Here is a 46,448-nt window from a genome sequence, read left to right as displayed (position 1 = left end):
AGCGTAAAGGAGATGCCACTGCGCATTCCGCCAGACTCGCAGGACAGGCCTCAAACCAAAACCCCACGCGGACTCAACCGTCAGACCTCAACCACTAGGGCCGCCGGCCCCGCCCGACAGGCGCGCAGAATACGTTTAAGAATGCGCCAAGGCCGGTCCGTGGCCGGCCCGACCCGCCTCAGGGAACGGCCGGCCCCCAGGCGACGATGTCGGTCGCGCCCGTGATCGCGCCCACGATGCGCTCGCGCTCGGCCCGGCCGGCGGCGAGGCGCCCCCGCACCGCCGCCAGCACGGCCGGGCCGGCGCCGGCGGGCGAGCCGGCGGCAAAGGGCGGCGCCGGCGCGTATTCCAGGCCGAGCTGGATCGCCTCCGCCGCCGGCTGCCCGGAGAGCTCGGCCGCCAGGGTCAGGGCGAAGTCGATCCCGGCGGTGACGCCGCCTCCCGTGAGGAGGTTGCCGTCGCGCACCACCCGCTCGGCCACCGGAATCGCCCCGAAGGCGGCCAGGAGGTCGAGGCTGGCCCAGTGGGTGGTGGCGCGCCGGCCCCGCAGGAGCCCGGCCGCCCCGAGCACCAGGGCGCCGGTGCAGACGGAGGTGACGTAGCGGGCGCGGGCCGCCTGGTCGCGCAGGAAGGCGAGGACCGCCGCATCCCGCATCAGCGGATTCACCCCGAGGCCGCCGGGGACGCAGAGCACGTCGAGCTGCGGGCAGTCGGCCATGGCCAGCGTCGGGGCGAGGACGAGGCCGGTGGAGCTCGTCACCGGCCCCCGGTCGGCGGCCACGAGGTGGACCCGCGCCTCCGGGATCCCGACGAAGACCTCGTAGGGCGCGGTGAGGTCGAGCTGCTGGACGTCGGGGAAGGCGAGGAGGCCGATCGCGAGGGGCATGGGGTCTGTCTCCGGCTGTCTGGACAGGGCGACCCTAACCCGGCAGGCTCTGGCCGGAATGACGAAGAGCCCTCGTTTCCTGCCAGACTTGCGCCCCGACGGGCCGCGTCGCATCGAGATTCTCGCCTTCCCGGGGGTGCAGCTCCTCGACGTGTCGGGGCCGCTGCAGGTCTTCGCCACCGCCAACGACCTCGCGGATGCCGGGCCCGTCCCCTATGCCCTGCGGGCGGTGGCGGCGGGCGGCGGCACGATCCGCAGCTCGGCCGGGCTCGGCCTCGCGACGGAGCCGCTTCCCCCCGCGGACGCGCCCGTCGACACCCTCGTGGTCACCGGCGGGCGCGGCGTCGACGGAGCGATCGCGGAGGGGCTGCCCGCCTGGGTGGCCGACCGGGCCTCCCGGGCCCGGCGGGTGGCCTCGGTCTGCACCGGCGCCTTCCTGCTCGGGGCGGCGGGCCTCCTCGACGGGCGCCGGGCGGTGACCCACTGGACCCGCTGCGACGCGCTCGCCCGGCGGCATCCGGAGGCCCGGGTCGAGCCCGACCCGATCTTCATCCGCGACGGCCCGGTCTGGACCTCGGCCGGGGTGACGGCGGGCATCGACCTGGCGCTCGCCCTGGTGGAGGCCGATCTCGGCCGGGCCGCGGCGCTGGCGGTCGCCCGGCACCTCGTGGTCTTCCTCAAGCGCCCGGGCGGCCAGGCCCAGTTCAGCACCGTCCTGTCGCAGCAGGTCCTGTCGCCCGCGGCGGGCGGCGGGCGCTTCGAGGCGCTCCAGGCCTGGATCGCCGACCACCTCGACGAGGATCTCACCGTGCCACGCCTGGCCGAGGCGGCCGGCATGAGCCCGCGCGGCTTCGCCCGCCACTACCAGGCCGCCACGGGGCTGACCCCCGCCCGCGCCCTGGAGCGCCAGCGGGTCGAGGCGGCCCGGCGGCTCCTGGCCGAGACGTCGCTGCCGGTGAAGCGCATCGCCGCGCGCTGCGGCTTCGGCTCCGAGGAGACCCTGCGGCGCAGCTTCCTCCGCCACGTGGCGGTGGCGCCCGCTTCCTACCGGCAGCGGTTCCGCGGGACCGGGGAGGAGGCGCCGGGCGCGGCGGCCAGCGACCCGGCGGAACCCGGGATTTGACATTCCCGGCCGCATCATCGACACCGCCGGCCTCGCGGCCTCGACCGGAATCATCGACCGGATTCCAGGGGCCGGGTGCCGGTCCGGAGCCGCGTATGTCCCCCCTGACGGCCCATCCCCCCGCATGACCGACCGCGTCACCGTGCCCCGCCCGGCCCGCGGGGACGCCTTCGCGTTCCCGGACACCCTCCTGTCCGCCGCGACCCGGAGCCATGCCTGGGCCTGCGCCCTCCTGGTGGCCCTCTGCCTCGTCTGCTTCCTGCCGGGCATCGCCTCGCTCCAGCCGATGGACCGGGACGAGCCGCGCTTCGCCCAGGCCTCCAAGCAGATGCTGGAGACCGGCGATCTCGTCGACATCCGCTTCCAGGCGGAAGCCCGCCACAAGAAGCCGGTCGGCATCTACTGGGCCCAGGCCGCGGTGGTCGGCGCCGCCGAGGCGCTCGGCGTGCCGAACGCCCGCACCACCATCGGCCTCTACCGCATCCCGTCCCTGCTGGGCGCCATCGGGGCCGTGCTCCTCACCTACTGGTCGGCCCTGGTCTTCCTGCCCCGGCGGGGGGCCTTCCTCGCCGCGGCCCTGTTCGGCGCCTGCGTCGTGCTCTCGGCCGAGGCGCGGCTCGCCAAGACCGACGCGCTGCTCTGCGCCTGCGCGGTGGCGACCTTCGGCGGCCTCGCCCGCGCCTGGCTCCAGCGCGACCGCGCGGCGGGCCGCCTCGACACCGCCGCGGTGCTGGCCTTCTGGCTCGGGCTGGCCCTCGGCATCCTGATCAAGGGCCCGATGGTGCCGCTGTTCTGCGGCCTGCCGGCCCTGATCCTCTCCGTCCGGTCGCGCTCCGGCCGCTGGCTCGGCGCCCTGCGGCCCGGCCTCGGCCTGCCGCTCACCCTGCTGATCGTGGCGCCCTGGTTCGCGGCCATCACCTGGAAGAGCGGCGGCGCCTTCTACGGCGAGGCGGTCGGCCACGACATGCTGAGCAAGGTCCAGGGCGGCTCGGAGAAGCACTTCGCCCCGCCCGGCGCCTACCTCGTGGCGTTCTTCGGCACCTTCTGGCCCGGCGCGGCCTTCGCGGCCCTCAGCGCGCCCTTCGCCTGGGGCCACCGGCGCGAGCCGGCCATCGCCTTCCTCCTCGCCTGGATCGTGCCGACCTGGATCCTGTTCGAGATCGTGCCGACCAAGCTGCCCCACTACGTGCTGCCGCTGATGCCGGCCATCGCCATCCTCACCGTGCGGGCGCTCGCCGCCGGCGCGCTGCATCCCGAGCGCCGGGGCGCGCGGCTCACCGCCGGGCTGGTGGTGCTGATCCCCGTCGGCCTCACCCTCGGCCTCTCGGCCTTCGCCTTCGCCTACGACCGGACCCTGCCCTGGGCCGGGCTGCCCCTGCTGCTCGGCGCCAGCGCCGTGGCGGCCCTGGCCTGGCGCGCCTTCGCCCGCGGCCTGCCCGAGCGCGCCCTCGGCCTCGGCATCCTGGCCGCGATGCTGCTCTCGCCGGCGGTCTTCGGCCTGACCCAGCCGGTCATGGCCGCCCTCAAGGTCTCGCCCCGCCTCGCGGCGATCCGCGATCGCCTGCCCTGCCCGCATCCGCGCGTCGCCAGCCTCGGCTACCGCGAGCCGAGCTTCGTCTTCCTGATCGGCACCGATCTGGCCATGCTCGGCACCGGCGCCGAGGCCGTCGACTTCCTGAAGGGGCCGGATTCGCGCACGGGAGAGGCCTGCCGCCTCGTCTACGTGGAAGGCCGGTTCGCGGCGGCGTTCGAGGCCGCCGCCGGGGCGGCCGGGCTGGCGCCGAACCGGGTCGGCACCGTCTCGGGCTTCAACATCAACGGCGGGCGCCGGGTCGACCTCTCGGCCTACGCGACGACGCCCTGACCCTCCTCGGATCGAACACCCATGCGCCTCTCCGTGATCATCCCGGTGAAGAACGAGGCCGGCAACATCGCGAGCCTCGTCGCCGAACTCGAGGCCGCCTGCGCGCCCCTGGCGCCCTTCGAGGTGATCTACGTCGATGACGGTTCCACCGACGGCACCGCCGAGGCCCTGCGGACGGCGCGAGCCGGGCGGCCCTGGCTGCGGGTGCTCGCCCACGACCGCACCGCCGGCAAGGCCGCCGGCATCCGCAGCGGCATCGCGGTGGCGCGGGGTCCGGTCTGCGCCCTGATGGACGGCGACGGCCAGAACGACCCGGCCTTCCTGGAGCCCCTGCTCCAGGCCATCGAGGCGGGCGGCGCCCGCGTCGGGCTCGCCCAGGGCCAGCGCGTCGGGCGCAAGGACGGGCGGCTGAAGAGCCTCCAGTCGCGCATCGCCAACGGGGTCCGGGTGCGCATCCTGAAGGACGCCACCCGCGACACCGGCTGCGGCTACAAGCTCGTGCGCCGCGAGGTCTACCACACCCTCCCGTTCTTCGACGGGCAGCACCGCTTCATGCCGGCGCTGGTCGCCCGCGAGGGCTTCGGCGTGGTCCACCGCGACGTGGTCGACCGGCCGCGCTTCACCGGCACCTCGAAATACGGCCTGTTCGACCGCCTCTGGGTCGGGCTCCTCGACCTGGCCGGGGTGTGGTGGCTGATCCGGCGCAAGCGGGTGACGCCGCGGGTCACGGACGTGACGGGAGCCTGAGCCATGCTGATCCAGCTCGCCGAGGACGTGCGCGGCTACGTCTACGACGTCTTCGTCACCCGCTTCGATGCCTGGCTGGTCTTCGGCATCCTGGCCCAGGCGGTGTTCGGCGCCCGCTTCGTGGTGCAGTGGCTCGCCTCCGAGCGGGCCGGCAGGAGCGTGATGCCCCTGGCCTTCTGGTTCCTCTCCATCGCGGGCGGCCTGATGACCCTGGTCTACGGCCTCGTGCGGCGCGAGCCGGTGATCATCTTCGGGCAGGCCCTCTCGACCTTCATCTACCTGCGCAACGTCGCCCTGATCCTGCGCGAGCGCCGCGCCGCCCGGGCGGCCGCCCCGGCGCGATGACGCCGCTGCCGCCCTTCCACGACGATCTCGGCGCGGCGCTCGCGGAGGTCTGGCGCCTGCTGGCGGAGGGGCCCGCCTTGCGCCGCAACGCCTTCCACATGCCCGCGCTCGCCACCGTCGACGCGCGGGGCCATCCGCAGGTGCGCACGGTGGTGCTGCGCGCGGCCGACCCGGTGGCCGGGACCCTGCGCTTCCACTGCGACCGCCGCTCGGACAAGGCCGCCGAGATCGCGGCCTCCGGGGTGGCGGCCCTGCACGGCTACGACTCCGCGGCCAAGATCCAGATCCGCGCCTCCGGCCCCGCGACGCTCCACGCCGACGACGCCCTGGCGGAGGCCGCCTGGGCCGAGTCGATGGCGATGAGCCGGGTCTGCTACGGCGCCGACCCCGCCCCCGGCGCGCGCCTGCCCGCGGGCGACGCCTACACCCTGCCGGACCCCGAGGCGGCCCTGACGCTCGGCCGGCCGAACTTCTGCGCCGTGGTGGTCACGCTCGCCCGCCTCGAATTCCTCTACCTCGACCGGCGCGGCCACCGCCGGGCCGCCTGGGAGCGGGCCGATGGCTGGCGCGGCGCCTGGCTGGCGCCGTGAGACCGCGCGGCGCCCGCGCGCGGCCATGCGGGCGCGGCCCCGCCGCCGGTGCCGGCGCGGGGGATGGCCCCAGGAACAGCACGCGAAACGGGAGACGCGGGACGCCGCGAGACCACGTTTCTTGAACTGGTATGCCGGTCCCCCGGCGTCCCCCGGCCCGGCCCCTCCGAGGGCCGGTCCGTTTCGTCACGGCGTCTTCTCGGCACCGGCGACCCGGCTGGTGGCAGCCCCCCTCCGGACCCCGGCGCCCCTGCGGGCGGCGACGTCCGGCGGCCGTCTGATCAGGGCACGAGGCCCCGAGCCCGCCTCGTAGTGGGCGGGCCGTCCGATCTCTCGGTGCGTCCCAGGGGACCGGGTGCGGCCGTGCGGCCTTCCAGCCGTGCGGCCTTCCCGTCCGGGACGCCTTGCGTCGCCGATGCGGCCCGGGGCGATGGCGAAACCGGGCCATCGACGCGGGGCGCCGTCTCCTCCCCCCGAGCCCCCCGACCCGGTCCGCCGGAGGGCCTCCCGTGTGGGAGGCGAGTGCCCGCACCGAACCACAAAATAGGAATATTGTCAATGTCTTTCGGGGCCGGCCGGACAGGCGTGCCGCGGCCAGCGGAGCGTTCCTCGTTCCGGCCGGCGCGGAGCCGGTCCGCGCTCACAGTGCGGCGCGCAACCGCGCGAACCCCGCGTCGAGATCCGCCTGCAGATCCGACAGATCCTCCAGGCCGATATGGAAGCGCAGGCCCGGTCCCCCCGGATTCCACCGGGTGGCGGTGCGGTACGTCGTGCAGTCGAACGGGATGACGAGGCTCTCGAAGCCGCCCCAGGAGAAGCCCATCCCGAACAGCTCGAGCCCGTCGAGCAGGGCCGCCACGGCCCGCTCCGGGGCGGGCTTCAGGATGACGCCGAACAGGCCCGAGGCGCCGGAGAAGTCGCGCTTCCAGATGGCGTGGCCGGGATCGTCGGGGAGCGCCGGATGGAGCACGCGGGCCACCTCCGGCCGGGCCTGCAGCCACTGCGCCATGGCGAGCCCCTGCGCCCCGTGCTCGCGCAGGCGCAGGGCCATGGTGCGCAGGCCGCGCAGGGCCAGGAACACGTCCTCCGGGCCGGGGCACATGGCGAAGTGCTCGAAGGTCCGGTGCAGGGCCGGCCAGTATTTCGCGTTGGCCGAGGTCAGGCCGAGGAGCAGGTCCGAGCCGCCGGAGAGGTACTTGGTCCCGGCCTCGACCGCGATGTCGACGCCGCGCGCATGGGGCGGGAACAGGAGCGGCGTCGCCCAGGTGTTGTCCATGATCACGGCGGCGCCGCGGGCGTGCACGATCGCGGCGATGGCCGGGATGTCCTGCATCTCGAAGCTCTGCGAGCCCGGCGCCTCCACGAGCACGGCCTTGGTGGTGTCGCGCATCAGGTCGGCGATGCCGGCGCCGATCAGCGGATCGTAGTACTCGACCGCGACCCCGAAGCGCTTCAGGACGCCGTCGCAGAAGATGCGGGTGGGGCGGTAGGCGGAATCGCTGACCAGCAGGTGGTCGCCGGCCGAGACCACCGCCATCAGCGCCACGGTCAGGGCGGCGAGGCCCGACGGCGTCAGCACGGTGCCGGCCGCGCCCGCGAGTTCGCTCCAGGCCTGCGTGAGCGAATCCGTCGTCGGCGTGCCGGAGGTGCCGTAATCGAAGCGCCCGCGCCGGTGCTGGAGGTCGTCGTAGGTCGGGAACAGCACCGTCGAGCCGCGGTAGATCGGCGTGTTGACGAAGCCGTGCTGGGCGGAGGGGTCGCGCCCCGCATGGACGAGGCGGGTGCTGGCGCCGAAGCGGGCGGGATCGCGGGGCGGGGTGTTGGACATCGGCACCGAGGGTCAGGGGAATGGGGGATCTGACGGCGCGGGATCACAGCCCCGCCCGGGTCGGCGCGTCAACCCGGGAAGCCATCCCCGTCATTCCGGGTCGCCGCCGGCGAGCCCGGAATCCAGAGCCGCGACCAACCTCGAAAAATCGCTGACGTGATCCCGCGATCGCGTCATGGTCGGCCATCCTTCGTGGATCAGCCGAGCCATGCCCTTCACCGTCTACATGCTGGCGAGCCGACGACACGGCACCCTGTACATCGGCGTGACGAACAATCTCGCGCGCCGCATGCACGAGCACAAGACGAAGCGCTCGGCCGGTTTCGCGGCCCGCTACGACGTCGATCGCCTCGTCTGGTACGAAGGCTACGAACGGGCCGCCGAGGCGATTCAACGCGAGAAGACGCTCAAGACCTGGCGTCGGGACTGGAAGATCCGGCTGATCGAGGAATTCAACTCGGACTGGTCCGATCTGACCGCGGGCCTCGCCCTGTGAGGCCGCCCCGCGGACGATGCGGGTGCTTGCCCGGCCGCGCGCGTCTGGATTCCGGGCTCGCCTGCGGCGACCCGGAATGACGGTGCGGGCCGAATGATCGGTGCGCGCTCTGGACGGTCCCCCCGGCTTGACCCCGCCGCCCGATGCCCCGCAATGCGCGCATGCGACTGGTCTCGATCCCGCTTCTCGCCCTCCTCGCCGCGGCCCCGACGCTCGCGCAGGGCGACACCCTCGCCCAGGTCAAGGCGCGCGGGCACCTCGTCTGCGGGGTCAGCGGCGGGGTGGCGGGCTTCAGCATGCCGGACGGGCAGGGGCGCTGGCACGGCCTCGACGTGGATTTCTGCCGGGCGCTCGCCGCCGCGATCTTCGACGATCCCGACAAGGTGCGGTTCATCCCGCAATCCTCGGCCGCGCGCTTCACCGCCCTGCAATCGGGCGAGATCGACGTGCTGGCCCGCAACACCACCTGGACCCTGTCGCGCGACACCGCCGCGATGAACTTTCCGGTGATCACCTTCTTCGACGGGCAGGGATTCCTGGTTCGGAAATCCCTGGGCATCAGCCAGGTCAAGCAGCTCGACCGGGCGACCATCTGCCTGCAGCAGGGCACCACCACCGAGCTCAACACCGCCGACTGGTTCCGCACCCGGGGCCTGAGCTACCAGGTCGTCACCTTCGCCAACAGCGAGCAGACGCTGGGCGCCTACGAATCCGGCCGCTGCGACGCCTACTCGACGGACAAGTCCTCCCTCTACGGCGAGCGCCTGAAGACCGCGCATCCCGACGAGCACGTCATCCTGGAGGAGGCGATCTCGAAGGAGCCCTTCGCGCCCGGCGTGCGCCAGGGCGACGATGCCTGGCGCGACCTCGTGGCCTGGACCCACTACGCCATGATCGACGCGGAGGAGGCGGGGATCACGCAGGAGAACGTGGACCGGCTCCGGGGCGAGACCCTGAGCCCGGAGGTGAAGCGCATCCTCGGGCTGGAGGGCAAGTACGGCCAGGGCCTCGGGCTGACCGGCGACTGGGCCTACCGGATCGTCCATCATGTGGGCAATTACGGCGACGTCTTCGCCCGCAACCTCGGCGACGGCACGCCCCTGAAGATCCCGCGCGGGCTGAACGCCCTCTGGACCAACGGGGGCCTGCAATACGGGCCGCCGATCCGGTGAGGGCCGGTCCGCCCCGGCCCGGATCGGCACCGAGATCCGCGCGCGCCCTCGTGCTCCAGGCCCTCGTCGCGCTCGCACTCGCCGGGCTGGCCTATCTCGCCGTCGCCAACGCGTCCGAAAAGCTCGCGCGCCAGGGCATCACCGCCGGCTTCGGCTTCCTCGCGCGGGCCGCCGGGTTCGACATCGGCCAGCGGCTGATCCCCTACGCGGCCGCCACCTCGACCTATCTCGACGCGTTTTGCGTCGGCCTCCTCAACACGCTCCTGGTCTCGGGCCTCGCCATCGGGCTGGCCACGCTGATCGGATTCGCCGTCGGCATCGCCCGGCTCTCGCCGAACTGGCTCGCCCGGACCCTGGCGGCCACCTATGTCGAGACCCTGCGCAACCTGCCGCTGCTGCTCCAGCTCCTGGTCTGGTACGTGGCCGTGCGGGTGGCGCTGCCCGAGGCGCAGCGTCCGGCCGCCTGGGGCGGGGCCTATCTCAGCCAGCGCGGGCTGGTCCTGCCGCGCCCGGAGTTTTTCGGATTCGGCTCGCTCGTGCCCCTGGCCTTCGGGGCGGGAATCGTCGGGGCCGCGGTCTGGGCGCGACGCGCGGCCCGGCGCGCCGGGGCCGGGGCCGAACCCGGCCGGTTCGCGGGGCCGGCCCTCGCCCTGGCGCTCGGGCCGCCGGCGCTCGCCTGGCTCGGGCTCGCCCTCGCGGGGCATCCCGTTGGGATCGCCTGGCCGTCTCCCGGCCCCTTCGGGCCGGAGGGCGGCCTTGGGATCCTGCCGGAATTCGCCGCCCTGCTCCTCGGATTGTCCACCTACACGGCGGCCTTCATCGCCGAGATCGTGCGCGCCGGCCTCAACAGCGTGGACCGGGGGCAGGGGGAGGCGGCCGCCGCCCTGGGCCTCGGCCGGGCCAAGGCCTTGCGCCTCGTCACCATCCCGCAGGCCATGCGGGTGATCGTGCCGCCGCTCACCAGCCAGTACCTCAACGTGACGAAGAACTCGTCCCTGGCGGTGCTGATCGGCTATCCCGACCTCGTCCACGTCTTCATGGGCACGGTGCTCAACCAGACCAACCAGGCCGTCGAGGTCGTGGCGATCACCATGGCGGTCTACCTGACCCTGAGCCTCGGCCTCGCCGCGCTGATGAACGCCTACGACCGCCGCGCGGCCCCGGTGACGCGATGAGGTCGATCGCTCCATGACCCGCGTCCGCGAGACCCTCCTGCCGCCGGCCCCGCCCCCGCGCCGGACCGGCGGCCCCGCCGGCTGGCTCCGGACGAACCTGTTCTCGGGGCCCGGCAACACCCTGACGACGCTGGTGATCCTGGCCGGGCTGGCGCTCCTGCTGCCGCCGGTGTTCCGCTTCCTCGTCACCGACGCGGTCTGGAGCGGGAATTCGGGCGAGGCCTGCCGCCCCGAGGTCGCCGGGCGCGCCGTCGGCGCCTGCTGGGCCTTCGTCGGCGCCAAGATCAACTACCTGGTCTACGGCTCCTACCCGGCGGCCGAGCGCTGGCGCCCGAACCTGTTCTTCGGCCTCGTGGCCCTGGGCACGGCCTGGATGCTGTGGCTCGACGCGCCGCGCCGCGGCCTCGGGGCGGTCTTCGTCTTCCTCGTCGGCCCGCTCCTGTCCTACGGGCTCCTCTCGGGGACTGCTGTCCTCGGCCTCGCCCCCGTCGCCACCAGCCTGTGGGGCGGCATCCTGGTGACCCTGGTGGTCTCGCTGGTGGGCATCGTCGCCTCCCTGCCGCTGGGCATCCTGCTGGCGCTGGGGCGGCGCTCCGAGCTGCCGGTCCTGCGCTATGCCTGCATCGGCTTCATCGAGTTCTGGCGCGGGGTGCCGCTGATCACCGTGCTGTTCATGGCCAACGTGATGCTGCCGCTGTTCCTGCCCGGGGACCTCACCGTGGACCGGCTGGTGCGGCCGCTCGTCGGCATCGCGCTGTTCGCCTCCGCCTACATGGCCGAGGTGGTGCGCGGCGGCCTGCAGGCCGTCCCCGAGGGGCAGGGGCGGGCGGCCCTGGCGCTGGGTCTGACCCGGTGGCAGGCCATGCGCCTCGTCGTCCTGCCCCAGGCCCTCAAGGTGGTGGTGCCGGGCATCGTCAACACCCTGATCGGCCTGTTCAAGGACACGACGCTCGTCTCCATCGTGGGGATCGCCGACTTCATCCGGGTGCTGGAGGCGGCGCGTGCCGATCCGCGCTGGTCGGCGCCGACGATTCCGGCCACGGCCTACGCCTTCGCCGCCCTGTTCTACCTCGCGGTCTGCTTCTCGATGGCGCGCTACGCCGCCTTCATCGAGCGGCGCCTGGCCGCCGGCGAGCGGGGCCGGGCATGACCGCGCCCGCCGTCGAATTCCGCGCCGTGAACAAGTGGTTCGGCAGCGCCCACGTCCTGCGCGCGGTCTCGCTCACGGTCGCCCGGTCCGAGAGGATCGTGATCTGCGGCCCTTCGGGCTCGGGCAAGTCGACCCTGATCCGCTGCGTCAACGGCCTCGAGCCGTATCAGGGCGGCACCGTCCGGGTGGAGGGCCGCGACCTCACCCCCGCCCGCATCCCGTCGGTGCGGCGCGCCGTCGGCATGGTGTTCCAGCACTTCAACCTGTTTCCCCACCTCACCGTCCTGGAGAACTGCACCCTGGCGCCGATCCACGGGCGCGGGATCGGACGCCGGGCCGCCGAGGCGCGGGCGCGGGACGAGCTCGCGCGCCTCGCCATCGCGGATCTGGCCGCCCGCTATCCCGGCCAGCTCTCCGGCGGCCAGCAGCAGCGCGTCGCCATCGCCCGCGCCCTCTGCCTCGACCCGGCGGTGATGCTGTTCGACGAGCCGACCTCGGCCCTCGACCCCGAGATGGTGCAGGAGGTGCTCGACACCATGACGGACCTGGCCGGCCGCGGCATGACCATGCTCTGCGTCACCCACGAGATGGGCTTCGCCCGGCGGGTCGCCGACCGGGTGGTGTTCATGGACGAGGGCCAGATCGTCGAGGCGGCGCCGCCCGAGGCCTTCTTCGATCGCCCCGCGCATCCCCGCACCCGGGACTTCCTCGCCCGCATCCTGTGAGCGGGGAAAGGTGTGCCGGCGCAGGACGCCGCGCGCCCGGGCGGGCTCCGGTTCGTTAACGCCGATGCGCTAAATCCATTCCGGTACTCGCGTATCCGGGAAGCCCGTCCCTTGCGTATCCTGCGGAACATCGTCGTCGGCAGCGTCTTCGGCGGCAGCGCCCTGATCATCGCCTTCGCCTGCGTCGACCGGCTCGACCATCCGGCGCCCAAGGCCTCCGCCGCGCCGGTGGCCGCCCTCACCCGGATCCGCCCGCCCGAGCCCACCGTGACGGGCTCGCTCCCGTCCGAGACCGGCCCCTCGATCAGCGACATCCTCGGGCGCGACGCCGTCGCCCGCCAGACCGTCACCCGGCCCCCCGTGCCCAAGGCCTCCACCACGCGCGAGACCGCCACCCGGGAGACCACCGCCCGCGAGGCGGCGGGCCGGATCCCGGCCAAGCCCGTGGCCAGGGTCGCCGCCGCGCCGGCCCCGAAGCCGGCCAGGAAGGCCGCCGAGGGCTTCGACACCGAGCGCCTGAACGCCCTGATGCGCGGCGACCCCGCCGTCACCCTCGCCCGCACGCGCTGAGCGCACCCGCGGCGCGCGCCCCCGCCATGCGCCATCCCGCACGGGCGGGTCCCCGAGCGCCTGCTATAAGCCGCGCCCGGTCCCCCGCGGGCCGGCGGCCCGGACGGGCCGGCAAGGCGGACGGCACGGCAGGGGGAGGCGGCCTTTGGGTCTGATCTACGCGCTCGGCGCCTATCTGAGCTGGGGCCTCGTGGTCCCGGTGCATTTCCGCCTGCTCGACGCCGTGCCCGCCCCGAGCATCCTGGCCCACCGCATCGTCTGGTCGAGCCTGCTCGTCGCCGGGCTGCTGGCGGCCCTGCGCCGCCGGATCCGGAACCCCTTCCCCCTGGTGCGCCGGCACGGGCTCCTCGTCCTGTCGGCCGGGCTGATCGGCGTGAACTGGCTCCTCTACCTCCAGGCCGTGCAGTCCGGGCACATGCTCGACGCGAGCCTGGGCTACTTCATCAACCCGCTGATGAGCGTGGGCTTGGGCGCCGTGGTGCTGGGCGAGCGCCTGCGCCCGGTCCAGGCCGCGGCGGTGGCGCTGGCCGCCGGCGCCGTGCTCCTGGCCGTCGCCCTGGCGGGGAGCCTGCCCTGGGTCTCACTCGCACTGGCCGGCAGCTTCTCGCTCTACGGGCTCGCCCGCAAGGTCGTCGGCGTCGACGCCATGGTGGGCTTCGCCGCCGAGACGCTGGTGCTGCTGCCGGTGGCGCTGATCTACCTCGCGGCCTTCGCGCCGCCGGTGATCCAGGGCGACCCCGTGCGCGCCGGCCTCGTCCTGCTCACCGGGGCCACCACGGCGCTGCCGCTGATCTGGTTCGCGGCCGCCGCCGAGCGGCTCACCCTGGCGACCCTCGGGCTGATGCAGTACCTCGCCCCCTCCTGCCTCCTCATCCTCAGCACCCTCGTCTACGGCGAGCGCCTGGAGCCGCACCGCGCCCTGCTGTTCGGGCTGATCTGGCTGGCGCTGGCGATCTACGCCGTCGACGCCTATCGCGCCGCGCGGCGGGCGCGGGCGGGCTGACGGGCGGTCGCCCGGAACCCCTCGCCCGGAACCCCGGCGCGTGCGATCCTGGCCGCCCGGGAGGAGGTGACCCCGTGCTGACCAACCGCATCACCGACATCGCCGGCCTCCGGGTCGGCCACGCCACCGATCCGCGCCTCGCCAGCGGCGTCACCGCGCTCCTGTTCGACGACCCCGTGGTGGCGGGCGTCGACGTGCGCGGCGGCGGCCCCGGCACCCGCGAGACCGACCTCCTCGACCCCGAGCGCACGGTCGAGCGCATCGACGCCCTGGTGCTGTCCGGGGGCTCGGCCTTCGGCCTCGATGCCGCCGCCGGCGTCGTCGCGCATCTGGCCGAGACCGGGCGCGGCTTCGCCGTCGGCCCGGCCCGGGTGCCGATCGTGCCGGCCGCGATCCTGTTCGACCTCCTCAACGGCGGCGACAAGGCCTGGGGCCGGTACGCGCCCTACCGCGACCTCGGCCACGCGGCGGCGGTGGCGGCGACCCGCGACGTCGCCCTCGGCTCCGTCGGGGCCGGGACGGGGGCCGCCACCGCGAACCTGAAGGGCGGGATCGGCTCCGCCTCGGCGGAGGTGGACGGTCTGCGGGATGTCGCGGGCTCGGCCGTGCGGGTCGGCGCCCTGGTGGCGGTGAACGCCTTCGGCCGGGTGACGGTGGGGGCGGGGCCGCATTTCTGGGCCGGCCCCTACGAGATCGGCGGCGAGTTCGGTGGATTGGGGTTTCCCGCCGCGATGCCGGCCGACGCCTTCGACTGGCCGCCGCGCAAGGCCCCGGCCGGGGCGAGCACGACCCTGGCGGTGGTCGCCACCGACGCCGCCCTCACCAAGGCCCAGGCGCGCCGCCTCGCCGTGATGGCCCAGGACGGCCTCGCCCGGGCGATCCATCCCGTGCACACGCCGCTCGACGGCGACGTGGTGTTCGCCGTCTCCACCGGCCGGGTCGCCCTGGCCGACCCCGTCACGGACCTCGCACGGATCGGCGACGCGGCGGCGCGCACGCTGGCCCGCGCGGTGGCGATCGGCGTGCATCGGGCGACGGTGCCGCCCGGCTGGGCCGGGCCGCCGGCCTGGGCGGACCGCTTCGGGGGATGAGGCTCGGCCGCGCTTCGGCTCGGGAATCGCCGGCTCAGCTCTGGCCGAGTTCGGCCTTGGCATCCGCGATGAGGCCGGCGAGCCCCGCATCGACCTCGGCCCCGAGCATCGCGCGCTCGGCCTCCGTCAGGTCGGCGGCCCAGCCGCGCTGGCCGAAGCCCTCGGCGCACTTGGCCCGCTCGGCCGTGAGATAGGCCTCGGTCTCGGCCGGCTGCGCGCGCATGGCCTGGACGAGGCCGAACCAGGCGGCGCGCTCCACCACGGCGAGGCGGGCGCGCAGGCGGATCATCACCGCGCGTTCGGGGCTGACATCGTCCATCGGCGGCTCCGTTCCGGCCGGCTCAGCGCCGCGGTTCGCAGCGCGTCTTCACGTAGGTGCCCGTCCCGTTGCCGTGCCCGGCACTGGCGGCGAGGACCGGCCCCTGCACCAGGCATTCCTGCAGGGTGTGGGCCGGGCCGGTGATGATGTCGAGAGCCGTTTCGCGGGAGCAATCCGGAGCCTGGACGGTGGAGGCGCAGACGAGGGCGACGACGAGGATCGGGTTCATGGACGGATTACCTGGATCAGGCCACCCGTGCGGCAAGGGCCGGCCCCGGATTCGTGTGCAACTTAGTGCCGATCGGGAGAGCGATGCCGGGCCGTGCCGGCTTCCGCGCCAACGGAGGTTCCGATTTCGTTCCCGCAGCGAAGCCCGGAAACGGAGCTCCTAAGTCGAAAGTCCCAGGACTTTGGGCCTATGCTCATAGTCCTAGGAATATGGGCAGAGCCGCGGGAGGCCGCTCGAACAGACGTGGAACGAACCGGCATTCTCCCGGTCCGCCCCCGGCCGGGCTGCGGCCCCTGGCCTGTGGATGCCGGCCCGGGCGGGCGGACCGGCCGGAGGGCGCGCGTGTTAAGACCTTCGTGCGAGAGCCTTGAGGAGCGCCCGGGACGAGCCCCGGCGCGGGAGCCGGAGCAGGCATGACGGTCGGCATCGAGATGGGTCTGAGCATGGGGCCGGGGGCGGAGCCCGCGCGCCTCGATCTCGAGGAGCTCCTGGCCACGCGTCTCCTGGTCCAGGGCAATTCGGGCTCGGGCAAGTCGCACCTGCTGCGGCGCCTGCTGGAGCAGAGCGCCGGCGCGGTGCAGCAGGTGGTGATCGACCCCGAGGGCGACTTCGTCACGCTGGCCGAGGCCTACGGCCACGTGGTGGTGGACGGCGCCCACGGGGAGGCGGACCTCCAGGCCATCGCCGCGCGGGTGCGGGCGCACCGGGTCTCGGTGGTGCTCACCCTGGAGAGCCTCGACATGGAGGCGCAGATGCGCGCGGCGGCCGCCTTCCTCGGCGGCCTGTTCGAGGCCGAGCGCAGCCACTGGCACCCGGCCCTGATCGTCGTCGACGAGGCGCAGATCTTCGCCCCCGCCGCGGCCGGCGACGTCTCGGACGAGGCCCGCAAGGCCTCGCTCGGCGCCATGACCAACCTGATGTGCCGGGGCCGCAAGCGGGGCTTGGCCGGCATCATCGCCACGCAGCGCCTCGCCAAGCTCGCCAAGAACGTCGCGGCCGAGGCCACCAACTTCCTGATGGGCCGCACCTTCCTCGACATCGACATGGCGCGTGCGGCCGACCTCCTCGGCCTCGACCGGCGCGGCGCCGAGCGCTTTCGCGACCTCTCGCGCGGCGAGTTCGTGGCGCTGGGCCCGGCGCTCAGCCGGCGGCCGCTCGCCCTGCGCATCGGCCCGGTGACCACGTCCGCGCGCTCCGGCTCGCCCAAGCTCGTGCCGCTGCCCGCCCCGGCGGATGCGGACCTGCGCGCGCTCATCCTCACCCGCTCAGCGGACGAGCCGGCGCCGGGCTGGGCCCCGGCGCCGCGCACGCCGCCGGTGCCGCGGGCCACGCCGGCCGACCTCATGCGCGAGCTCAGCGCCTACCGCCCCGAGCCGGTGGAGGCGCCCGAGCCCCTGAGCGAGGAGGCGGTCCGGGCCGGGCTCGACGCCGTCCTGCGCGGCATCGCCGCCGACCCGGATGCCGGCGGCCAGCCGGTGGCGGTCGTCTACCAGGACTTCCTCGTGCGCTGCCGGATGCGCGGCCTCGACGGCGAGGCCATCAGCCTGGCCGCCTTCCGCCGCCGCCTCGGCGTCGCCCGGGCCGGGCTCGACGGGGCCGACGTCGCCCCGGACGAGGCGGACGGGCGCTGGGAGGAGGCGCAAGGGGTCGCCGCCACCCTGCCGGACGAGGTCCAGGGCCTGTTCCTGCTGCTGGCCCGGGCGGCGCTGGCCGGAGAGCCCTGTCCCGGCGACGAGGCCCTGGCGCGCGCCATCGGCAGCCGCTCGCCCGGCCGCGCCAGGCGCCTGCTCGCCTATGTGGAGACCCGCGGCACCATCGTGTGCCGCATGGATTACCGCGGCAACCGCATCGTCGCCCTGCCGGCCCTGAATTGCGAGACCGGGCCGGGCGACCCGAAGGCGCCGCTGGAGGCGAGGCCCGGCACGCCGGCGGCGCCGGAATCCGGCCTGCCGGGCCTGTTCGCCGCCGAGTAGGCCCCGGGGAGACCCCCTTCGGGACCCGCGCCGCCTCAGCGCTTGGTGGCGGCCTCGTAGTATTTCGGCTCGAACAGGCCCTCCAGGGGCACGTCCTTGTCGAGGGTGCCGATGGAGACCTGGTAGGCCTGCATCTTCTTCGTCGCCTCGATGATCGCGCGGGGATCCGCCGTGAACTTGGCGGCCGGCGAGGTGATGGCCTTGGTGATGGTGGCGAGATCGGTGATGCCCTTGCCGAGCGCCGCCTCGACGGGCTTGGCCGCCCGGGCCGGGTCGCTCTTCAGGAGTTCGGTGGCCCGGACCACGGCCTTGACCAGGCCTTCCACGGCGGCGGGGTTCTTGTCCGCGAAGGCGCCGAACACCCCCACCACGGTGCCCGGCTGGTCGAGGAACATCTCGCCCCCGGTGGCGATCAGCTTGATGGCGGGATTGCGCATCTGGACGATGGTGAGCGCGGGCTCGCGGATCGAGGCGCCGTCCACCGCCCCGGCCAGCATCGCCTGCTGGGTCGCGTCGATGCCCATCGCCACCACCTCGGCATTGGCCTTGTCGGCCCTGGCCACCTGCCAGAGCCAGTGCTGCAGGGTGGTGTTGGGCACCGAGCCCGCCGGCTGGGTCGCGAGGCGGGCGGCCTTGCCCTCCTTGGCCCGGAACTTCGCGAAGGCCTCTCCCTTGTCGGCGCCGTCGGCGAAGTAGGGGGCGAGCTTCGGGCCGGCCACGAACACCATCTCCTCGATGGCCGTGGCGGCCACCACGCGCACGTCGATGCCCTTGGTGCGGGCCACCGCGAGCGGCGCGACGCCGGCGACGTAGACGTCGATGGTGCCCGAGGCCAGGGCCTGGATCATGTTCGGGCCGGATTCGAAGGTGGTGAAGGTGGGAGCGAGGCCCGCCTCCTTGAGCCAGCCCTCGCCGTTGGCCACGAAGATCGGCGCCGCGCCGATCACCGGGATGACGCCGATGCGCACCGCGACCGGCGCGGCACTCTGCGCCGCGGCCGGCCCGGTGGCGAGGAGGCCCGCGCCGGCGGCGAGGGCGGCGGCGAGGGCGAGGGTCAGAGTGGCGGCACGGCGGGTCGGGCGCATCGGAAGGGTCCGGTCAGGGGCGGCCCCGCCGCACGCGGGGCGTTGCGGCGGGGCCGGGAACGAGGATGCCGCGCAGTGGCATGCACGGGGCTCCGGCGCAAGAATCCGCTCTCCCCTCGGGGCCGGGTCCCGGATGTTTGGCGCTTTCATCTCCCCTGAGGTCTCCTGAGAGAAGATGAATCTCCCACGGGCGAAGAGCCGCGGGGCCGGCCGGCCCCGGCGAAGACCCGTTCGATTTCGTCCGGGCCGCCCCTGATCCGTGCCGTTGCGGGAACGCGGGCGGACTCACCCCGTTGTCACCCCGTCGCGGCACCGGCCGCCGACGTGAGATTGAGGGAAGAACTGTTATGAGCCTCCTCGGCAGCATCGTCAGCAAGATCCTCCATCCCTTCGGCGGCGGCGACGCGCAGGCCAAGCCGTCCGAGGCGAACGCCCAGCCCTCCGCCGGCGGCTCGGACGCCCCCGCCTCGACCCCGACCAGCACCGGCGCCCCGGCCGGCGGCCCCGTCGACGTCGAGGAGGTGCTCAACGGCATGGCGGCGAAAAATTCGCAGACCCTGAACTGGCGCACCTCGATCGTCGACCTGATGAAGCTCCTCGACCTCGATTCGAGCCTCACCGCCCGCAAGCAGCTCGCCGACGAGCTGCACTACACCGGCGACAAGGAGGATTCGGCCACGATGAACGTCTGGCTGCACAAGCAGGTCATCAAGAAGCTCGAGGAGAACGGCGGCAAGGTCCCGGCCGACCTCAAGGATTGATCCTTCGTCTCGGACGGACCGGCGCGGCCCGATCTCGGGCCGTGCGCGAGGGCAGGGGGCGCAGGCTCCCTGCCCTTTTCTCCGTCGACGGCGCGCTACCCCTCCAGCCGCTGCCCCAGGCGTCCGGCCAGGTCCTGGATGAACTGGAAGGCGGTGCGGCCCGAGCGCGAGCCCCGGGTGGTGGCCCATTCGAGGGCCTCGGCCCGGACGCTTTCGGGATCGGCCCGGAGGCCGTGCCGCGCCACGTAGGCGCGGATCATCGCCAGGTACTCGTCCTGGCTGCACTTGTGGAAGCCGAGCCAGAGGCCGAAGCGGTCGGAGAGGGAGACCTTCTCCTCCACCGCCTCGCCCGGGTTGATCGCCGTGGAGCGCTCGTTCTCCACCATGTCCCGGGCCAGCAGGTGGCGCCGGTTCGAGGTGGCGTAGAACAGCACGTTCTCGGGCCGCCCCTCGATGCCGCCGTCGAGCGCCGTCTTCAGGGACTTGTACGAGGTGTCGTCGCCGTCGAAGGACAGGTCGTCGCAGAAGACGATCCAGCGGTGGGCGTCGCCCCGCAGGGTCGCCATCAGGTCGGGCAGCGCCTCGATGTCCTCGCGGTGGATCTCCACGAGCTTCAGGGGCGGGGCGCCGGGCGCCCGCGCGGCGTTGATCTCCGCATGCGCCGCCTTGACCAGCGAGGACTTGCCCATGCCGCGCGCGCCCCAGAGCAGCGCGTTGTTGGCCGGCAGGCCGTCGGCGAAGCGCTGGGTGTTCTCCACCAGGGTGTCGCGCGCCCGGTCGATGCCGGTGAGGAGGCCGATCGCCACCCGGTTGACGCGTGGCACCGGGATCAGCCGGCGCTCCGGCCCCCACAGGAAGGCGTCCGCCGCATTCAGGTCGACGGGCGCGCGGGGGGCGGGGGCGGCGCGCTCCAGGGCGGCGGCGATCCGCTCCAGCACCGGCAGGAACTCCCGCACAGGCAGGAACGCCGCGAGGGCGGCCGGGTCGGCGGCGGGGGGCGTGGCGGTCATGGACGGTTCCTCGGACTCGGGCGCAGCGGCGTGTGCCGTGCTTTACGGCGCCGGGGCGCCGCGATGAACCCGATAAATCGCGTCGCGGCCGGCGATTTGCGGGCCGGCGACCCATTCGCCTCACCCGTGCGGCGTTGCTTTCACTTAGGCCCTGGCTATAGTCCGCGCGCTTTTTGACAAGCCCGGACGCCCCCTCGACCGAGGGTCTGGCGGCGCGGGCCTTATCCTTGAGGAGTCACCCGCTTGATCACCCCCGCCTTCGCGCAAGGGGCCACCTCGGCCGCTGGCGGAGCGGACATCGCCTTGCAGGTGGTGCCGTTCGTCCTCATCTTCGTCATCATGTACTTCCTGATCCTCCGCCCGCAGCAGCGCCGCGTGAAGGAGCATCAGAACATGGTCAAGAACGTGCGCCGCGACGACACCGTCGTCACCACCGGCGGCATCGTCGGCCGCGTCACCAAGGTCGCCGACGAGGCCTCGGAGATCGAGGTCGAGATCGCGCCCAACGTCCGCGTCAAGGTCGTGCGCACGATGATCTCGGAAGTCCGCGTCAAGGGCGCGCCGGTCAAGGCCGCCTGAGGCGGCGACCCGGGCGTGCGGGCCGCCTTCAGCCTGCATCGCCACTGAAAAAACGGACACAGGGACGGACCCGGCGGATGCTGCGCTTCTCGAGAACCAAGATCGTCACGACGCTGGCCGTCATCCTGATCGGCCTCAGCCTCGCCGTGCCGAGCTTCTTCTCGGCCGAGCAGCGCAGCCACTTCATGGCCTCCCTGCCGGGCTGGTTCCCGAGCTGGATCGTGCCGCAGCGCGCGATCGTGCTGGGCCTCGACCTCCAGGGCGGCTCGCAGCTCCTCCTCGAGGTCGACCAGAACGACCTCGCCAAGTCCCTGACGACGGCCCTGCGCGACGACGTCCGCCGGGTCCTGCGCGAGGCCGGCGGCGTGACGCCGGAGGGCGGCATCCAGATCATCCCGCGCGGCGTCCAGCTCCGGATCTCGAACGAGGCCGCCCGCGCCAAGGTGCTGCCGAAGCTGCGCGAGCTCTCGCAGCCGATCTCCAACGCCCTGGTCAGCCAGGGCGGCGGCCAGACCCTCACCATCGCCGAGAAGCCCGAGGGCGTGATCCAGCTCACCCTGACGGATGCGGGCCTCACCGACCGGACGCGCCGGGCCGTGACCCAGGCGATCGAGGTCATCCGCCGCCGCATCGATTTCGGCGGCACCAAGGAGCCCTCGATCCAGCAGCAGGGGGCCGACCGCATCCTGGTCCAGGTCCCCGGCCTCCAGGATCCGCAGAAGCTGGAGGACCAGCTCGGCAAGACGGCCAAGCTCGAGTTCCGCATGCTGGCGGATTCGCCCTCCGGCGACGTCGACCTGCTGCCCTCCAAGGACGAGAAGGGCGCCCGCGTCCCGGTCGAGCGCCGCGTGATGGCCTCCGGCGCCGACCTCACCGACGCCCAGCCGGCCTTCGACCATCAGACCCAGGAGCCGATGGTCAGCTTCAAGTTCAACCTCAAGGGCGCCCAGAGCTTCGGCCAGGCGACCTCGGAGAATGTCGGCCGCCGCATGGCCATCGTCCTCGACAACGAGGTGGTCTCGGCCCCCCGCATCAACACGCCGATCACCGGCGGCTCCGGCCAGATCACCGGCAACTTCACCGTGGCCCAGGCCAACGAGCTCTCGATCCTGCTGCGGGCCGGCGCGCTGCCGGCCAAGCTCACCGTGGTCGAGCGTCGCGTCGTCGGCCCCGGCCTCGGCAGCGATTCGATCCAGGCCGGCAAGTACGCCACCCTGGTGGCCGGCGCCCTCGTCATCGCCTTCATGTTCGCCACCTACGGGGTGTTCGGCTTCTTCGCCAACATCGCCCTCATCGTGCACGTGGGCCTCATCCTCGGCCTGATGTCGGTGCTGGAGGCGACCATGACCCTGCCGGGCATCGCCGGCATCGTCCTCACCATCGGCACGGCGGTGGATTCCAACGTGCTGATCTACGAGCGCGTGCGCGAGGAGGTGCGGGCGGGCCGCTCCATCGTCTCGGCGCTCCAGGCCGGCTTCGACAAGGCCTTCGCCACCATCATCGATTCGAACTCGACCATGGCGATCGCCGCCCTGATCCTGTTCTTCCTCGGCTCGGGCCCGGTGAAGGGCTTCGCCGTGGTCTTCATCCTCGGCATCCTCACGACGGTCATCACCGCCGTGACCCTGACCCGGATGATGATCGCCCTGTGGTACAACATGGCCCGGCCCAAGGCCTTGCCGTTCTGAACTTCGCTGTCCGTCCGTTCACTGCTTGCAAAGGGAGGTCGATCCGGTTTTCGCGTGATCCGCACGGTCGTCACGTCACCGCGTCATCCCGGGGCCGCGAAGCGGAGCCCGGGATCCAGACGCACCGGCGCGGCAGGACGGGCGCCGTCCGTGGTTCTGGATTCCGGGCTCGCCTTCGGCGCCCCGGAATGACGCCGGGCCCGGGGCAGCGTGTGCGATCAGCGGGCCTCCGGCCGACCTCATCGCCGAAAGACCGATCATGCGCCTGCTCCGCCTCTGGCCCGACGAGTCGCACGTCGACTTCATGCGCTTCCGGCGCCTCACCTTCCCGCTCTCGGCGCTCCTGTCGGTGGCGACGGTGGTGCTGTTCCTCACCGTCGGCCTGAATTTCGGCATCGACTTCAAGGGCGGCACCCTGGTGGAGCTCCAGGCGAAGTCGAAGACGGCCGATGTCGGCGCCGTCCGCCACACCGCCAACGGCTTCGGCTTCGGCGAGACCGAGGTGCAGGAGCTCGGGGGCGAGGGCACCGTGCTGGTGCGCTTCCCGCTGCAGCCGGGCGAGCAGGGCCAGACCGCGGTGATGCAGAAGGCGCATGCCGCCTTCGACGCCGATTACGAGTTCCGCCGCACGGAGACGGTGGGGCCGCGCGTCTCCGGCGAGCTCGTGCAATCGGGCACCATCGGCGTCGTGCTGTCCGTGCTCGCGGTGCTGTTCTACCTCTGGTTCCGCTTCGAGCGGGAGCTGGCGCTCGGCGCCATCGTGGGCACGCTGCACGACATCGTGCTGACGCTCGGCGTCTTCGTCATCACCCGCATCGAGTTCAACATGACCTCGATCGCCGCGATCCTGACCATCGTCGGCTACTCGCTGAATGAAACGGTCGTGGTGTTCGACCGGACCCGCGAGCTGATGCGGCGCTACAAGACCATCCCCACGGTGGAGCTCCTCAACCTCTCGATCAACTCCACCATGTCGCGCACGGTGATGACCGCGACCTCGGCCTTCCTGTCGCTGCTGGCCCTGGTGCTGTTCGGCGGCGAGGCGATCAACGGCTTCGCCATCGTGATGCTGGCCGGCGTGGTGATCTGCACCTACTCGGCGATCTTCGTCTCGACGCCGGTGCTGATCTATCTCGGCCTGATGCTCTCGGGGGTGAAGGCGCAGGGGCGCCCGGCCGGCGGGCGCGTGCCCCAGGCGGCGGAGTAGGGGGCGGCCATGGCGTCCTCCGGCAGCCTGCACGACGGCTTCGTTCCCGGGCGCCACCTCATCGACGCCTACGGGAACGGCGGCTTCCGCTTCGCCGAGATGTCGCATCGCGGCTCGATCCTGGTGACGCCGTCGGGCATCCGGGCCTGGGAGGTGAACGAGCCCCGCGCCATCGACCGGACCGCGCTGCGCCCGATCCTCGCCGAGGCCGGGGCGGTCGAACTGCTCCTCGTCGGAACCGGGCTCGACATCGCGCCTTTTCCTGATGCGCTCCGGCGCTGGCTCAAGGAGGGCGGCATCGGCCTCGACGTGATGCAGACGGGGGCCGCGGCGCGCACCTACAACATCCTCATGGCGGAGAACCGCAAGGTCGCCGCCGCCCTGATCGCGGTCGCATGATGAATTGCCGGACATGACGGATTCGGACACCCGGACCAGCCCGGCCGAGGGCAACCTCGCCTTCGCCTTCCAGCATTGCGAGGCTCTGGTCCGGGAGGGCGATCCCGACCGCTACTTCGCCACCCTCTTCGCGCCCGCGGGCGCCCGTCCCCACCTCTTCGCCCTCATCGCCTTCAGCCTCACCGTCGCGCGGGTGCGCGAGGCCGCCTCCAACCCGATGGCTGGCGAGATCCGCCTGCAATGGTGGCGCGACGCCCTCCAGGGCGAGGCCCGCGGCGACGTGAAGGCCAACCCCGTGGCCGCGGCGCTGGACGACGCCATCGTGCGGCGCAAGCTCGGACGCCAGCCCTTCGTGGATCTGATCGATGCCCGGGTCTTCGACCTCTACGAGGACCCGATGCCCCGGGTGAACGACCTCGAGGGCTATTGCGGCGAGACCGTCTCGGCCCTGATCCGCCTCGGCGCCCTCGTCCTCTCCGACGGGGTCGAGCCCGGCGGAGCGGCCGCCGCCGGCCATGCCGGGGTCGCCTACGGGGTCACGGGCCTGCTGCGGGCGCTGCCCTGGCACGCCCGCGCCGGCCAGGTCTACCTGCCGGCCGACATCCTCAAGACCTACGGCGTCACCCGCGAGGACATCGTCACCGGCCGCGGCGGCCCCGGACTCCTGCGCGCCGCCGCCGACCTGCGGGCGCTCGCCCGCCGGCACCTCAAGGCCTACGAGGCGGCGCGCGCCACCATCGCGCCGGCCGCGCGCCCCGCCTTCCTGCCCGTGGCCCTGGTCGAGCCCTACCTCGCCGCCATGGAGCGGCCGGGCTACGACCCGCTCAACGCGGTGGTCGAGATCCCGCGCTGGCGCCGGCTCTGGACCCTCTGGCGCGCCTCCCGCCGGGGCTGAAACGCGCCACGAGAAAGGGCGGCTCCGAAGAGCCGCCCCGTCGACGATCCCGAGGACTCCGGCTCAGCGGGCCTTCTTCGTCAGCTTCTCGGCGATCTCGAACATCTCCTCGGGGGCGTAGTCCGGGGTGAAGGCGGAGGGCACGCCGGTGAGCTGGTGGATCTTGCCGCCCTCCGGCATGCCCTCGACGACGCTGAGCTCGCCCGGCGGGTCACCCGGAAGCGCCACCTCGCCGTTGCCCCAGATGCCGGCCATCTCGGTGTAGTCGCCCGGGCTGAAGGTGTAGAGCCGGCGGTGCGAGCCCTCCTGCAGGTATTTCTGGCATTCGGGGATCTTGTCGAGGTTGATGTTCGGGGTCGGCAGGAACTTCTCGATCTCGACGCCGGTGATCTTCTTCAGGGCCAGGGCGTAGGCGTGGGCATGGACCGAGCCGCGCACCAGCAGGTAGCCGCAGACCTCGCGGCCCGTCGGGTCCTTGAGGGTCTCGTAGACGCGCAGCTTGTGCAGGCGGGCGCCGCATTCCAGGTGGAAGTTGTGCAGCAGGTCCACCACGACGTTGCCCGTCGTGGTGATGAAGTCGTTGTTCCACGACGCGCCGTTGCTGTTGACCGGCGTCACGCCGCCGCCGTTCGACAGGAAGGCGGCCGCCAGCCGAATGTCCTTCATGTCCTCGAACGGCGCCTTCGAGATGTCGCCGCCGTCCGTCTCGTCGCCGTCGTTGTCGGGACCGTTGTTGAGCATCGCCACGCCGTTGCTGACGAGCTCGACATGGCCCAGTTCCTCGGCCGTGATGGCGGCGACGAGGCTATAGAACGGACGCAGCTTCGACTTGCTGCGGAAATTGAAGCTCTGGAACATGTAGTTTCCCAGAGTCGACATCTCGCCGTACTTGCCTCCGAGCAGTTCCTGCAGGGCCGCGGCGGCATTCGGGTCCTTCCGCTTCGGGGCGGGCAGCTCGGCCTGCAGCTTGTCGACGCGCATAAACATAGATCAAATCTCCGCTTCCGGTCGCTCGGGGTCTCGACAGGGAAGTGAGCGCCGGAGGGGCATGTTCCGCTGGTCCCGGCAGGAATGCGCGGGCTGCGGCGCCGTAGACCGGGGCGAGAAAACGGGCGGGCGACGCGGCGTCGGAGGCGGATCGACATGCAACACCCTCTGAATACATGATTAACCGCGTTGAGCCGACCGAATTGCTCTGCTAGCAACGGAGACAAGGCCCGGCACGAGATCGGGCTGCCCTGGAGGAGTACGGCGCCCGTGAACACAGTGACCACCTGGAATCAGGTCTACGACCCATTCGGGAACGCCTGGCTCTCGACCCTGGCGGCCTCGCTGCCCGTCATCGCCCTGCTCGGCATGATCGCGAGCGGCAAGGTGCAGGCCCATATCGCGGCCGTGCTCTCCCTCGTGCTGGCCTTCTGCGTCGCCGTCTTCCTGTTCGGCATGCCGGCGGACCTGGCCACCCGCGCCTCCGCCTACGGCGTGGCGCTCGGGCTGTTCCCCATCGGCTGGATCATCCTGAACGTCATCTTCCTCTACCGCCTGACGGTGGAGAAGGGCTGGTTCGCCACCCTGCAGCAATCGGTGGCGGGCATCACCACCGACCGGCGGCTCCAGCTGCTGCTGGTGGCCTTCGCCTTCGGCGCCTTCTTCGAGGGCGCGGGCGGCTTCGGCACCCCGGTGGCGGTGACGGGCGCGATCCTGATCGGCCTCGGCTTCTCGCCGCTGGCGGCGTCGGGCCTCTCGCTCATCGCCAACACGGCGCCGGTGGCCTACGGGGCGCTCGGCGCGCCCATCCAGGGCCTCGCCTCGGTGACGGGCTACGACCCCTACATCCTCGGCGCGATGATCGGCCGGCAGCTGCCGTTCTTCTCGATCCTCGTGCCGTTCTGGCTGATCTGGGTGTTCGCGGGCTTCCGCGGCATGATGAAGATCTGGCCGCCGATCCTGGTCTGTGGCGGCTCCTTCGCGGCGGCCCAGTTCCTGATCTCGAACTACGTGAACCCCTGGATCGTCGACATCGGCGCCTCCCTGATCTCGATGGCCGCCCTGGTGGCCTTCCTCAAGGTCTGGCAGCCCAAGGAGATCTGGACCTCCCCGGCCCTGCGCGGCAACGACCCGTCGATCGGCTACGTCAACGGCGGCCGTCCCGTCTCGCTCGGCGCCGCCGTGCCCGGCGACCTGCCCAAGGTGGATCTCGGCGGCCGCACCGCGACCTCCCGCGAGATCATGATGGCCTGGGTGCCGTGGATCATCCTCTCGGTGATCGTGGCGATCTGGGGCACCGGCTGGTTCAAGGGCATCGTCAACCCGCTCTTCACCTGGAAGTACGAGGTGCCGGGCCTGCACAACGTGATCATGAAGGTGCCGCCGGTGGTGGCGAAAGCCCATCCGGAAGCCGCCGTCTTCTCCTTCACCTACATGTCCTACACCGGCACCGGGGTGCTCTTCGCCGCGCTCATCTCCGGCCTCATCATGCGCTTCTCGCCCCTGCGCCTGGTGACGGCCTATCTCGAGACGATCTGGGTGCTGCGCTACTCGCTCATCACCATCGCGGCGATGCTGGCGCTGGGCGTGCTCACCCGCTACGCCGGCGTGGATGCCACCCTCGGCCTCGCCTTCGCGGGCACCGGCATCCTCTACCCGTTCTTCGGGACCCTGCTCGGCTGGCTCGGCGTCGCCCTGACCGGTTCGGACACGGCCTCGAACGTGCTCTTCGGCGGCCTCCAGAAGATCACCTCGGAGCAGCTCGGCCTGTCGGGCATCCTCATGGCCTCGGCGAACTCGTCGGGCGGCGTGATGGGCAAGATGATCGACGCCCAGTCGATCGTCGTCGCCTCCACCGCCACCGGCTATTTCGGCCAGGAGGGCAAGATCCTGCGCTTCGTGTTCTGGCACTCGATCGTGCTGGCCTGCCTCGTGGGCGGCCTCGTGATGCTGCAGGCCTACGTGCATCCGTTCAGCGCGATGGTGATCCACCCGTAGGATCCCCCTCGAACGCACCTGCCGACGCGAGAGCCCGCCCCGGATCGCCCCGGGGCGGGCTTTTGCGTGTCCGGGCCTGCGGCGCCTTGTGTCGCGGCCCGCCGCGGGCCAAGTGGGAGACATGTTCTTCCGCAAGCTCGCCGCGCGCTACAGCCTCGCGAATCTCAAGCCGGTCGAGACCGCGCGGCTGCGGCTCGCGCCGCTGGTGCCGTCCGACGCGGAGGCCCTGCGCGCGCTGACCGACGACCCCGCCATCACCGGGGCGGTCGACTTCCTGCCCGCGCCCTTCACCTTGAAGGACGCGCGCCAGCTCATCGGCCCGGCCAAGGTGACGAAGGACTGCTTCCTGGGCGCCTGGCAGCGGGCGGACGGCGCGCTCGCGGCGATCGTCGGCCTGCACCTGCGCGGCGACCACGCCGTCGAGGTCGGCTACTGGGTCGGCGGCGCGGCCCGGGGACGGGGGCTCGGCACCGAGGCGGTCACCGCCGCGGTGGGCCTGCTGCGCACGCGCTTCCCCCACCGCTTCATCATCGCCCAGTGCCGGCCCGAGAACGCGGCCTCGGTCGGCCTCCTGCGCAAGGTCGGGTTTCGCGACACCGGCGATGCGGGCCAGCTGCCCGGACGCCGGATCTTCACGGTCGAGCCGGCGTGACCGGGGTCGCCGCGCCCCGTCCCCGTGCGCGGGCCGGTTGCCGGTAGATCAGCACGGTGGCGAAGAGGCCGCAGGCCCCGCCGAAGGCCATCCAGAGGCCGGGGGCCGCCGCGTTGGCGGTGGCCGCGATCAGCGAGGTCGAGATCAGCGGCGTCATCCCGCCGAAGAGGGCGGTCGCCAGGGAATAGGCCAGGGAGAACCCGGCCGTGCGCACCGCCGGCGGCACGATCTCGGTGAGCGCCACCACCAGGGCGCCGTTGTAGCTGCCATAGAGGAAGGACAGCCACAGCAGCACCACGAGCATGGTCTCGAAGCTCGGATGCGCCACGAGCCAGGCCAGGGCCGGATAGGCGGTGACGAGGGTCAGGCCCGAGAACAGCAGCAGGATCGGGCGCCGGCCGATCCGGTCGGAGAGCGCCCCCATCACGGGGAGCCAGAACAGGTTCGAGACCGCGACGCAGAAGGTGGCGATCAGGCTGTCGGTGTCGGAGAGCTTGAGCACGCTCCTGCCGAAGGTCGGGGTGTAGACCGTGATCGCGTAGAACGCGATCGTGGTCATCGCCACCATCAGCATCCCGAGCCCCACGATCCGCCAGTTCCGCCCCAGGGTGCGCACCACCTCGCCCACCGGCGGATGGACCTTGCGGGCCTGGAAGGCCGGGGTCTCCTGCAGCGAGCGGCGGATGTAGAACAGGAACGGCACCAGGAGGCAGCCGATCAGGAAGGGGATGCGCCAGCCCCAGGCGCCCATCTCGGCCGGCGCCAACAGGCGGTTGAGGACGTAGCCGATGGCCGCCGCCGCCATGATCGCCACCTGCTGGCTGCCCGATTGCCAGGCGACGTAGAAGCCCTGGCGGCCGGGCGGCGCCAGCTCGGCGAGGTAGACCGAGACGCCGCCGAGCTCGACCCCGGCGGAGAAGCCCTGGAGCAGGCGGCCGATCAGGACCAGGGCGGGCGCCAGGAGGCCGATCGTGGCGTAGTCGGGCACGAGGGCGATCAGGATCGTGCCGCCGGCCATGATCGCCAGGGTGACGATGAGCCCCTTCCGCCGGCCGACCCGGTCGACATAGGCCCCGAGCAGCACCGCCCCGAGGGGGCGCATCAGGAAGCCGGCCCCGAAGGTCATGAAGGTCAGCATCAGGGAGGCGAATTCGCTCTCGCTGGGGAAGAACGCCTTGGCGATGGAGGAGGCGTAGAACCCGAACGCGAAAAAGTCGAACATCTCCAGGAAGTTACCGCTCGTCACCCGCAGGACGGCGGCGGCCCGGGAGCCGCCCTGGTCGTGGTCTGGATGGCCTGCCATCGGAGTGCCTCACCTGATGCGTCCGGCCCGCGGGCTTTCATCCCAGGGTGGGCGCAGTGTTTCGCCGAGGCCAGGGCCGGCGGGGCGCAGCGGTTTCGATGCGGCCGGCCTGTCCGGGCGCGCGCCGCCTCGCAGCCCTACTCGGCCGCGATCTGCGCCGGTCCGTGCCCCAGCCAGGCCGCGAGGTCCGCGCGCGCCCGGTCGGTCAGGGCCTTCTTCTTGGCCACCGCCTTCTCCGGTCCCTTCAGGCGCTTGCCGCCCTCGCCCTTCGGAGCGTGGTCGAGGGGCGGGAACAGGCCGAAATTCACGTTCATCGGCTGGAACGAGCGCGGGGTCCCGGCCTCCTCGGCGGCGATGTGGCCGCCGGTGATGTGGCCGATCAGGGCGCCGAGCGCCGTGGTGGCGGGGAGGGGCGCGAGCGCCGCGCCGCGCGCCTCGGCCACCGCGAAGCGGCCGGCCATCAGGCCGATGGCGGCGCTCTCGACATAGCCCTCGCAGCCCGTGATCTGGCCGGCGAAGCGTAAGGAGGGCCGCGCCTTCAGCCGCAGGGTCGCGTCGAGGAGACGGGGGCTGTCGAGGTAGGTGTTGCGGTGGAGGCCGCCGAGGCGGGCGAACTCGGCGTTCTCGAGCCCCGGAATCGTGCGGAACACCCGGACCTGCTCGGAATAGGTCAGCTTCGTCTGGAAGCCGACCATGTTGTAGAGGGTGCCGAGCGCGTTGTCCTGGCGCAGCTGGACGATGGCGCAGGCCTTCACGGTGGGGTCGTGCGGGTTGGTGAGGCCCACCGGCTTCATCGGGCCATGGCGCAGGGTCTCGGGGCCGCGCTCGGCCATGACCTCGATCGGCAGGCAGCCGTCGAAGTAGGGCGTGGTCGCCTCCCACTCCTTGAAGCCGATCTTGTCGCCCCCGATCAGGGCCTGGATGAAGGCGTCGTACTGCGCGCGATTCATCGGGCAATTGATGTAGTCGGCGCCCGTGCCGCCGGGCCCGACCTTGTCGTAGCGCGACTGGAACCAGGCCTTGCCCATGTCGATGGAGTCGCGGTGCACGATCGGCGCGATCGCGTCGAAGAAGGCGAGCGACTCGGCGCCGGTGAGTTCGCGGATGCCCTGCGCCAGCGAGGGCGCGGTGAGGGGACCCGTGGCGATGATGGTCCGGCCCCAGGCCTCGGGCGGCAGGCCCTCGACCTCCTCGCGCACGATGCGGATGCGCGGATGGGCCTCGATCGCGGCGGTGACGGCCTTCGCGAAGCCCTCGCGGTCGACGGCCAGCGCGCCGCCGGCGGGGACCTGGTGCGCATCGGCCGCGCGCAGGATCAGCGACCCGAGGGTCCGCATCTCCTGGTGCAGGAGGCCGACGGCGTTGCCGTTGGCGTCGTCCGAGCGGAACGAGTTCGAGCAGACGAGCTCGGCGAAGTCGCCCCCGTGATGGGCCTCGGTGCCGCGCACCGGGCGCATCTCGTGGAGCACCGCGTCGTGGCCGCTCTCGGCGATCTGCCAGGCGGCTTCCGACCCGGCGAGGCCGCCGCCGACGATGTGGATGGCGTTGTCCGTCATCGGCACGGGATAAACCCGCCGGGGACTTCGATCAATGGAGGGCCTGGATCAATGGAGGGCCAGGATCAATGGAACGCCCGGATCAATGGAGCTGCGGCGAGACCAGGAAGCGCGCGCGGTCCGAGGAGGTCACCGAGAGCTTGAGGGGCTTGCCGTCGCGCTGGATCGTCAGCGGCACCCGCACGCCGGCCTCGCCCAGCGCCCAGACTTGGCGGAAGAAGCCGGCGAGGTCGGAGACGGGCTCGCCCGCCACCGCCACGATGACGTCGCCCGGGCGCAGGTCCGCCGCCTCGGCCGGGCCGTCGTCGGCCAATCCCATCACCACCACGGCGTCCTCGCCGTCGCTGGCATAGAGGCCGAGCCAGGGGCGCACCGGCCGGTCGACGCGGCCCCGGGCGGTGAGGTCGTCGAGGATCGGGGTCAGCAGGTCGATCGGCACGATCATGTTGATGGTCTTGGGTCCGGCCGTGCCGCCCTGCTGCAGCTGCAGCGAGCCGATGCCGAGGAGCGCCCCGTCCGGTCCGATCAGCGCCGCCCCGCCCCAGTGCGGGTGCGAGGGGGCGGTGAACAGGGCCTCGTCGAGGACGTATTCCCAGTAGCCGGCGAATTCCTGGCGGGCGACGATCTCGACGGCGAGGCTGCGCGCCCGGCCGCCGACGCCGGCCATCACGGCGCGGTCGCCGATCCTGACCGGGCCGGAGCGCCCGAGCTTCAGCGGCTTGATCTTCAGGTCGCCCAGCGCCTGGACGAGGCCGAAGCCCGTGACCGCGTCGAAGCCGACCACGTGCCCGGGCACGGAGCGCCCGTCATGGGTGGTGAGCCAGACCGAATCCGCCTCGGTCACGAGGTAGCCGATGGTGAGCACGAGCCCGTCCTCGCCGATGACGACGCCGTTCCCGGCCCGCTCGGTGCCCAGCGTCTCGGCGGTGAAGGCCTCGGGCGGCACCCGCGTCGAGAGCGCGACGATCGCGGTGAGCGCCTGCTCGAGGTCGTAGCCGTAATCGGCGGCCTTGGGCTGGGCGGATGCGGGGATCTTCCAGTCACCGGGCGAGGCCATGGGAGCGTCTTTCCTGCCGTCGTGTCGCGTGGTCGTCGAGACGGGAGATAGGTCGCCGGCTCGGATTCCGACAGTCTCGGGTCCTCGACAGCGCGGCGTCTCCCGCCGGCCCGGCCCGCGCTCAGGGGACGGCGCGCAGCACCTTGCCGGGGTTGAGCAGGCCCCGCGGGTCGAGGGCGCCCTTGATCCTGCGGGCGAGCGCCATCTCCTCCGGCCGGCGGTGGCGGACGAGCTCGTCCACCCGGTACTGGCCGATGCCGTGCTCGGCCGAGATGCTGCCCCCGAACCGCGCCACCGCGTCGTGGACGAGGCGGTTGACGGCGTCCGATTCGTGCGCGGGGCCGATGATCACGTTGTAGTGGATGTTGCCGTCGCCCATGTGGCCGAAGATGTTCGGCCGGGTGCCCGGGGCGCCCGCCGCCAGGGCCTCGCCCGCCGCCGCCAGGAAATCCGGGATCGCCGGGATCGGCACCGAGACGTCGTGCTTGACACTCTTGCCGGCCCGGGCCTCGGCCTCGGTGATGTGCTCGCGCAGGGCCCAGAGGGCGGCGGCCTGCTGGCCGGATTCGGCGAGCACGCCGTCGGTGGCGTCGCCCCGCTCCAGGGCCTCGCCGAGCAGCGTCTCCACCGCCTCGCGCAGGCCCGCGAGGCTCGAGCCCGCCTCCATCAGCACGGTCCAGGGGGCCGGCCCGATCGGGCTCGCGAGGCCGGCATGCTCGGCCACCAGGGCGAGGGACTCGCCCGCGATCAGCTCGAAGGCCTGGATGGTGTCGCCGAGGGCATCCTGCGCCGCCCGGAGGAGGCGCAGGGCCGCCGCCGGATCCGGCACCGCGAGGAGCGCCGTGGCGGTGTGGCGCGGGCGGGGCACGAGGCGCAGGATCGCGGCCGTGACGATGCCGAGCGTGCCCTCGCTGCCGATGAAGAGCTGCTTCCAGTCGTAGCCCGCATTGTCCTTGCGCAGGGCGCGCAGGCCGTCGACCACGGTGCCGTCGGCCAGCACCACCTCGAGCCCGAGGACGAGGTTGCGGGTCATGCCGTAGCGCAGCACGTTGATGCCGCCCGCATTGGTGGCGATGACGCCGCCGAGCATGGCCGAGCCCTCCGCCGCGAGGCTGACGGGAAGCAGGCGGCCTTCCGCCTCCGCCGCGTCCTGCGCCACCTTGAGGATGCAGCCGGCCTCCGCCTCCAGGGTCAGCCCGAGGGGGTCGACCCGGCGGATCGCGTTCATGCGGGCGAGCGACAGCACCACCTGGCCCCCGGAGGCGTCCGGGGTTGCGCCGCCCGCAAGGCCGGTATGTCCCCCCTGGGGCACCACCGCCACGCCGGCGGCGTGGCAGGCCGCCATCACGGCGGCGACCTCGGCCGTGCCGGCCGGGCGCGCCACCGCCGCCGGCCGGCCGGGGAAGAGGCGGCGCCAATCGACCGCGTAGGGGGCGAGATCCTCCTCGCCCGTGAGCAGGCCGCCTCGGCCGAGGCAGGTTTCCAGGCGGCCGAGGAGGTCGGCGGGCACGGCTGACTGGCTCATGGGCGGGGTCCTCGGCGGGTTCCTCGACGGGGTCCTCGTGCGGGGGCGCGGGGGCGGGCCACGGGCTCGAAGACGGATCGCCCCGGCATCCCGACGCCGGCCCCCCGGGTCAAGGGGGCGGCCTGACAATCGCCGCCGATGTTCAAGACCGGGCCTTGACCCGACCCGTGAACTGGCCTCTCACACGGCCCATTCGGGGACTCGTGCCGTGCGCCCGACGGCCGCGCGCAGCCCCAAGGCCCGGCGCCGCATCCGCCCCGCCGGGCGCGACATCCAGAAGAAGACGAACATGGCCGAAAGACTCTCCTTCCCGAAGGACAAGATCCGCGTCCTGCTCCTCGAAGGCATCAACGACAGCGCCGCCGAGCTCTTCGCCGCCGCCGGCTACACCAACGTCGTGCGGGTGCCCAAGGCGCTGGACCGGGAGGCCCTGCACGAGGCGCTGCGCGGCACGCACATCCTCGGCATCCGCTCGCGCACCCAGCTCGACGCGGCGGCTCTGGCCCATGGCGAGCGCCTGCTGGCGGTGGGCTGCTTCTCGGTGGGCACCAACCAGGTCGATCTCGAGGCTGCCCGCCACCGCGGCATCCCGGTCTTCAACGCGCCCTACTCGAACACCCGCTCGGTGGCCGAGCTCGTCATCGGCGAGATCGTGATGCTGCTGCGCCGGATCGTGCCGCGCTCGGTGGGCGCCCATGCGGGCGAGTGGGACAAGTCCGCCACCGGCTCGCAGGAGGTGCGCGGCAAGACGCTGGGCATCGTCGGCTACGGCAATATCGGCTCGCAGCTCTCGACGCTCGCCGAGGCGATGGGCATGCGGGTGGTGTTCTACGACCAGACCGACAAGCTGCGCCACGGCAACACCGAGCCCACCGACAGCCTGGAGACCCTGCTGGCCCAGAGCGACGTGGTCTCCCTCCACGTGCCGGAGACGCCCGAGACCCACAACATGATCGGCGAGGCCGAGATCCGGGCGATGAAGCCCGGCGCCTTCCTGATCAACAACGCGCGCGGCACCGTGGTCGACCTCGACGCCCTGGCGGGCGCCCTGCGCGACGGCCACCTGCGGGGCGCCGCCGTCGACGTGTTCCCGGTGGAGCCCGGCTCCAACCAGGAGCGCTTCGTCAGTCCCCTCCAGGGCCTGCCCAACGTGATCCTGACGCCGCATATCGGCGGCTCGACGGAGGAGGCGCAGGAGCGCATCGGCTCCGAGGTGGCGCGCAAGCTCGTCGATTACTCCGACATCGGCTCGACCATCGGCACCGTGAACTTCCCGCAGGTGCAACTGCCCGCCCGTCCCACCGGCACGCGCCTGATCCACGTCCAGCGCAACATCCCGGGCATGCTGGGGCGCCTGAACGACACCTTCGCCCGGCGGGGGGTGAACATCGCCGCGCAGTTCTACCAGACCGACGGCGAGGTCGGGTACGTGGTGGTGGAGACCGACGTCACCGATGCCGGCGCCGAGAGCCTGCTGGAGGAGATCCGGGCCCTCGACGGCACCATCCGCGCCCGCCTGCTCTACGAGCGTCGCTGAGGCGCGCGGTGGCGCCCCGGCGCGGCCTCGGTTAACCTGTGTTGAGACGATCCCGCCCGAAGGACCGCCCCCGGACCGACCGCGCTCGCGCCGGACACAGAGGAAGCCCAGCCGTTGCGTGCCAGTTCCCCGCGTGGCGGTCCCTTGCCTGATGGTCCCTTTGCGGAGGACGGCGCGGGCAGCGAGGCCGTCCTGGCGGACCTCCTCGCCCGCATCGGCCGGCGCGACGAGGCCGCCCTGCGGGTCCTCTACGACCGGACGGCGCCGAAACTTCTGGGCGTCGTCCTGCGTATCCAGTCGGATCGCGGCATGGCCGAGGACGTGCTGCAGGACGTGTTCCTGCGCATCTGGCAGAAGGCCGCCTCCTACAGCCCGGCGGCCGGACGGCCGCTGGCCTGGCTCTGTACCATCGCCCGCAACCGGGCGATCGACGGGGTGCGGCGGCGCAGCGAGGTCCAGGGGCCGGCGACCGAGGACGGGGAGGATTGGGTGGAGCGGCTGGCCGACCCCCACGACAGCGAGGGCACGATCCTCGGGCGCAACGCGCTGCAGGCCTGCCTCGGCCGGCTCGAGGCGCTGCACCGGGACTGCATCGTGCTGGCCTATTGCGAGGGCCAGTCCCGGGAGGACCTCGCCTTGCGCTACGACCGCCCCGTGAGCACCATCAAGACCTGGCTGCATCGCGGCCTCGCGACCCTGCGCGGCTGCCTGGACGGTGCGCCATGACCCCCGATCCGGAGGAGCGCGACCTGCGCCTGGCCGAGTACGTGCTCGGCACGCTGCCGCTGCCCGAGCGCGCGGCCGTGGACCTCGAACTCGCCGTGGACCCCGCCGCCCGCGCGGCGCGCGACGCCTGGGAGCGCCGCCTGGCGCCCCTCGCCCTCGGGGCGCCCGACGTCGCGCCGGGGCCGGGGGTCTGGCCGGCGATCGCCCGGCAGCTCGCGGCCGACGGTCCGCTTCCCGCCGTCTCGACGAAGGTCCAACCCGGAGGCGATCTCGGACCCGCCGCCAACGACGACCGCATCGGCGCCCTGCAGGGATCCCTGCGGCGCTGGCGCCTGGCCGCCGGCGCGGCCGCGGCCCTGGCGGCCGGGCTCGCCCTGTTCGTCGCCGTCGGCGGGCCGCGTCCCGGCACGGGGCCGGGCGAGGCCGACGGGCGCTACGTCGCGGTGGTCAGCAGCGGCGGCGAGGCGCCGGCGCTCCTCGTCAGCATCGACACCCGGGCCGGGACCGCACGGGTGCGCCCGGTGGGCGCGCAGACCCCGGCGGGGCACAGCCTGGAGCTCTGGTACGTCGGCGCCGGCGCGGCCCCCAAGACCCTCGGCCTCGTGGGCACCGGCGCCAGGGCGCTGATCCTGCCGGCCAGGGGAGACGCGCTGGCGGCCGGCACCTTCGCGGTCTCCGTCGAGCCGGCCGGCGGCTCGCCCACCGGGCAGCCGACCGGTCCGGTGGTCTATTCCGGCAAGCTGATCCGCGACTAGGCGGCGGCCCCGGGACTGCCGGCCCTCCGCCTCACCCCAGCAGCCGGTCGAGGGTGATCGGGATGTCGCGCACCCGCACGCCGGTGGCGTGCCAGACCGCGTTGGCGATGGCGCCGGCGGTGCCGGTGATGCCGATCTCGCCCACCCCCTTGATGCCCAGCGGGTTCACGTGCGGGTCGTGCTCCTCCACCAGGATCGCCTCCATGGCGGGCACGTCGGCATTCACCGGGATGTGGTACTCGGCGAGATTGCCGTTCATCACCCGGCCCGAGCGCGGGTCGAGCACCGCGTGCTCGTGCAGGGCCAGGGACACGCCCCAGATCATGCCGCCGTAATACTGGCTGCGCACGAGGTGCGGATTGATGATCCGCCCGGCCGCGAAGGCGCCGACGAGGCGCGTCACCCGGATCTGGCCCAGGTCCGGATCGACCTTCACCTCCGCGTAGACCGCCCCGTGCGCGTGCATCGCGTAGGTCTTTCGCGTGGCGGGGTCGCCCTGGCCCTGTCCCTTGGCCTCGACGGAGGTCCTGCCGGCGCGGGCCAGGATCGCGCCGAAGGATTCGGAGCGGGCGGGGTCGTCCCGGCGCGCGAGGCGGCCGTCTGAGGCCGTGACGCCGGCATTGCCGGCGCCGTAGAGGGGCGAGGCGCGGTCGTTGACGGCGAGCTCCGCCAGGGCGGCGATGGCGGCCTTGGCGGCGTTGTCGACCGCCGTGCCGCCGGTGGCGGTGCCGGTGGAGCCGCCGGCCAGGCCGCCGTTCGGCAGGTTCGAATCCCCGATGCGCAGCTCGACCTGGGTGATCGGGAGCCCGAGCCCGTCGGCGCCGATCTGCGCCAGAACCGTCCAGGCGCCCTGGCCCATGTCCTGGGCGGCGGTCTCGATCAGCGCGCTGCCGTCGGCCCGGATGGTGGCGCGGGCCTCGCCCTGCATCATCCCGGCCGGGTAGGTGGCGGTGCCGAGCCCCCAGCCGACCAGGAGCCCGTCGGCGTCGCGCATCTGGCGCGGCCGGCGCGGGCGGGAGGCCCAGCCGAAGCGCTCCGCCCCTTGCGCGTAGCATTCGCGCAGGGCCTTCGAGGAGAAGGGCCGGTGAGTGATCGGCTCGACCTCGGCGTAGTTGCGCAGGCGGATCTCCAGGGGGTCGAGATCGAGCTCCAGGGCCAGTTCGTCCAGCGCGCTCTCCACCGCGACGCTGCCCGAGGCCTCGCCGGGGGCGCGCATGAAGATGGGCGTGCCGATATCGGCCCGGGAGACCGCGTGCGTGGTCGCGATCGCGCCGGCCGCGTAGAGGTGGCGCGAGAGGATGCCGGAGGGCTCGACGAAGTCGTCGTGCCGGCTCGTCAGGGTCAGGGTGTGGTGGTCGAGAGCCGTGAGGGTCCCGTCCCGGGTGGCGCCGAGCTTCAGGGTCTGGCGCGTGGCGGCGCGGTGGCCGACCGGGCCGAACATCTGCTCGCGCCGGGTCACCAGCTTGACCGGGCGCCCGACGAGCTTCGCCGCCATGATCCCGAGGATCTGCGGCGCGGCGATGAAGCCCTTCGAGCCGAAGCCGCCGCCGAGATAGGGGCAGACCACGTGGATGTTCTCGGGCGGGATGCCGAAGAGGCCGGCGAGCCGGCCCTTCGCGATCCAGAGCGCCTGGGTCGGGGTATGGAGCGTCAGGCGGTCGCCGTCCCATTGGGCCACGCTGGAATGGGGCTCCAGGGCATTGTGGTACTGCGCCGCCGTGTCGTAGGTCGCCTCGATCCGCGCCTCGGCCGCCGCCATGCCGGCGGCGAGGTCGCCCGCGCCCTCGTTCGTGGCGGAGCCGGCCCCGATGGTCTCGGGTGCGAACACCTCGCCGGACCCGAGGGCGACGCTGACGGCTTCCGATTCGTAGCGGGGTGCGAGCAGGGCCGCGCCCTCGGTGGCGGCCTCCAGGGTGTCGGCGACGACCACCGCGATCGGCTGGTTGGCGTAGCGCACGCCGTCGTTCTGCAGGAGGTCGAGGCGGAACGCGAAGGGATTGTCCTTCAGGTCCGGCGACTTGGCGAGCTTCGGGGCGTTCTCCGGGGTCATCACCGCGATCACGCCCGGATGGGCTTGCGCCGCCGCGACGTCGAGATGGACGACCCGGCCGCGCGCCACAGAACTCACCGCCATCACCGCGTGGGCCAGGCCCTCGGGCCTGACATCCGCGCTGTAGCGGGCGGCACCCGTGATCTTGGCATGGCCGTCGCGCCGGGTGAGGGGCTGGCCGATGGAGGCGCCGTGGCGCTGACGCTCAGGCATGGACGGGGGCTCCGGCCGAGGGGGAGGGGCTGGCGGCAAAGGGACTCGCAGGAAGCGCCGGCACGCGCTCCGGCGTGCCGGCGGCCGCGAGGGTGAGCGCGCGGACGACGATGCGGCGGGCGAGCGCGATCTTGTAGGCGTTGTCGCCCGAGGGTCTGGCCTCGGTCAGCGCCGCCTCGGCCGCGCTGGCGAAGGCCTCGGGGGTGGGGGCGGCGCCGGCCAGCAGGTCTTCCGCCGCCCGCGCCCGCCAGGGCTTCAGGGCGACGCTGCCGAGCGCGATGCGGGCCTGGCCGATCCTGTCCCCGTCCATCCGCAATCCGACCGCCGCCGAGACCACCGCGAAGGCGTAGGAGGTGCGCTCGCGGACCTTGAGGTAGCGGCTGTGGGCCGCGAAGTGCTCCGCCTCGGGCGGCAGGGTGACGGCGACGACGAGGTCGCCGGGCTCCAGCACGGTCTCGCGCTGAGGCGCGTCGCCCGGCAGGCGGTGGAACGCCTCCAGGGGCACGGAGCGGGCGCCGCCCGGCCCCGCGATCTCGACGGTGGCGTCGAGCGCCGCGAGCGGCACGCAGAAGTCGGACGGGTGCGTGGCGATGCAGTGCTCGCTCCAGCCGAGCACCGCGTGGCTCCGCGTGACGCCGCCCAGCGCCGCGCAGCCGGCGCCGGGGTCGCGCTTGTTGCAGGCGCTGGCGGTGTCGGTGAAATACTGGCAGCGGGTCCGCTGCAGCACGTTGCCGGCGGTGGTGGCGACGTTGCGCAGCTGCCCCGAGGCGCCCGAGAGCAGGGCCTCCGCCAGGGCCGGGTAGCGCTTGGCAATGACAGGATCGTGCGCCAGGGCCGCGTTGCGCACCAGGGCGCCGATCCGGGTCGCGCCGTCGGGGCCGCGCTCGATCCGGTCGAGGCCGGGCAGGCGGGTGATGTCCACCAGGGTGTCGGGGCGGGTGATCCCGCCCTTCATCAGGTCGACGAGGTTCGTGCCGCCGGCGAGGTAGGCCGCACCGGGGCGGCCGGCCGCCGCCACCGCCTCGGCGACGCTCGTGGCGCGGATGTAGTCGAAGACCTTCACGCCGCGTCCTCCGCGAGCTGGCGGCCGGGCAGGACGTCCGGCCCGGTCATCACCGTGTGGGCGCTGAGCACCGCCTCCGTGATGCCCGCATAGGCGCCGCAGCGGCACAGATTCCCGCTCATGCCCTCGCGCACCCGCTCGGGGTCGCCCCCGGTCTGGCCCTCCCGGATCAGCCCGACCGCGCTCAGGATCTGGCCCGGGGTGCAGAAGCCGCACTGGAAGCCGTCGTGTTCGAGGAAGGCGGCCTGGACCGGGTGCAGGGCCTCGCCTTCGGCCAGACCCTCGATCGTGGTGATCGACGCCCCGTCGTGGCTGACCGCGAGCGCCAGGCAGGCATTCACCCGGACGCCCTCGACCAGGATGGTGCAGGCGCCGCACTGGCCCCGGTCGCAGCCCTTCTTGGCCCCGGTGAGGTCGAGGCGCTCGCGCAGGAGGTCGAGGAGGGTGACGCGGGCATCCTCCAGGACGACGCTGCGGCGCGCGCCGTTCACGGTCAGCGTGATGGGAAAGCTCATGCGGGAAGCGCCCTCGGCCGGCTTGTCTGGAAAGGCTCCAGATAGAACCGCGGCGGTTCCCGACCAGGGGCGCCCGTCAGCGCGCCGCGGCCTTCGCCTCCGCGTCCTTGCGCTTCAGGATGGCCTGCAGCTGGGCGACCTCGGCCTCCTGCGTCCTCACGATGCCCTCGGCGAGCGCCCGGACCTCCGGGTCCTTCGAATATTGCAGGGCGACCCGGGCCATGGCGACGGCGCCGGCATGGTGGGGGATCATGCCGGCGGCGAAGTCGCGGTCGACGTCGCCGGAATAGCGGATCTCCATGTCGCCGTGCATGCGCATGGCGGCTTCCTGGAACGCCTTGGTGGCGGGGGAGGCGGCCCCGGCCTTCGCCTGCCCCTTGTGCGTGTGGCCCGGGGTGCCGTGGCCGTGGTCGTGGCCGTCCCCGTCGTGGTGATGGTCCTCCGCCGCCGGGGCGGCGGCCGTCAGGGCGAGGAGGGCGAGGGTCGCGAGCAGGGTGCGCGGGATCGTCATGGGGTTCGTCTCCGTGGGATCAGAAGAGGGCCGGGGCGGGGGCGCCCGGGGCGGGATCGGCCGACGGCGCCTGCGCCGCCTGCAGCCGGGCGAAGGCGTCCCGGCCGAAGCGCAGGACGAGGACGGGGGTGAGCGCCGCGTCGAGCAGGGTGGCGCTGAACAGGCCGCCGAAGATGGTCACGGCGACGGGGTGGAGGATCTCCTTGCCGGGCGCCGTGCCGTCCACCAGCAGCGGCACCAGGGCGATGCCGGCCGCCAGCGCCGTCATCAGCACCGGCACCAGCCGCTCGTTGCTGGCCCGCAGCACCAGGGCCGGTCCGAAGGGCAGGCCCTCGGTCAGCCCGAGATTGAGGATGTGGCTGATCTTCAGGATGCCGTTGCGGGCGACGATGCCGGTGAGCGTCACGAAGCCGATCATCGAGGCCACCGAGAGGGGCAGCCCCGTGAGGGAGAGGGCGGTGACGCTGCCGATCAGCGCCAGCGGCACGTTGCCCATGACGATGAGGGCCAGCACGCCGGAGCGGTAGCGGCTCGCCAGCAGGGCGAAGACCAGGGCCAGCGAGACGAGGCTGAGGAGCCCGATGGTGCGGGTCGCCTCCCCCTGCGCCTGGAACGCGCCCTCCAGGTTCGCGGTGATGCCCTGGGGCAGGGTGGTCCGCGCCAGGGTCTCGGCGATGGCGGCGGCCACGGCCGAGCCGTCCGCCCCCGCCTGGGTGTTGGCCTGCACCACCAGCCTGCGCCGGCCGTTCTCGCGAAGAATCTGGTTGGGGCCGTCGCGCTCGGCGATGTCGGCGAGCGCATGGGCCGGGACCCAGCCGTTGGGCGTCTCGATCAGGAGCTCGCGCAGGGCCGCCACCGAGCGGCCGGATTCGGGCAGGCGCAGGGTGACGTCGTAGCGGCGCAGGCCGTCGACCAGGGTGGAGACCACCCGCCCGTTGGCCAGCCGGCTCACCGCATCGACCACGGCGCCGGGGGCGACGCCGTAGAGGGCGGCGCGGCCGGAATCGACCCGGACCTCGAGCTGCGGGATGCGGACCTGCTTCTCGATGGCGAGGTCGGTGATGCCGGGGATCGTCTCGAACTCCGCCTTGAGGCTTTCCGCCGTGCGGCGCAGGCCGTCGAGGTCCTCGCCGAACAGCTTGAGGGCGATCTCGGCCCTGACTCCCGAGAGCATGTGGTCGAGGCGGTGCGAGATCGGCTGGCCGATATTGACCGAGACCGGCAGCACCCCGAGACGCGCCCGCAGGTCGGCCACGACGGCCTCGCGCGGCCGCCCGCCGGCTTTCATGCCGATCTCGAGATCGGTGGAGTGCACGCCCTCGGCATGCTCGTCGAGCTCGGCCCGGCCGGTGCGGCGGCCGACCCGGTCCACCTCCGGGATGTCCAGCACCAGCCCCTCCGCGATGGCGCCGATCCGGCTCGATTCGACGAGCGAGATGCCCGGCGTGAAGGCGAGGTTGACGGTGAAGGAGCCCTCGTTGAACGCCGGCAGGAAGGCGCGCGGCAGGATGGTGGCGGCATAGGCCGCGAGGCCCACGCCGATCACCGCCGCCGCCATCACGCGGCGCTGATGGCCGAAGGCGAAGGTCACCAGCCGGGTGTTGCCGGCCTTGAGCCAGCGGATCAGCCGGCCCTCCGGCGCCTCCAGGCCCTTGAGCCCGGGGAGCAGCCAGGAGGCGAGGGCGGGCGTCAGGGTGAGGGAGACGACGAGGCTCGACAGGATCGCGATGATGTAGGCCTGCCCGAGCGGCGCGAAGAGCCGGCCCTCGATGCCCGAGAGGGCGAAGAGCGGCACGAAGACGAGGCAGATGATCACGGTGGCGTAGACGATGCCGGAGCGGACCTCGTTGGAGGCCGCCACGATCACCGCGAAGGACGAGCGCGGCGAGCCCTCCTGCCGGTTCTCGCGCAGGCGCCGCAGGATGTTCTCCACGTCCACCACCGCGTCGTCGACGAGCTCGCCGATGGCGATGGCGAGCCCCCCGAGGGTCATCGTGTTGATCGACAGCCCCAGGGCGGAGAAGATCGCCGCCGTGGCGAGGATCGAGACCGGGATCGCGGTGAGCGAGATCAGGGTGGTGCGCGCGTTCATCAGGAAGGCGAACAGCACCACCGCCACCACGGCGACGGCCTCCAGCAGCACCTGCACCACGTTGTGCAGGGAGGTCTCGATGAAGTCCGCCTGCCGGAACAGGATCTTGTCGGCCGCGATGCCGGGGGGCAGGCTGGGGCCGAGCTGGGCCAGCGCGTCCTCCACGGTCTTCGTCAGCCGCACGGTGTCGATGCCCGGCTGCTTCTCCACCGAGACGATCACGGCGGACTTGCCCATGTAGCCGCCGTCGCCGCGCCGGGGGCGGGGGGCGAAATCCACCTCCGCGACCTGGCGCAGGTAGACCGGCCCGGCCGGAGTGGTCACCACGAGGTTGCGCAGGTCGTCGAGGTCGATGGTCCGGCCGATGGCGCGGATCAGCACCTCGCGGGCGCCCGCATCGGTGAAGCCGCCGCCCGCATTGGTGCCGAAGCCCTCCAGCGCCTGGGTCAGGCTGGCGTTGGTGACGCCCAGCGCCCGCATGGCGGCGGGGTTCGGCGCCACCCGGAACTGGCGCACCTCGCCGCCGATGGGGATGACCTGCGCCACCCCCGGGATCGCGAGGAGACGCGGCCGGATGGTGAAGTCGGCGGCCTCGCGCAAGCTCATCGGCGTCGCGGTCTCGGAGGTCACCGCCACCAGCAGGATGCCGCCCATGATGGAGGAGACCGGCCCCATCTGGGGCATCACGGTGGCGGGGAGTTCCGAGCGGGCCAGCGCCAGGCGCTCGGCCACGAACTGGCGGGCCCGGTACAGGTCGGCGTCCCAGGCGAACTCGACGGTGACGATGGACAGGCCGATGCCGGAGACCGAGCGCACCCGGGTGACGCCGGGCAGGCCGTTCATCCGGGTCTCGATCGGGTAGGTCACGCGCTGCTCGACCTCCGGGGGGGCGAGCCCCTCGGCCTCCGTCATCACCGTGACGGTGGGGCGGTTGAGGTCCGGCAGCACGTCCACGGGCAGGCGGGTGAGGGCGAGGAGGCCGGTCAGCACCAGGGCGGCGGCGAGCGCCAGCACGAGCAGGCGGTTGCGCAGGGACTGCGCGACGATGGTCTCGAACATCGGTGCGTCCCTTTCAGCGGATCTGGTCGAGGAGTTCGGCGCCCTGGGTCACGACGCGGCGCCCGGCCGCGATCCCGTCATCCACCAGCATCCGGTCGGCATCCAGCGGGGCCACCCGTACCGGGCGGCCCATGAAGCGCTCGGCGCTGACATGCTCGTAGACGAGGCTGCCGCCCTCCGCCCGCACCACGCCCGAGCGCGCCACCGGCAGGCCGGGACGGGCCTGGCCGATGGGGGCCAGCACGGTGACGAACTGGCCGAGACGCAGGCCCCGCCCGTCGCCTTGAATCGCGAACTGGACCGGCACCGCCTGGTTGCGGTCGGCGAGCCCCGTGCCCCGATAGGCGAGCTGCAGGGTGCCGCCGTCGCCCGTCCGCGCGGTGGCCCGGCTGCCCTCGGCCAGGGCCTCGAAGCTGAGGGCCTCGACCCAGAGCCTGCCCGGGTCGACGATGCGGTAGACCACCGTGCCGGGCGCCGCCATGGCGCCCGCCACCGCGTTCGCCTCGGCGATGACGCCGTCGACCGGGGCGACGAGGGCTTCGGGCTCGCGCCGGATGGCGTCGAGGGCGGCGCGGCGGTCCCGCAGGCCGCCGAGTTCCGAGCGGGCGTCGTCGAGCTGGGTCTGCGCCACCGCGCCGGTGGTGGAGAGCTTCTCGAAGCGCCCGACCCGGCGCTCCAGGATGGCGATCTGCTGGTCGAGCTCGCCCTGGCGCTGGCGCATGTCGGAGACGTCCACCGCCTGGACCGGCGGGGTCACGGTGGCGAGCACGTCGCCGCGCGCCACCCGCGTGCCGAGGCGGGGAAAGCCCCGCTCCGGTGGCGCCAGCCGGCCGCCGACGGAGGATTGCACCACGCCGCTGGCATTCGGGTCGGGGATGATCCGGCCCGGCAGCTCGGCGCTGCGGGTGACGGATGCCTCGGCCGTCAGGCCGGTGCGCAGGGCCAGCAGGCGCTGGAGCGATTTGGGCACGAAGACCGAGCCGTCGGGCAGGCGCCGCGCCCGCTCCATCAGGGTGCCGCCGGTCAGCGCCGCCGGGGTGAGGGGGGGCTCCTTCGCGTCCGGGCCGTGGCCCTCATGGGCCTGCGCCGCGCCGCCGAGGAGGAGGGCGAGCGCCAGCGTCGCCCCGACCGCGAGGAGGCCGACCAGGACGGAACCCGCGCGCCGCCGACGCGCCAGGGCGAACACCCCGAGCCCCATCAGGAAGCCGCCGGCCGCGAGGGCGACCGGGTTCTGCCGGGCGAGGCGGTCGGCCAGGGTGGCGGCCGAGGCGGCGGCGGCGGAGGCCGACACCGGGGCGGGCGCGGTCTCGGCGGGGGCGGGCAGGTGGAGGTCGAGGTTGAGGAGATCGGTGCGGCCCTCGGCGGAGACGCCGACGACGAGGTCGTGGTCGTCCCCGGTCGCGAGCCAGGGGGCCGCGAGGCGGTAGGTGCCGGGCGCCGTCTCGGCGGCCTTGCGCCGGCCCTCCGGCGTCATCACGGCGACGCTCGCCTCCGGGACGGGCGCGTTGGTGGCGAAGGCGTCGAGGTAGAGCACGAGGTCGGTGCCCTGCACCACGGCGACGAGCTCGAAACGCTCGGAGACGGCCTCCGCCCGCGGGGCGGTCGCGGCCGGGGCGGGGGGCGCTTCCGCGCCATGATCGTGGCCCTCGTGGGCCTGGGCCGGCCCGGACAGGATGGGCAGGGCCGGGGGGGCGAGGAGCGCGAGGGCGACGAGGAGGGCGAGCGCGCGCAGGGCGGCCGCGAGGGAGCGGGACATGGACCAGGATTCTTTCGCCGGGGAACACGGAACGGCGTCCCGGCCTCGCGCCTCCCGTGGGGAGGCTCGAAGGCCCGGCGGACGCGGGGCAGCGTCTGGCTTAGGATCTGGGCGGTTCGGGAAGGGCTTCCGGGACGACGTCCGTCCGGGCGGGGAGGGCGCGCGCCAGGGCGCGGTCGCCGG

General features: G+C 73.0%; 43 protein-coding genes (1 of these 43 running past the window's edge). 25 read left to right on the top strand and 18 right to left on the bottom strand.

Annotated features, from left to right (window positions below; genetic code table 11):
• Positions 1–178 precede the first annotated feature (178 nt).
• A complete protein-coding gene (locus ASF49_RS04885) occupies positions 179–886 on the bottom strand; it encodes a DJ-1/PfpI family protein (protein ID WP_056468622.1) in 708 nt (235 codons plus the stop codon).
• 58 nt (positions 887–944) lie between these two features.
• On the opposite strand from ASF49_RS04885, the gene ASF49_RS04880 reads away from it, so the two are divergent.
• The 5 genes from ASF49_RS04880 (at position 945) to ASF49_RS04860 (ending at position 5,555) form a co-directional block, all read left to right on the top strand.
• Complete coding sequence (locus tag ASF49_RS04880) at positions 945–2,009, top strand: GlxA family transcriptional regulator (RefSeq protein WP_056468619.1); 1,065 nt, start codon at positions 945–947, stop codon at positions 2,007–2,009.
• A 124-nt stretch (positions 2,010–2,133) separates the two neighbouring features.
• Complete coding sequence (locus ASF49_RS04875) at positions 2,134–3,873, top strand: ArnT family glycosyltransferase (RefSeq protein ID WP_056468616.1); 1,740 nt, start codon at positions 2,134–2,136, stop codon at positions 3,871–3,873.
• A gap of 21 nt (positions 3,874–3,894) precedes the next feature.
• Positions 3,895–4,620, top strand: coding sequence for a glycosyltransferase (locus ASF49_RS04870; RefSeq protein ID WP_056468613.1), 726 nt, complete (start codon positions 3,895–3,897; stop codon positions 4,618–4,620).
• A gap of 3 nt (positions 4,621–4,623) precedes the next feature.
• Positions 4,624–4,965 carry a lipid-A-disaccharide synthase N-terminal domain-containing protein gene (locus ASF49_RS04865; protein WP_056468610.1) on the top strand — a complete coding sequence of 114 codons (342 nt, stop codon included), beginning with the start codon at positions 4,624–4,626 and terminating at the stop codon, positions 4,963–4,965.
• Positions 4,962–5,555: a pyridoxamine 5'-phosphate oxidase family protein gene (locus ASF49_RS04860; RefSeq protein WP_056468607.1), complete on the top strand. Its 594-nt coding sequence runs from the start codon at positions 4,962–4,964 to the stop codon at positions 5,553–5,555. The genes ASF49_RS04865 and ASF49_RS04860 overlap by 4 nt, the downstream gene beginning before the upstream one ends.
• A 640-nt stretch (positions 5,556–6,195) precedes the next feature.
• Here ASF49_RS04860 and metC read toward each other — a convergent pair.
• Positions 6,196–7,383 carry a cystathionine beta-lyase gene (gene metC, locus ASF49_RS04855; protein ID WP_056468604.1) on the bottom strand — a complete coding sequence of 396 codons (1,188 nt, stop codon included), beginning with the start codon at positions 7,381–7,383 and terminating at the stop codon, positions 6,196–6,198.
• Positions 7,384–7,591: 208 nt separating this feature from the next.
• Here metC and ASF49_RS04850 point away from each other — a divergent pair, with 208 nt between their 5' ends.
• The 8 genes from ASF49_RS04850 to ASF49_RS04815 all read left to right on the top strand — a co-directional run bounded on the left by ASF49_RS04850 (position 7,592) and on the right by ASF49_RS04815 (position 14,765).
• Positions 7,592–7,879, top strand: coding sequence for a GIY-YIG nuclease family protein (locus ASF49_RS04850; protein ID WP_056468603.1), 288 nt, complete (start codon positions 7,592–7,594; stop codon positions 7,877–7,879).
• A gap of 161 nt (positions 7,880–8,040) precedes the next feature.
• Positions 8,041–9,051 carry an amino acid ABC transporter substrate-binding protein gene (locus ASF49_RS04845; RefSeq protein WP_056468600.1) on the top strand — a complete coding sequence of 337 codons (1,011 nt, stop codon included), beginning with the start codon at positions 8,041–8,043 and terminating at the stop codon, positions 9,049–9,051.
• Positions 9,052–9,101: 50 nt separating this feature from the next.
• Positions 9,102–10,226, top strand: a complete 1,125-nt coding sequence (locus tag ASF49_RS04840) for an amino acid ABC transporter permease (RefSeq protein ID WP_243214709.1) — start codon at positions 9,102–9,104, stop codon at positions 10,224–10,226.
• A gap of 13 nt (positions 10,227–10,239) precedes the next feature.
• Positions 10,240–11,376, top strand: coding sequence for an amino acid ABC transporter permease (locus ASF49_RS04835; protein ID WP_056468594.1), 1,137 nt, complete (start codon positions 10,240–10,242; stop codon positions 11,374–11,376).
• Entirely contained in the window at positions 11,373–12,101 is a 729-nt protein-coding gene (locus tag ASF49_RS04830; protein ID WP_056468591.1) for an amino acid ABC transporter ATP-binding protein, read from the top strand. Before ASF49_RS04835 ends, ASF49_RS04830 begins: the two co-directional genes overlap by 4 nt.
• A 111-nt stretch (positions 12,102–12,212) precedes the next feature.
• Positions 12,213–12,671 (top strand): hypothetical protein, encoded by a 459-nt coding sequence (locus tag ASF49_RS04825; RefSeq protein ID WP_056468589.1) that lies wholly within the window; start codon positions 12,213–12,215, stop codon positions 12,669–12,671.
• A 145-nt stretch (positions 12,672–12,816) separates the two neighbouring features.
• A complete protein-coding gene (gene rarD / locus ASF49_RS04820; RefSeq protein ID WP_056468586.1) occupies positions 12,817–13,674 on the top strand; it encodes an EamA family transporter RarD in 858 nt (285 codons plus the stop codon).
• 74 nt (positions 13,675–13,748) lie between these two features.
• Positions 13,749–14,765: a P1 family peptidase gene (locus tag ASF49_RS04815; RefSeq protein ID WP_156652855.1), complete on the top strand. Its 1,017-nt coding sequence runs from the start codon at positions 13,749–13,751 to the stop codon at positions 14,763–14,765.
• 34 nt (positions 14,766–14,799) lie between these two features.
• Here ASF49_RS04815 and ASF49_RS04810 read toward each other — a convergent pair whose 3' ends face one another.
• Positions 14,800–15,084, bottom strand: a complete 285-nt coding sequence (locus ASF49_RS04810; RefSeq protein ID WP_056468583.1) for a hypothetical protein — start codon at positions 15,082–15,084, stop codon at positions 14,800–14,802.
• A gap of 22 nt (positions 15,085–15,106) precedes the next feature.
• The gene (locus ASF49_RS04805) at positions 15,107–15,313 is read right to left on the bottom strand and encodes a hypothetical protein (protein ID WP_056468580.1); all 207 of its coding nucleotides are present in this window, start codon (positions 15,311–15,313) and stop codon (positions 15,107–15,109) included.
• A gap of 413 nt (positions 15,314–15,726) precedes the next feature.
• Between ASF49_RS04805 and ASF49_RS04800 the strand changes: the two genes are divergently transcribed.
• On the top strand, positions 15,727–17,286 hold the full coding sequence (locus tag ASF49_RS04800; RefSeq protein WP_056468576.1) for an ATP-binding protein: 1,560 nt from the start codon (positions 15,727–15,729) through the stop codon (positions 17,284–17,286).
• A 35-nt stretch (positions 17,287–17,321) separates the two neighbouring features.
• On the opposite strand, the gene ASF49_RS04795 is transcribed toward ASF49_RS04800, so the two are convergent.
• Positions 17,322–18,371: an ABC transporter substrate-binding protein gene (locus ASF49_RS04795; RefSeq protein ID WP_056468573.1), complete on the bottom strand. Its 1,050-nt coding sequence runs from the start codon at positions 18,369–18,371 to the stop codon at positions 17,322–17,324.
• 347 nt (positions 18,372–18,718) lie between these two features.
• On the opposite strand from ASF49_RS04795, the gene ASF49_RS04790 reads away from it, so the two are divergent.
• Positions 18,719–19,132 (top strand): DUF3597 domain-containing protein, encoded by a 414-nt coding sequence (locus ASF49_RS04790; RefSeq protein ID WP_056468570.1) that lies wholly within the window; start codon positions 18,719–18,721, stop codon positions 19,130–19,132.
• 95 nt (positions 19,133–19,227) lie between these two features.
• On the opposite strand, the gene ASF49_RS04785 is transcribed toward ASF49_RS04790, so the two are convergent.
• Positions 19,228–20,142: an ATP-binding protein gene (locus ASF49_RS04785; RefSeq protein ID WP_056468567.1), complete on the bottom strand. Its 915-nt coding sequence runs from the start codon at positions 20,140–20,142 to the stop codon at positions 19,228–19,230.
• A 243-nt stretch (positions 20,143–20,385) separates the two neighbouring features.
• On the opposite strand from ASF49_RS04785, the gene yajC reads away from it, so the two are divergent.
• The 5 genes from yajC to ASF49_RS04760 all read left to right on the top strand — a co-directional run bounded on the left by yajC (position 20,386) and on the right by ASF49_RS04760 (position 24,910).
• Positions 20,386–20,721 (top strand): preprotein translocase subunit YajC, encoded by a 336-nt coding sequence (gene yajC / locus ASF49_RS04780; RefSeq protein WP_056468563.1) that lies wholly within the window; start codon positions 20,386–20,388, stop codon positions 20,719–20,721.
• Positions 20,722–20,798: 77 nt separating this feature from the next.
• The gene (gene secD / locus ASF49_RS04775; protein ID WP_056468561.1) at positions 20,799–22,409 is read left to right on the top strand and encodes a protein translocase subunit SecD; all 1,611 of its coding nucleotides are present in this window, start codon (positions 20,799–20,801) and stop codon (positions 22,407–22,409) included.
• A 259-nt stretch (positions 22,410–22,668) separates the two neighbouring features.
• Positions 22,669–23,616: a protein translocase subunit SecF gene (gene secF, locus ASF49_RS04770; RefSeq protein ID WP_056468557.1), complete on the top strand. Its 948-nt coding sequence runs from the start codon at positions 22,669–22,671 to the stop codon at positions 23,614–23,616.
• A 9-nt stretch (positions 23,617–23,625) separates the two neighbouring features.
• The gene (locus ASF49_RS04765) at positions 23,626–24,015 is read left to right on the top strand and encodes an Mth938-like domain-containing protein (RefSeq protein ID WP_056468554.1); all 390 of its coding nucleotides are present in this window, start codon (positions 23,626–23,628) and stop codon (positions 24,013–24,015) included.
• A 13-nt stretch (positions 24,016–24,028) separates the two neighbouring features.
• Positions 24,029–24,910 (top strand): phytoene/squalene synthase family protein, encoded by an 882-nt coding sequence (locus tag ASF49_RS04760; protein ID WP_056468551.1) that lies wholly within the window; start codon positions 24,029–24,031, stop codon positions 24,908–24,910.
• A gap of 63 nt (positions 24,911–24,973) precedes the next feature.
• Here ASF49_RS04760 and ASF49_RS04755 read toward each other — a convergent pair whose 3' ends face one another.
• A complete protein-coding gene (locus ASF49_RS04755; RefSeq protein ID WP_056468548.1) occupies positions 24,974–25,897 on the bottom strand; it encodes a manganese catalase family protein in 924 nt (307 codons plus the stop codon).
• A gap of 279 nt (positions 25,898–26,176) precedes the next feature.
• On the opposite strand from ASF49_RS04755, the gene ASF49_RS04750 reads away from it, so the two are divergent.
• Entirely contained in the window at positions 26,177–27,895 is a 1,719-nt protein-coding gene (locus tag ASF49_RS04750; protein WP_056468545.1) for an L-lactate permease, read from the top strand.
• A 121-nt stretch (positions 27,896–28,016) separates the two neighbouring features.
• The gene (locus tag ASF49_RS04745) at positions 28,017–28,547 is read left to right on the top strand and encodes a GNAT family N-acetyltransferase (protein ID WP_056468542.1); all 531 of its coding nucleotides are present in this window, start codon (positions 28,017–28,019) and stop codon (positions 28,545–28,547) included.
• On the opposite strand, the gene ASF49_RS04740 is transcribed toward ASF49_RS04745, so the two are convergent.
• From ASF49_RS04740 to ASF49_RS04725, 4 genes are all read right to left on the bottom strand, one after another.
• Entirely contained in the window at positions 28,528–29,850 is a 1,323-nt protein-coding gene (locus ASF49_RS04740) for an MFS transporter (protein ID WP_056468537.1), read from the bottom strand. The two genes, ASF49_RS04745 and ASF49_RS04740, sit on opposite strands and share 20 nt — an antisense overlap.
• A gap of 137 nt (positions 29,851–29,987) precedes the next feature.
• Positions 29,988–31,406, bottom strand: a complete 1,419-nt coding sequence (gene trmFO / locus ASF49_RS04735; RefSeq protein WP_056468535.1) for a methylenetetrahydrofolate--tRNA-(uracil(54)-C(5))-methyltransferase (FADH(2)-oxidizing) TrmFO — start codon at positions 31,404–31,406, stop codon at positions 29,988–29,990.
• Positions 31,407–31,488: 82 nt separating this feature from the next.
• Positions 31,489–32,463: a S1C family serine protease gene (locus tag ASF49_RS04730; RefSeq protein WP_056468532.1), complete on the bottom strand. Its 975-nt coding sequence runs from the start codon at positions 32,461–32,463 to the stop codon at positions 31,489–31,491.
• Between the two features lie 121 nt (positions 32,464–32,584).
• Entirely contained in the window at positions 32,585–33,988 is a 1,404-nt protein-coding gene (locus ASF49_RS04725) for an FAD-binding oxidoreductase (RefSeq protein ID WP_056468529.1), read from the bottom strand.
• A gap of 289 nt (positions 33,989–34,277) precedes the next feature.
• Between ASF49_RS04725 and serA the strand changes: the two genes are divergently transcribed.
• The 3 genes from serA (at position 34,278) to ASF49_RS04710 (ending at position 37,006) form a co-directional block, all read left to right on the top strand.
• A complete protein-coding gene (gene serA, locus ASF49_RS04720; RefSeq protein ID WP_056468689.1) occupies positions 34,278–35,525 on the top strand; it encodes a phosphoglycerate dehydrogenase in 1,248 nt (415 codons plus the stop codon).
• A gap of 144 nt (positions 35,526–35,669) precedes the next feature.
• The gene (locus tag ASF49_RS04715; RefSeq protein ID WP_082510865.1) at positions 35,670–36,251 is read left to right on the top strand and encodes a sigma-70 family RNA polymerase sigma factor; all 582 of its coding nucleotides are present in this window, start codon (positions 35,670–35,672) and stop codon (positions 36,249–36,251) included.
• Positions 36,248–37,006, top strand: coding sequence for an anti-sigma factor (locus tag ASF49_RS04710; protein ID WP_056468525.1), 759 nt, complete (start codon positions 36,248–36,250; stop codon positions 37,004–37,006). The genes ASF49_RS04715 and ASF49_RS04710 overlap by 4 nt, the downstream gene beginning before the upstream one ends.
• Positions 37,007–37,037: 31 nt before the next feature.
• Here ASF49_RS04710 and ASF49_RS04705 read toward each other — a convergent pair whose 3' ends face one another.
• The 7 genes from ASF49_RS04705 to ASF49_RS04675 all read right to left on the bottom strand — a co-directional run.
• Positions 37,038–39,269 (bottom strand): xanthine dehydrogenase family protein molybdopterin-binding subunit, encoded by a 2,232-nt coding sequence (locus ASF49_RS04705; RefSeq protein WP_056468522.1) that lies wholly within the window; start codon positions 39,267–39,269, stop codon positions 37,038–37,040.
• Positions 39,262–40,332: an FAD binding domain-containing protein gene (locus ASF49_RS04700; RefSeq protein WP_056468519.1), complete on the bottom strand. Its 1,071-nt coding sequence runs from the start codon at positions 40,330–40,332 to the stop codon at positions 39,262–39,264. The genes ASF49_RS04705 and ASF49_RS04700 overlap by 8 nt, the downstream gene beginning before the upstream one ends.
• Positions 40,329–40,847 (bottom strand): (2Fe-2S)-binding protein, encoded by a 519-nt coding sequence (locus ASF49_RS04695; protein WP_056468516.1) that lies wholly within the window; start codon positions 40,845–40,847, stop codon positions 40,329–40,331. Before ASF49_RS04695 ends, ASF49_RS04700 begins: the two co-directional genes overlap by 4 nt.
• Positions 40,848–40,923: 76 nt before the next feature.
• On the bottom strand, positions 40,924–41,358 hold the full coding sequence (gene copM / locus ASF49_RS04690; RefSeq protein ID WP_056468513.1) for a CopM family metallochaperone: 435 nt from the start codon (positions 41,356–41,358) through the stop codon (positions 40,924–40,926).
• 19 nt (positions 41,359–41,377) lie between these two features.
• Entirely contained in the window at positions 41,378–44,509 is a 3,132-nt protein-coding gene (locus tag ASF49_RS04685; RefSeq protein WP_056468510.1) for an efflux RND transporter permease subunit, read from the bottom strand.
• Between the two features lie 13 nt (positions 44,510–44,522).
• Positions 44,523–46,265, bottom strand: a complete 1,743-nt coding sequence (locus ASF49_RS04680; RefSeq protein WP_056468507.1) for an efflux RND transporter periplasmic adaptor subunit — start codon at positions 46,263–46,265, stop codon at positions 44,523–44,525.
• A 100-nt stretch (positions 46,266–46,365) separates the two neighbouring features.
• Positions 46,366–46,448, bottom strand: partial view of a hypothetical protein gene (locus ASF49_RS04675; protein ID WP_082510863.1) — the 3' end only. Its footprint extends 376 nt past the window's final position; 83 of the gene's 459 nt are visible here — the last part of the coding sequence; the start codon falls outside the window, past its right edge; it ends in the stop codon at positions 46,366–46,368.

The organism is Methylobacterium sp. Leaf104 (assembly GCF_001422885.1).
Taxonomy (GTDB): Bacteria; Pseudomonadota; Alphaproteobacteria; order Rhizobiales; family Beijerinckiaceae; genus Methylobacterium.
Note: the sequence above shows the minus strand (reverse complement) of the source record. Positions and strands in the feature narration are given on the sequence as shown.

Coding starts and splice junctions, on each gene's coding strand:
- ASF49_RS04885 (WP_056468622.1), bottom strand. CDS start 886: ATGCCCCTCGCGATCGGCCTCCTCGCCTTCCCCGACGTCCAGCAGCTC.
- ASF49_RS04880 (WP_056468619.1), top strand. CDS start 945: ATGACGAAGAGCCCTCGTTTCCTGCCAGACTTGCGCCCCGACGGGCCG.
- ASF49_RS04875 (WP_056468616.1), top strand. CDS start 2,134: ATGACCGACCGCGTCACCGTGCCCCGCCCGGCCCGCGGGGACGCCTTC.
- ASF49_RS04870 (WP_056468613.1), top strand. CDS start 3,895: ATGCGCCTCTCCGTGATCATCCCGGTGAAGAACGAGGCCGGCAACATC.
- ASF49_RS04865 (WP_056468610.1), top strand. CDS start 4,624: ATGCTGATCCAGCTCGCCGAGGACGTGCGCGGCTACGTCTACGACGTC.
- ASF49_RS04860 (WP_056468607.1), top strand. CDS start 4,962: ATGACGCCGCTGCCGCCCTTCCACGACGATCTCGGCGCGGCGCTCGCG.
- metC (WP_056468604.1), bottom strand. CDS start 7,383: ATGTCCAACACCCCGCCCCGCGATCCCGCCCGCTTCGGCGCCAGCACC.
- ASF49_RS04850 (WP_056468603.1), top strand. CDS start 7,592: ATGCCCTTCACCGTCTACATGCTGGCGAGCCGACGACACGGCACCCTG.
- ASF49_RS04845 (WP_056468600.1), top strand. CDS start 8,041: ATGCGACTGGTCTCGATCCCGCTTCTCGCCCTCCTCGCCGCGGCCCCG.
- ASF49_RS04835 (WP_056468594.1), top strand. CDS start 10,240: ATGACCCGCGTCCGCGAGACCCTCCTGCCGCCGGCCCCGCCCCCGCGC.
- ASF49_RS04830 (WP_056468591.1), top strand. CDS start 11,373: ATGACCGCGCCCGCCGTCGAATTCCGCGCCGTGAACAAGTGGTTCGGC.
- ASF49_RS04810 (WP_056468583.1), bottom strand. CDS start 15,084: ATGGACGATGTCAGCCCCGAACGCGCGGTGATGATCCGCCTGCGCGCC.
- ASF49_RS04805 (WP_056468580.1), bottom strand. CDS start 15,313: ATGAACCCGATCCTCGTCGTCGCCCTCGTCTGCGCCTCCACCGTCCAG.
- ASF49_RS04800 (WP_056468576.1), top strand. CDS start 15,727: ATGACGGTCGGCATCGAGATGGGTCTGAGCATGGGGCCGGGGGCGGAG.
- ASF49_RS04795 (WP_056468573.1), bottom strand. CDS start 18,371: ATGCGCCCGACCCGCCGTGCCGCCACTCTGACCCTCGCCCTCGCCGCC.
- ASF49_RS04790 (WP_056468570.1), top strand. CDS start 18,719: ATGAGCCTCCTCGGCAGCATCGTCAGCAAGATCCTCCATCCCTTCGGC.
- ASF49_RS04785 (WP_056468567.1), bottom strand. CDS start 20,142: ATGACCGCCACGCCCCCCGCCGCCGACCCGGCCGCCCTCGCGGCGTTC.
- secD (WP_056468561.1), top strand. CDS start 20,799: ATGCTGCGCTTCTCGAGAACCAAGATCGTCACGACGCTGGCCGTCATC.
- secF (WP_056468557.1), top strand. CDS start 22,669: ATGCGCCTGCTCCGCCTCTGGCCCGACGAGTCGCACGTCGACTTCATG.
- ASF49_RS04765 (WP_056468554.1), top strand. CDS start 23,626: ATGGCGTCCTCCGGCAGCCTGCACGACGGCTTCGTTCCCGGGCGCCAC.
- ASF49_RS04760 (WP_056468551.1), top strand. CDS start 24,029: ATGACGGATTCGGACACCCGGACCAGCCCGGCCGAGGGCAACCTCGCC.
- ASF49_RS04755 (WP_056468548.1), bottom strand. CDS start 25,897: ATGTTTATGCGCGTCGACAAGCTGCAGGCCGAGCTGCCCGCCCCGAAG.
- ASF49_RS04745 (WP_056468542.1), top strand. CDS start 28,017: ATGTTCTTCCGCAAGCTCGCCGCGCGCTACAGCCTCGCGAATCTCAAG.
- ASF49_RS04740 (WP_056468537.1), bottom strand. CDS start 29,850: ATGGCAGGCCATCCAGACCACGACCAGGGCGGCTCCCGGGCCGCCGCC.
- trmFO (WP_056468535.1), bottom strand. CDS start 31,406: ATGACGGACAACGCCATCCACATCGTCGGCGGCGGCCTCGCCGGGTCG.
- ASF49_RS04730 (WP_056468532.1), bottom strand. CDS start 32,463: ATGGCCTCGCCCGGTGACTGGAAGATCCCCGCATCCGCCCAGCCCAAG.
- ASF49_RS04725 (WP_056468529.1), bottom strand. CDS start 33,988: ATGAGCCAGTCAGCCGTGCCCGCCGACCTCCTCGGCCGCCTGGAAACC.
- serA (WP_056468689.1), top strand. CDS start 34,278: ATGGCCGAAAGACTCTCCTTCCCGAAGGACAAGATCCGCGTCCTGCTC.
- ASF49_RS04710 (WP_056468525.1), top strand. CDS start 36,248: ATGACCCCCGATCCGGAGGAGCGCGACCTGCGCCTGGCCGAGTACGTG.
- ASF49_RS04705 (WP_056468522.1), bottom strand. CDS start 39,269: ATGCCTGAGCGTCAGCGCCACGGCGCCTCCATCGGCCAGCCCCTCACC.
- ASF49_RS04695 (WP_056468516.1), bottom strand. CDS start 40,847: ATGAGCTTTCCCATCACGCTGACCGTGAACGGCGCGCGCCGCAGCGTC.
- copM (WP_056468513.1), bottom strand. CDS start 41,358: ATGACGATCCCGCGCACCCTGCTCGCGACCCTCGCCCTCCTCGCCCTG.
- ASF49_RS04685 (WP_056468510.1), bottom strand. CDS start 44,509: ATGTTCGAGACCATCGTCGCGCAGTCCCTGCGCAACCGCCTGCTCGTG.
- ASF49_RS04680 (WP_056468507.1), bottom strand. CDS start 46,265: ATGTCCCGCTCCCTCGCGGCCGCCCTGCGCGCGCTCGCCCTCCTCGTC.